Below are 57,671 nucleotides of genomic sequence, written 5' to 3' on the forward strand. Positions count from 1 at the left end.
GACCAATTGACTACTTTATATTTAGAAGTGCTCGATATATAACCATTGGAGTCGACAACATCGGCATAAATTTCGTATTCACCAGCTTGCGGCAAAGTCCAAGTAACAGACGGGCTGGTCAAATCTTGACCAATTACACCCCAATTTGAGCTGTTCCAATCGGCTCCAACTTTATGCCAAACAAATTTGTACTTAAGATCATCGGTCTTACCGGTAACATTCACGCCAATCTTAATGGAAGATCCAGCACGCCCTAATTCTTCAGAGAATGTAATTCCATCAATGGAATAAGGGTGCGGAAACTGCGCAATAATAGCAGCGGCATCAGCCTCGCCAAGACGACGACAGCCATCATCAGAAAAGTAGTTAGCGACATCGCCGGAATTCGAAATAAAGCCATGTTCAATTAAGATGCCAGGGATCCCCTGCTCGCGGGCGCATCGGATTACCGCAAACTCATCTCCCACTTGCATCTGTAAAACACCGCGGTACGTAAGACCCATAGCAGCAAGGTTATTCATAACCTTATTGGCAAGCTCAACAGAAACCTGTGTATAGTCTGATCCATTTGCGGTGGGGGCGTAAACCTCAGCGCCATGAGCGGCGGAAGGACCGGAATTGATATGAAAGCTCACGAATGCTTGCGCGCCCTGATCAATGCAGCGCTGGACGCGATATAGAAAATCATTGCCGGAATAATTGCCGTATTGTTCACGGGCAAGAACAACCTTGAAACCGTATGCCTCGAGCTTATTCTTGCATGCCGTCACTATCTTCCAGGTAAGATCGGCCTCGCTTTTGCCATTACCCTGCGCACCGGGGTCAGATCCACCATGACCAGCATCAAGAGCGACTACGCTAACGTTGCGAGCGGAGCGAGCGGCATAAGTAGAAACACCATCCGGAGAATCGGCGCACTCCAACGCCTGCTGAATAGACTGTGCCTCAACAGCATTTCCATCCCCATCTGCATAATAAACAGATGTGCCCTCGGAGTTCATAGAGCTATCTACGAGGGTGAACGAATAATCTCGATCAGAAAGATCGATCTTATGTTCAGTCCCATCTCCCTCTAGATAATACGAAATCGAAGTAAGGAAATAAGTATTAGCTTCGAGTTTTGCGCCAAAGGTAAAGGCGGCAGAATTATCAGCCGTAGCAGACGCGTCGACAGAGCCCTTTACGCCGTTGGCACTCACATAGCCAAGCGTAGCAGAGGAAAGAACTTCGCCGTCATTAGGCGTAGCAAAAGCAATGACCTGATCAGCTCCAGAGGGAAGACTTGGGAAGGCCAGGTAAACGTATTGGAAGGTCGACTCGACCGAATCGACCTGTTGATCGGTCTTGACATCGCTTTCAGTTGCGCCTTGGCTCAACGAGTCGATAGCCTCACTATCCCCTTCAACCGGAGATTGGTCGACGATGGCCTCGCTGCCTTCAACATCGTCACCGCGTGCAGCCACTCCGTCATCGCCTGCAGAAGCCACATTCGTCATAGCTTCAGCGGGCTGTGCCTCGTTCAACCCGTAAGCAGCAAGTACAGGACTCATCAATGACGAAAATGTCAGAAGAGCAGCCAAAGAAAAAGAAGTTGCAGCACGTAAAACCTTTTTCATATTGAATCCCCAGTCAAAATGAATATCCATGTTGCAACATTATCCATCAATTATCTCTTCTTTTGAACAATTGTCATCGAAAGGAATCGTGTTGAATCAAGATGGCACGAACGGAGAGTCCCGGCTCGTTTGGTCACCTGCTAAATAAGCAACCCTTACCGTTGCCTCCACCCAAACGCAACTAAAACCGTTGCAAACGCAATTAGGTATAATTCTTCCAAATCGCCTAGAGAAAGTGTTTGAATGCTGACCGTAATCGTGCCTACTTACAATGCCGAGCCGTATCTTTCTCAGGCTATAGGCAGCCTATTAAACGAAAAGAAAATTGAGCTGGAAATCCTCGCAATCAACGACGGATCCACCGACAACTCGCTCGCCATTATGCAAGATTTCGCTGCGCGCGACTCGCGCGTTCGAGTGATCGATAAGGCAAACCAGGGTTACGGCGCAACCTGCAATCTGGGCATTCGCGAGGCAAAGGGCGACTGGATTGCCATCCTCGAACCCGATGACTGGATCGAGCCCGGAATGTACTCCGACATGCTTGCCTTTGCCAAGCGCGAATTTGGCGATCCGAACAAGCTCGATATTATCGAGACCCCGTATTGGATCATTCGCAACCCCGATACCCCCCAAGAGGTCAAGCTACATTGCGCATATCGCGGTCGCATTAAACCGCCTCGGCAACCGTTCACCATTCACGACGCTCCACACCTGCTGGCCCATCATCCGTCCATTTGGTCGGCAATCTATCGTCGCAATTTCCTGATGCAAAACAATATCTGGTTTAAGGAAATCCCCGGCGCAGGCTGGGCCGACAATCCATTCCTTGTCGAAACGCTCTGCCAGGCAAAGGCGATCGCTTACTGGCCCAAGCCGTATTACTGCTATCGCGAGGAAACGCCCGAAAAGGCAGCCGCGTTGGCCAAGCGTGACCCCTTGATACCGTTTAATCGCTGGAACGATATGGTCGATATTCTTGAACGGCTCAACGTCACCGACCCTGCCGTTTGGACACCGCAAATCACACGCGGTTTCACCTATATGGGCATCATGATCGAGCACACCGGAATTGAGGGGCACCCCGAAATCGAGCGGGCGATCCACAGGATGTTCGAACGCATGCCGCAAGAGCTGGTATTTGCCAATCCTCGCGTTACCCCCGCGGCCAAAAAGCTCTATGCCGAGTATATGGGCATCGCCAATCCAAAAATCAGCTACTGCGCATACGCCAAGGACCTCGTGGGCGAAGGCTTGTATAACGTATGGAACAAGGGCCCCAAGCAGACTCTAAAAATGATCACATCGCACTTTGGTTCATACAACGCACGCGCTGGAAAATAGTCTGATGGGCAGCAAAGCAAGCAGAAATACCTCCATCGAGGCGCTGCGCTTGGTAGCGGTCGCCGGTATCGCGGTGTTCCATACCTTTCAGTGGACCTTCCAAGCCGTCTGCACCAGCCTACCGGAATACGCGCCGCTCGCTGTCTTCCCTTACTCCGGCGCGCTCGGCTTTATCAACCTGCTGGGCTGCTGGGCCAACGAGGTCTTCTTTATGATCTCGGGATACTTCCTTATTCCCTCGGCGGTACGCGCCCTCCAAAACGGTTCATCCGCGCAGGGTCTCACGCTTAAATCGCTTGATCGCCTCAAAAAGATCGTCTTGCCCACGCTCTTTTATTGCGCCACCTGCCTGTTTGTTTCGATGTACGTCTATCCCCTACCAGAAATCTCGCTGCATGAGATTGGCTGGCTCACGTTGGGCATCGAGTTTATCTGGGTCTACGCCGTCTCCGTATTGCTTGTCCCAGTGATTGCGCTGATACGACAGCGAATCAACAGCATAAGGGCCCCGTTTGTCGTAGCGCTCCTCGTGCTCACAACATTTGGAATCAATTGCTACATCGCGGCGACGACAAACGAAGCTGCCGGTATCGTTTTGTGGCGCAAGCTCATGAGCGCCGTTACCTACCTGGTCGCGTTTATTGCAGCTGGAGAAATGCGGTTTGCCCTCGAATACCACGGCAACGCATCTGGCGCTCAAAAATCCAAGATCATACTCATCGGACTCGTTGCCGCACCATCGCACTCGAGCTTCTGCTATCGGCAAATAGCCAGTACGACGCGCTCTGGAAGCTCTCCTACAAGTCCACTTCCGTCATATCCTTTATCTTGGCCACCGCATCCGTTGCCGCCGCAGCGCTCCATCAGCCGCGCCACGAAGTCCCAGTTGCAGACAAGACAATCATATCTCTCGCCGCAGGAACACTCGCTTTCTACGCCGTACAATCGTTTACCTGCAATGTCTGGCGCCCCATCTTCGACAAGGCAATCTACACCATGGCGAGAGGCATCCAAACGGGAGAGCCCCGTCCAGCCGCCGCCATTTTGCTCGGAATCCTTATGAGCCTTTGCCTCGCGCTTGCCCTACTCCTCGTGGATATCGTTCGCAGGGCCGTAGTCGAGTCCATCAAGGCCCGTATGAACGGCTAAGCGACCTTCTGACTCCTCAGACCACGAAGCGCGCTTACACCCGAAACAAATAAAATCGCAAAGACAATCGCCCAATTCTTGCAGCCAAATACCGGAATATGAACGATCGCATGGTCATGCATAACAACGAAACTACCCAGAACAACAACCAGAGGCAGTGCCATGAGCAGCGACTGAATCAACACCTTGCACCGACGACCGTCTTGCGCGCCGCCCCGTATCGAGCAAACGAGCACGGCAACCCAAATCGCCAATACGGCAGCAAACGAAACAAGGCAAACGACGTTCGAGATCATCGCATAACCGGCAGTTGAGCAAATGGCGAACAGCTGCGGGCTCATGCAATAAAACTCCTTCAAAATCTGAGGCCAGTCAGCCTGGGGCAACAGTGACGAAGTCCCATGCGCAGACCAAAGGCCCATCTCGCCCAGAACGTTCGAAAAGACCTCGTCCCAGCCCAGCACAAATGCCGCGACAACCCATTTCATCGCCCAGGTAAACACAAACGAAAGCCCAAACCCAAAGAGCGCCTGCAGCATCGTGACGACGCAACGCTTGGGGCGCACACCCTTGGGGAGCGCAATGAAGGCGAAAAAGCAATGCAGGGCGACAACTGCGGCAGGAATCGTTAAAAAGTCAAGAAACGAAAAAACGGCGCCCGTCGCTATCGACCAAAGGACAAGGCGGCTTGTGAAAACCCGTGCGTTCGGGGCCAAGCCCAAACGAAGGCTCATGCAAGACATCATGATGAGCGCCACGAAGAACGAGATGCACAGCAGCAGATCACCGATAAAATTGAAAAACAGATTGGTCGAGAACAGCAGGATTGTAAGAAACCCCAACGTCAATGGCTTTGAAAATCGCTTCCGTAAGGCAACGTAAGCGCAAGCGGAGCCGGCAATCGCCAGAGCGGCCGCAGGCACCACGACAACGTCGATACCACCAATAAACAGGCAGACATTCGTAAGTAGCTGCCATCCATGCCAATACCGGTAGTACTGCTGATGCGTAATCCCGCCGGCTTTCGTAACGTCATCAATCTCGGCAACAGTCATCGTCTTAAACGGAGAACCTTGGTCCTTTTGCTGTGCGACTTCAATGATAAAGCGATTGTTATCAAAGCAAACAGGACCAGCTGCAACACGGTGGTCGTAGACATACATGTCAGACAACAGGGCAGAGGACTCCGAACCCTGCGCATGTGACTCGACAACGGGCCTCGGCAGGCAATTCGCCGCGGTATTGCTCAGGACAAATGCGACCTGAAAAACCAAAAACAGCAACATGACCTTGACGGGAAGGCTATCGGCAAAGGAAGCTAAACGAGTTTTATTCACAGGGCATCCAAACAGAAAGATCGCGTCCACAGGAATCGGCACCTACGTAATACCACAATGCGCGCTTGAAATCTCGCCACACGTCAACCAGGCTTGTAGCAAACGTTCTTGGTGATTAGCGGAACATTACCCGCGGGCGCCCGCCTACGCTTACAATAGTCGTGTCCCATGGGACACGTTGTTTATTCCGCAGGGCCGATATGCTGCCCACGCGAAAGGATATTCTCGTTCATGACTTCTACCCTCCCCGCTCCCATCGACAAGCTCGCCATCGTCGTCGTCACGTACAAGCGCCAGGAACTTCTGGCCAACCTGTTCGACTCCATGACCGAGCTCACGGCCGCGCCGTGGCGTATCGTAATCGTCGACAACGAGAATTCGCACGAGACCGAAGCCATGTGCGCGGCGTTTAACGAGCGCCTCGCCAACCTGTGGGGCATCGACGCCGATCAGCCCGACGCGCAGGGCGGCACCGACCGCGTCATCTACGCCCCGCAGCTCGAAAACGGCGGCGGTGCGGGCGGCTTCTCCGCCGGAACCAAGTGCGCCTACGATCTGGGCGCCCAGTGGTTTTGGGTGATGGACGACGACGTGCTCGTCATCCCGGAGGGCATCGAGCGCCTGGCCAAGTGGACCGACCGCTACGACGTCATCCAGGGTTCGCGCCTGGACTTTGACGGCGGCGCCTTCTTTTGGCAGTACCAGCTGATCCTTTCGCTTGGCATCCCCAACCCCATCGCTAAGTGGGACCTGGGCCCCGAGGGCTACCGCGCCATGAACCAGCTGTGCTTTGAGGGTGGCCTGTTCTCACGCCGCGTTGTCGACAAGATCGGCCTGCCCGACGCTCGTTTCTTTATCTACGGCGACGACGCCTGCTATGGCTATGTCGCCAGCCAACACTTCCCTGCCGCCGTGGTTGCCGACGTGGTGCTCAAGCGCGCCCGCGCCGTCTCCAACTGGGATATCGCCGGCAAACGCCAGCTCAACTCTACCAGTGACACCAATCGCTACTACATCATGCGCAACCGCGGCTACTTGGCCCGCTACATGCAGATCTACGGTGATTACCACCCCATTTTGTTCCGTTTGGGCAATGTGGCGACCTTCTGCAAGGAGTTTATCCGCCTTGCCGCCGTCGACAAGTGCTTTAAGACCGGCATTCCGGCGCTGCGCCGTGGCATGAAGGATGCCCGCAAAATCGTACGCGACCCCAACTGGAAGCCCATGCCGCCCATGAAAGAAACCGAGTAAAGCCGGCCCTCCTATAACTTCTGACACGCGACGGTAACTCGTTGCCCATCAAAGCCAAACCCCCAGCGCATGCGGCCCACAGCAGGACGTGGCACGCGAATGTCGTCGAGACCGCTCCGTTCGATATTGAGCAATGCCTGTACCGACAGAAGCTCTAGGCCCAACGCATCGACATCGGGGGCGTACAGCATGCTGACCGAGATAAGCGGGCGGCTATCCAATATGCCAAGCGTATCCGCCGCATCAAAGGTATTGACGGTCGGAAACACCTGGAAACCCCCAAACTCCAAACCGTGCGCTCGTTTTGTAACGGGGTCGGCATACCCAGGCAACCCAAAACAAAGACCCTGCAGTGCCAAACGAAAAGCCAGTAGCAAATCCGACTCATCTCCTTCGACGCCCAAGTCATCAATAATTGCGTCCAAAGCTCGCCTAACTGCACGCTCGTCTCCGCGGCAAAGACCCTCTTGGAAATCATCGATAGTCTCGGCACTCTCGGCAGCGCACTCGAACCATTCGATAATCACAAGACGCATCGCATACCGGAGCTCGTTATTGGGAAGGCGCAGGGCGCGGGGCAGACTGCCGTCCGCCTGGTGATCGGTCGCATCTGTCGTCAGGAGTCCACTCAGATACAAATCGGTCCAAATACCTTCTGCTGTCCCGGCATCAGGCTTCACGGCGTCCAAGCACAGTGGCGCCTCAACACAGCCATACGGATTAAGCAAATCAAACATTGCCGCAAGCCATCTTAAATCCCAGGCGCCCACAGTCTCGTTCAGACAATCGGCATAGCAACATACATCAAAGCGCGTTGGCGGCAGGCAGCCCCGAGCCAAGAACTCAACCACACGAGCCGGGTTCGAACAATAGAACCCGCCAAACCGGTAGCCTTCGAACCATTCGCGCGCGCAAGCCAGTCTGTCGCTCTGACCAGTGCAATCTAGCAGCGCCCTGTTTTCGGCATCCGAAAAACCAAACCAGCGATCGCACCAGCTCGACAAGGGAGAAGCCAAACAATACGGGCAGTTGCGATGCGCAAATGCCGCCTGTGCGGGGCCGGGTCGCTCCCCCATCAAGCAAACCAGCCGCAAAGAATCGATCGAGGAGACAATGCCCTCAAAAAGCAAGCGGTCAAGCAACTCGACAAAGCACGAGCCATAGGCGCCCTTCGCCTGCATATGATTCGTAAACGCCGCGTCATACCCATCAACCAGCAGCACAACCTGTTCATCACATGCCATACAGAGGAGCTCGATTAACACGCCAAGAGCCGAATCGATTTCATCAGGAGCGGCAACACCGCGCGCTACGCGCTCGATATGGCGCACGTCGCCGCGCGCTAAATCGGGAACATCCAGTAGCGGCAACAGACGAGCGCACTCACGAGCGACGACATCGCGCATGGCGGCCTCGGCATCGGCGCCTCGATAGGAGGAAGCAGAAAAATCCAAAACAATGACCGGATAGCGTGCATACTCATCACGATAGATGCCATCTTCTGCGTCCCATATTTGGCTACCGATGAACAGATTCACGCTCGACGAGCCGGGCACAGGACGCTCCAGATAACATTTGAGCATGGAGAGGTTCATACTCTTGCCAAAACCATGAGGCCGACAACAGAGCGCCACAGTCGATTCGCAATCTAAGATATCGGCAATAAACATGGTCTTATCAACTAAGACACAATGATCGGCGGCGTCGGCAAAATCATGAATATCAATCGGCAGAACAACATTTCCGCCGGGATTGAGCAACTTTACGTCAAAGGTGTTATCAATATCATATATTGCCTGTTCAGACACCGTTTTATCTCCCCTTTTAGAATAACGATGCCATTTTAGCGACCATCTTGATAACAATTTTATTGTTCAACAAATGATTCGGGTAACGGTAGAAATGACTCCATAAGGGGGGGCATAACAAAACGATTCGCAACAAATAGGGGTCCGGTGCTATCGCATCGGGCCCCTATTTCAATCCCTAAGGCAAAACACTCGCTGAGAGCCTACTTTTGGGCGTCTTTCTCCGCAGCGTCTTTGTTTTGCTGGTCAAGTTTATGCTTACCGCTCACAATAGACGTAGCGCCCAATGTGGCCAAGCTCGCGCTGGCAAGGCTCGCCATCAAAATCAAGTCACCCGTCTTGGGCATGCTGCCCTTAGAGGACTCAGTCGTCGTGGCTGAAGCAGTCACAACCTTGGTCTTACCCTGGTTCTGGTCGGCGGCATCATCAACCAGGCCCTTGGACCCATTGTCGTCCGTGTGCTTGCCATCCTTATCAAGGCGGGGATCCTTCGATTCCGCACCGTCTGATTCCGTGCCCTTGTCGGAATCAGACCCCTTAGAACCCTCGTCTTTCGAATCGCCCTTAGCATCCTCGGTCTTTTCCGTAGCGCCCTGGTCGGAGCCATCCTTCTTGGAAGACGAGCTGCTGTTGATGTCAACCATCAGCGAGGAGCCAAACATGGAGCCAAGTTGTTCGCTCGCAGAGGGTTTGCCATTCGTCGACGAGTCGCTCGAACCGGCAGTCGATCCACCGGCGGAAGAACCAGACCCTGCCGCAGCATCTGCGGAATTCGAAGGCGAGGCAGACCCCGCGCTGCCGGCCGAACCGACATCGCCATTTCCATCGCTTGCTCCGGCATCGTTCGAAGGAGTATCGACGGTATCCTCGTCAGCACCATTGGTATCGGCACTAGGCCCAGAGGGAGCAACGGGAGCGGCGGGCGCCGGAGTCACGGGCTCGGGCTCGGGTTCAGGCTCGGGCTCAGGCTCAGGTTGAGGCTCGACCGGCGGCGTCGCCGCGGCCTCGTCCTCGGTAATATAGACCAGACAATCCTTAAGCTCGTTCTTGTAACGGTTCTTCCAGCCCGCGTGATATTGCGGCTGGCTCGAGTACTTACGGGCAACGTTATTGACCACGCTGCTGGAAAGCGCCGTCACAAATTCACGGTCGGTCATATCGTTTGTAAGATTTGCCCAGCGGAAAAAGTCCTGGCAGCCATAGGTGCCGCACATGTTGGTGATGCTCCACACCATACCCTTGACGCAATCGGCGCGGCCAGAGATATCAATACCAAGCGCGCTCTTGAGCCAGGCCTCGGTCACCGCGTAATAGGAGTTGTATGCATATGAATCTTGCAGCGCCGAGAACTCAGCCGGATCGGCGTTATAGGCGCCCTGGAAGGCCTCCTGTGCAATGCGGCCCAGATCCGTCAGCTGACCGTTCGAATACATGGGGTTGCTTGCGTTGGAGATATCGCTCCCGCGGTCAATTGCAGACTTAAGCATGCCGTACTTGGCAGGATTGTAGTTATAGACCTGCTTCATAAACGGGACGAGCGACCAGCGTCGGTCGAACTGGTAATAGCCCAGCGCGTTATAGCCGTCGCCATACGAAAAGCCCTGGTTATAGTTGCCGTGGCTCTCATACTTGGTAAAGTACTTCATCTCGCTGGTCACATTGACAAACGAGACGCCTTGGACCGACCTCAGCACGCCCGAGAAAGACTGCTGGGTATAAAGGCCCTTATCGATATCGGTGGCATCCGAGGCAACGCCCGGCGTGGGCTCATCCGCAGCAGCGGGCGCGGGCGCGGCAACGGCGCCAAACGAAAGAGCCAGCGTCAATCCGGCAACAATCGCAGAATGCTTGGGCTGCATAAGATCCTCCTTGCATTGGTGTAGTTAAAGTGCAGTTTGCAAAGATAGATTTAAGTATCGCAGCAAGACCGATGTCGTACAACAGCAACTCGACAAACGGTAACGCCCTCCGCGAAATCTTGAGGAATTGCGCTCGAGTTACAGCTTGATATCGAAGTTAATCTCGGGCACGGCCGCCAAGTCGGCCAACGTCACGCCGTCGACGTACTTTTCAATCACGTCGTCCAGACCGCGCCAGAACTTCACAGTAGAGCACAGATCGCTGCGAGTGCAGTTGTTATCGATGCCATCGCATGCGACGGGCGCCGTGCTGCCCTCGACGGCGCGCAGTATATCGCCGGCTCGCACCTCGGCCGGGTCCACGGCCATCATGTAGCCGCCGCCCTTGCCGCGCACACTCTTGAGCAGGCCCGCCTTCATAAGCGGACGGACCAGCTGCTCCAAATACTTTTGCGAAATATGCTCGCGGTCGGCAATCTCGCGCAGGGCGATTTTGCCCTCGGCGTCACCGAGCGCCGCGATATAAATCATCAAACGGAGGGCATAGCGGCCCTTAGAAGAAATGAGCATACCTACCCTCCCGGTGCGCTTGAGAAAAAATCATCAGCAGAGTTTGCCCCCGATGCCAAGCGTGTGGGACAGACAATCCCGATTATTATGTCCCACATCTGAAAAGTCGAGTGGATTAGTCGGGTTTTCCCTTGACTAACGCCGAACCCATAGTAACTTTATTCCGAGAAGATTCCTAGGGTTTAGTACACCTATGAGTACACCATATACAGAGAGGGACAGCATGAGCGCAAATCCGCTGCTTTCCATCGAAGGTCTGACCGCCTCCGTGGACGAGAAGACCATCCTCCACAACGTCAACCTCAACGTCGCCGCCGGCGAGACCCATGTGCTGATGGGACCCAACGGCGCCGGCAAGTCCACCCTCGGCCACCTGGTCATGGGCGACCCCGTCTACACCGTGCAGAACGGCCGCATCGTCTTTGACGGCCAGGACATCACCGAGCTCACCACCGACAAGCGTTCGCGCGCCGGCCTGTTCCTGAGCTTCCAGGCTCCGGTCGAGATCCCGGGCGTGCCGCTGTCGAGCTTTTTGCGCGCCAGCATCGCCGGCCGCCCCGGCCTGGAGATGAAGGGCAAGGAATTCCGCCGTCGCGTCAAGGAACTCGCGGCCGAGCTCAACATGGATACCGCTTACCTCAACCGCGAGCTGGGCGTAGGCTTCTCGGGCGGCGAGAAAAAGAAGGTCGAGATGCTCCAGCTTCTGCTGCTGCAGCCCAAACTCGCCATCCTGGACGAGACCGACTCCGGCCTGGACGTCGACGCCCTGTCCACCGTCAGCCACGGCATGGACGCCTACCGCAAGAGCTGCAACGGTTCCATGCTCATCATCACGCACAACACGCGCATCCTGGAGCACCTGGATGTCGACCGCGTCCACGTTATGGTCAAGGGCCACATCGTGCGCGAGGACGATGCCTCGCTGATCCCTTGGATCGACAAGAACGGCTTTGAGACCTTCGAGCGCGAGGCCGCCGAGCAGCGCGCCCAGGCCGAGGCAGCCGCTGCCGAGCAGCAGGCGTAAAGGGGCGACGCAATGACCAAGAACCGCACCGAGGTCGCGGACATCGACCGCAGCCTCTACGACTTCACCTATGGCGAGGAGGGATTCGAGCGCCTCGACGCCGGCATCACGCCCGACATCGTGCGCGAGATCAGCGCCAAAAAGGACGAGCCGCAGTGGATGCTCGACCTGCGCCTCAAGTCCCTCGAGATTTTCAACCGTTTTCCCGACCCGACGTGGGGCCCCTCCATCGAGGGCCTGGACATGGACAACATCGTCACCTACGTCAAGCCCAACACCGACCAAAAGCACGACTGGGAGTCGGTGCCCGACGACATCAAGAACACCTTTGAGCGCCTGGGCATCCCCGAGGCCGAGCGCAGCTACCTGGCGGGCGTCGGCGCGCAGTACGACTCCGAGCTCGTCTACCACAACATGCAGGACACCGCGTCCAAGATGGGCATCGTCTACTCCGGCATCGAGGAGGCCCTGCACGACCCGCGGTGGGAGCCGCTCATCCACGAGAAGTTTATGACGCTCATCCCGCCCACCGACCACAAGTTTGCGGCCCTGCATGGCGCCGTATGGTCGGGCGGCTCGTTTGTCTACGTGCCCAAGGGCACCAAGCTCGATTTTCCGCTGCAGAGCTACTTCCGCCTCAACGCCAAGGGCGCCGGCCAGTTTGAGCACACGCTCATCATCGTCGAGGACGATGCCGACCTGCACTTCATTGAAGGTTGCTCCGCGCCCAAGTACAACGTGGCCAACCTCCACGCCGGCGCTGTGGAGCTCTTTGTGGGCAAGCGCGCACACCTGCGCTATTCGACCATCGAGAACTGGTCCAAGAACATGTACAACCTCAACACCAAACGTGCGCGCGTGGACGAGGACGGCGACATCGAGTGGATCAGCGGCTCCTTCGGCAGCCACGTGGGCTACCTCTACCCCATGAGTGTGCTCAACGGCCGCCGCGCCCGCTCGAGCTTTACCGGCATCACCTTTGCCGGCGCCGGCCAGAACCTCGATACCGGCTGCAAAGTCGTGCTCAACGCGCCCGATACCTCGGCAACCGTCGAGACCAAGGGCATCTCCAAGAGCGGTGGCATCCAGACCTTCCGCAGCTCCATCGTGGCCACGCCCAAGGCCGAGGGCTCCAAGGCAACCGTGAGCTGCCAGTCGCTGATGCTCGACGACCAAAGCCGCTCCGACACCATCCCCGCCATGGACATCCGCGCCAAGAACGTCGACATCGGCCACGAGGCCACCATCGGCCGCATCGGCGACGACAAGGTGTTCTATCTGATGAGCCGCGGCATCTCGGAGGAAGAGGCCCGCACCATGATCGTCAACGGCTTTGCCAACCCGGTCTCCAAGGAGCTGCCGCTTGAGTACGCCGTCGAGATGAACAACCTGATCAAGCTCGAGATGGAAGGAGCGATCGGATAATGAAACAGACCACCAACACGCCGAACGCATTTACGTCATCCGAGCTTCTGCAGTGCGACGTATCGGGAGCGACGAGCCCGACGACGCGTACTAAAGGTACGCGAGGAGGGTCGGAGCCCCGAGACGGCGTGCTGCAGGAGATCGGGGGCGTCAACGCGATGCCGGCTGCCACTTGGGGTTGGCTCAAGATGAACCAGACTAAGCTCGAGCTTTCGGACGAACTTGCCGCCGCTCCCGCCGAGGCCGTTGAGGTCGAGGGCCTGGACGAGCAGATCCATGGCGCGGCCGACGCCTTCGATGCCGCCATGGACGCCATGGCCGAGCGCTTCCCCGAGCGCCGCGCCTCTGCCCCCGGCGACGCCGCCGACCGCGCCCGCATCACGCCCGAGACCGAGCTCGACGTGCCCGCCACTTCCGTCTACCAGGCCGGCGCCATCAAGCTCGAGGAGGAGCTCTCCCCCGCCGAGGCCTTCGAGACCGGCATGGGCGAGGCCGCCTACACCTATCTGGCCGACCATGCCACCAAGCGTATCGTCATCGATGTGCCCGCCTACGGCCGTGCCACGGTCACCGTGCGCGTGAGCGGCGTCGATGTCGCCGCTGCCATCGCCGCCATCGATGTCGTCGCCCGCCCGCAGGCAACGCTCGACCTGCAGATCGCCCTGGACTCCCCCGTTACCGGCGAGGGCGTCGTGGGCTCCGTGCTGCGCGTGTGTGCTCACGAGTACGCCACCGTCAACGTGACCTGCACGCAGACGCTCGACGACAGCTGGATCGCGCTCGACGACACCGGCCTGTTCCTGGACGAGGGCGCACGCGTCAACGTGCAGCACACCGTACTGGGTGCTGGCGCCAGCGCCACCGGCCTTGCCGGCGACCTGCTGGGCGATACCGCCAAGGTGACGATTGACACCGATTACCTGGGTGCCCGCCAGCAGGTACGCGACTTTAACTACGAGCTTCGTCACCGCGGCCGCAAGACCGAGTGCGAAATCGATGCCAACGGCGTGCTGACCGGCACGTCCAAGAAGGTCTACCGCGGCACCATCGACCTCGTGCACGGCTGCAAGGGTGCCGTCGGCACCGAGCGCGAGACGGTGCTCTTGGCCAACAAGGGCGTCGACAACAAGACCGTTCCCGTCATCCTCTGCGACGAGGACGACGTCGCCGGCAACCACGGCGCCACCATCGGCCACGTCCGCGACGAGCAGCTGTTCTACCTCGCCTGCCGCGGCCTTGACCAAAACGCCGCCGAGGACCTGTTCATCCGTGCCAAGCTGGAGGACGCCGCACTTTCCGCCGCCGACGAGCGCACCCGCGCCGCCGTCGTCCGCCTGGGCAACAACCTGATCGATAACTTTGAGGAGGAGCTCGCATGATCGACACCGAGCACGTTAAATGCGATACCTGTACTGCCCCCGAGCCCATGGAGTTCGACGCCAGCGATGAGGCCTCGCGTGGCTGGCCTACCGTCGACATCGAGACCAATCCCTACAAGGCGCAGTTCCCGCTGTTCCAGCAGCACCCCGAGATCGCCTTCCTCGATAGCGCCGCCACCGCGCAGCGCCCCGCCTGCGTGCTCGACGCCGAGCGTGACTTCTACCAGCGTATGAACGCCAACCCCCTGCGCGGCCTGTACTCGCTGTCCGTCGAGGCCACCGAGGCCATCGCGAAGGTGCGTCAGCAGATCGCCGACCTCATCGGCGCCTCCCAGGCCAACGAGATCGTCTTCACCCGCAACACGAGCGAGTCGCTCAACCTGGTCGCCAAGAGCTTTGCGCCCACGGTGCTCGAGCCCGGCGACGAGGTCGTCATCACCATCATGGAGCACCACTCCAACCTGATTCCGTGGCAGCAGGTCTGCCGCGAGACCGGCGCCAAGCTCGTCTACCTCTACCCCACCAAGACCGGTCAGCTCACGACCGAGGAAGTGCTTGCCAAGGTTGGCCCCAAGACCAAGATTCTGGCCGTGGGTCAGATCTCTAACGTGCTGGGCGTCGAGAACCCGGTCAAGAACCTCGGCAAGCTCGTGCACAAGTATGGCGGCTATCTGGTCGTCGACGGCGCGCAGTCGCTGCCGCACATGCCGGTCGATGTGGCCGATCTGGGAGCCGACTTCTTTGCCTTTAGCGCGCACAAGGCCATGGGCCCCATGGGCATCGGCGTGCTGTGGGGCAAGATGGATCTGCTCAACGCCATGCCGCCCATGCTTACCGGTGGCGAGATGATCGATTCGGTCACCGAGCAGGACGCCGTCTGGGCGCCCGTCCCCGAGAAGTTCGAGGCCGGCACGCAGGACGCCGCCGGCGTCTTCGCCACGGGCGCGGCGCTTGATTACCTCGTCAACACAGTGGGCTACGAAAACATCCAGGCCCGTGAGCAGGCACTCGTCCACTACCTGATGGGCGAGCTCATGCAGCTCGACTTTGTCCAGATCATCGGATCCATCTATTGGGACAACCACCACGGGGTCGTCAGCTTTAACGTCAAGGGCATCCACCCTCACGACGTCGCGAGCATCATGGATATGGACGGCGTCTGCATCCGTGCCGGTCACCACTGCGCGCAGCCGCTGCTCACCTGGCTGGGCGTCGAGAACCTTGCCTGCTGCCGCGCCAGCGTGGCCTTCTACAACGACAAGGCCGATATCGATAAGTTCATCGCCGGCCTGCATCACGTTTGGAGCACGTTCAATGGGTAATCTGTACACCTCCACCACGTTTATGGAGCACAACTCCCACCCCGACTACAAGTACGAGATGGATGCGCCCACGCACGAGCACGACGGCATCAACCCCAGCTGCGGCGATGAGCTCACCCTGCAGCTGCGTGTCGAGAACGATGTAATCGAGGAGGCATCCTTTACCGGGCACGGCTGCGCCATCAGCCAGGCCAGCGCCGACATCATGGCCGACCTCATCACGGGCGAAACGGTCGAGGAGGCTCGTCGTCTGGCAGGGCTTTTCCTCGCCATGATCCGTGGCGAGGAGCTCTCCGAGGAAGACTTGGAAGACCTAGACGAGGCCGCTCAGCTCCAGGACATCTCGCACATGCCCGCCCGCGTCAAATGCGCCGAGCTCGCCTGGCGCACCCTCGACGGCATGCTCGAGGGTCAGGCTAACCAGTAACGGATGCCCCGAATCCAAGGTTTTTGATTGCCGAGCCGCCCGATACGGGCGGCTCGGCTTTTTCATAACGAGCGCACGCGCAGCCACGCTTCCGGCACCCAATCTGTCATTTATCGCACGGCCAACCGCAAGCACAATCGTTTTTCACAGTACAAAAGGCTTGCCACAGGGCCACGGGGCACGCCGAGCAAAGCGCCAGGCACCGTCCTACTAGGCTCCGGCTCGCCTCCTGCCTGCCGCAGACGGGTCCCATAGGGTGCGGCGTGCATTTTTGCGAGTATTCAGCACGCCAAGCTATGTGCATACAAATCACGAGCATAAATTAGCGCCTTCGGGCGCGTATATATTGCGTTTTAGAACAGGCGTTACGGTCTACGGGGACGCAAACGCGTGCTTCGGGGCGTATTGGCAGACAAATAATTGTCTCGGGGCCCGCAAGTTGCAAGGTTATAGCAGTTCCGACAGCACTACGATGCTGAAAACTCCGCTTTTTGCACGGCGTGGACGGGGGTAGGCACGGGCAAAACCGGACTGAGCTATTGTTTTATGCAAGACGGCAATCATTCTATGCATATTTAGAAGTGTAGTTAACGTCCAAGCATTTAGAATGATGGTCCCAGTGGGCAGACAGCCCTATCCCAGGCTGTCATCAGTCCGCACCGCCGTTCGAGCACGGGCGCGCACAATACGAGAAGCGGTGCTTTTGCTTATCCCCGTATACCGCTCAATCTGGCGCACCGTAAAACCAGCATCGCGCAATCCAAGAATAACGATATTGCGCTGCGCCGGCGGCGCCGCTTTAACCCCCTGGAGCGCAACCCCGCATCCCTTCGCCAACTCGTCGGCAAAGGCGCGCCGCTCCAACTCCATCTCTACCAAATCGCGCATCGCCGGATCGCCGCCGTCGGGCGTCGAAAGCGAATAGGCAATAAAGGCTTTGGCAGAACCAAAAAGCTCAAGCACGCAAGAAGGATCGGAAAATACCCTCGTAGCATCTGCCTCGTCACCGTCGTAAACGCGCAGATGCTCCGCAAAGCTGCTCCAGGGATAACGCTCAATTAGGTTGATGCCCGCATCCTGCGGATCGGCGTGAACGGAGCGAACAGCCTCCATCACCTGCCGGTCGGTATCGAGCGAGCGGCGCTCAAAACGTTCCCGGAACAGGCAGCCCGAACGCCCGGTACGCTTATTGAACCGACGAGCATACGTCAACAGCAGGCGTTGCATGGCTGCACTCATGTTGTCCTCATAATCCAAAAGTACCAGATCCACATGGTCGCCCATGAGGCACCACGCCACAATCGTTACCTGGGCATCGCGGCAGCAGTCGCGCATCAGCTCCAAAAACTCCCACCGGTCCTCGTCGCTCTCAAAGATCAGCTGACTGCCCATACCGCGGGCACAGACATGGTAAAAACCGGTGATCGTTTTCCAAACACGCTGCATGGCGCTCCCTTCGCCGGGACCTGCTTACCATCCAATACATCACGATTGAAACGTGCCATCAAAACATTCACGCAAAATGGCACCCGTCGACGGTAAAAGGCGGCAAACCGACGGCGAATGGCATCATAACCACAGGCTAGACACCGCAACATGGGCAAGAACTAACCAATAACTTGACCAGAACTGACCCCCTAAAACGTAACGCATAACCGCAACCAAGCTTGTTAAATCGTTTCAATTGAAAGTTCCGCGCTTCTCGTTACGAAAACTGCGCCGTTCGCCGAATATTCCGTGCATTTCGCGGTATTATAGGGGCTGCATGTCATGTCCCTTTCGAAGGGTCGCCCGGCAATCACCAGCCACGACCTCCAGACGGGACGCCAATACGATAGAGAGGAGAGGCATGCAGTACTCACAGGAAGTGGAGAACATGTGCCCCGTTGCCAAGGGTGCATACCACGGCCCCGCACCCATCCCCGAGGAGGGCAAGTGGGTCCAGGCTAAGGAGATTTCCGACATCTCCGGTCTTACGCACGGTGTGGGTTGGTGCGCACCTCAGCAGGGCGCCTGCAAGCTCACGCTGAACGTCAAGGACGGCATCATCGAGGAGGCCCTCGTTGAGACCATCGGCTGCTCAGGCATGACCCACTCTGCTGCCATGGCTTCCGAGATCCTTCCCGGCAAGACCATCCTCGAGGCCCTCAACACCGACCTCGTCTGCGACGCCATCAACGTTGCTATGCGCGAGATCTTCCTGCAGATCGTTTACGGCCGCAGCCAGACCGCGTTCTCCGAGGGCGGCCTGCCCGTGGGCGCCTCCCTCGACGACCTCGGCAAGGGCCTTCGCTCTCAGGTCGGCACCATGTTCGGCACCAAGGCCAAGGGCGCTCGTTACCTCGAGCTCGCTCAGGGCTACGTCACCCGCATGGCTCTCAACGACAAGAACGAGATCATCGCGTTCGAGTTCCTGAACCTCGGCAAGTTCACCGACGCCGTCAAGGCCGGCAAGACCCCCGAGGAGGCCATCGCTGGCGCCATGGGCCACTATGGTCAGTGGGAGAACGCTGCCAAGTACATCGACCCGCGCACCGACGAGGAGACTCACTCCGTCGCCAGCGTGTTCCCGGTTCACGAGTAGAAAGGGAGGGAAATAACTATGACTGTTACGTTCGAAGGTTACGAGCGCCGCGCTGACAAGATCAACAAGTGCCTCGCCGACAACGGCATCGCCTCCCTCGAGGAAGCTCTGCAGATCTGCACCGACAAGGGCTTCAACCCGCGTGAGATCGTCAACAACACCCAGTCCATCGCCTTCCAGAACGCCGAGTGGGCCTACACCCTCGGCTGCGCTCTCGCTGTCAAGCGTGGCGCCAAGAACGCTTCTGAGGCTGCCGCCATCATCGGCGAGGGCATCCAGGCCTTCACCGTTCCCGGCTCCGTCGCCGAGGACCGCAAGGTCGGTCTGGGCCACGGCAACCTGGGCGCTATGCTGCTCTCCGACGACACCGAGTGCTTCGCCTTCCTGGCCGGCCACGAGTCCTTCGCTGCCGCTGAGGGCGCTATCGGCCTGGCTCTGAACGCCAACAAGGCTCGTAAGAAGCCGCTGCGCGTTATCCTCAACGGTCTGGGCAAGGACGCCGCCCAGATCATCGCCCGCATCAACGGCTTCACCTACGTGAAGACCCAGTTCGACTACTACACGGGCGAGCTCAAGGTCGTCGAGACCATCCCCTACTCCGATGGTCCCCGCGCTGCCGTTAACTGCTACGGCTCCGACGACGTCCGTGAGGGCGTTGCCATCATGTGGCACGAGAACGTCGACATCTCGATTACCGGCAACTCCACCAACCCCACGCGCTTCCAGCACCCCGTCGCTGGCACCTACAAGAAGGAGCGCATCGAGGCTGGCAAGAAGTACTTCTCCGTCGCTTCTGGTGGCGGCACTGGCCGTACTCTGCACCCGGACAACATGGGCGCCGGCCCTGCCTCCTACGGCATGACCGACACCATGGGCCGTATGCACTCCGACGCCCAGTTCGCCGGTTCTTCCTCCGTGCCTGCGCACGTCGACATGATGGGTCTCATCGGCATGGGCAACAACCCCATGGTCGGTGCCACTGTCGCCTGCGCTGTCGCCGTCGAGGAGGCCCTCAAGGCCTAATCGCGCCCGCGCGATGCTCATATAGCTGAGCTTTGGAGCCGCTATCCACCCGGGTAGCGGCTCTTTTTTATTCCAAAACAGCCAATCGCTTTGGATTGCTCCACGAAACCGGCCCATCTACTACGTTTAACCCGCGCAGGTCGACCATAGCCGGGTTTTTGAAAATCAATAAGCCGTCTACCTGCGGTTTTAATTTTGTAATTCTCGGTATGGTTGAGGGTGACCGCTCAAACGTAGTAGATAGGCCCATTTCGTGGCGAGCGGATCGACCCGAGGCGCAGGACAGCTCGTAAAGCCCTGTTTCAAATTGACTACTCCAAAATAGATGTCCGATATATCAGTTGCAGCGAAACACGAGATGCCCGGAGACGAAGCCAGCGAATGCGTATGACGTCCACCTGCCATATTCGCCCTTTACCGAATAGCGCGGCCTTTGCATCGCATTAGTCGATCACCCATGCGAAAATGCGCCGGACGAGAAAGGAATCCCATGGAATCGACTGATGTACTGGTAATAGGATCTGGCATTGCGGGCCTTTGTGCCGCCATAGAAGCGGCACGCGCGGGCGCGACCGTTGCCGTCGCAAGCGCCGGCAAGACCATGAGCGGATCGAGCTTCTTCCCGGGCACCTGGGGCCTAGGTCTCATCGGTCCCGTTAACGAAGACGACGAACAGGATCTTATCGACACCATCCAAGCCGTCGGCGGCGGTGTCGCCGACCCTACGCTCGTCCAGACGTTCGTCCACGGTATTCCCCAGGCCATCCAATGGCTCGAGCAGGATCTAGGTGTTGAGCTCCAACGCCCGCAAAGCGCCGAGAGCGCCCTGCAAAAGCAATTTATCCCCTGCTTTGACCATAAGACACGCAATTGGCGCGGCCTCACCCGCAAGCCCCTTGAGGACGCGTGTACGGCCCAGATCAAGTCTCTCGGCATTCGCCTGCTCCCCAGCCACGAGCTTATCGACCTTGTTGAAGATACGGACGGAAAGATTACCGGCACCGTACTCTACGACCGCGCAAACGAGCATCTCGTACCTATGGCAGCCAAGGCCACCATCATCGCTGCGGGCGGCACGGGTGGCCTGTTCGAGCGAAGCCTCACTTCCGCCGACGTGCTCAGCTCCTCGCAGGCCATCGCGCTGGCACACGGCGCAACGCTCACTAATATAGAGTTCATGCAGATGATGCCGGGCTTCATCGAGCCCAAGCGCAACCTTGTCTTTAACGAGAAGACCTGGCGCTACGTACATGTAGACCAGCCGGTCGATATCGCCGACGACAAGCTGGACGATCTGCTTGAGCAACGCTCCGGATATGGCCCCTTCACCTCGCGCTTGGCCTCCCGTGTCATCGATCTTGCCATCGATCAAGCGGGTACCGAAGGTCTGGCGCTCCACTACGACTTCCCCCGCGAGGACGTCCCCGAGTTTGTGCAGACCTTTGCCACCTGGCTACAAGACGAGCACGGCATCGCGCCGACCGACGAGATGCGTGTGGCGATGTATGCCCACGCCGCCAATGGCGGCATCAAAATCGACAAGACCGCATACACGGGCGTTGAGGGCCTCTATGCCTGCGGCGAGGCGACAGGCGGCATGCACGGGGCCGATCGCATTGGTGGCCTGTCAAGCGCCAACGGCATCGTGTTTGGGCGCATCGCGGGCGCCTCGGCAGCCCAAGCAGCACAGAATGCACCTGAGGTGGCCCCAAAGGCGGATGTCGCCCTCCCCCAGCATGGCATTGCCACAACAGACGCCGAGCGCCTGACCCGCGGCCTTAAGCACACGATGAGTACCTATTGCATGATCAACCGCACCGAAGGGGGCCTATCCAAGGCACTACACGAGCTTGAGGGCTTGAAGACGGAGGCAACGACCTTGAGCACACAGAAAGCTCAGGACAGCGAAATCGCAGCCCTCGCCCGCCTGCAATCGCAGATTCAACTAGCACAGGAAATGGTCAAAGCCATGCGCAAACGGACCGAAAGCCTCGGATCGCACTATCGAGCGGACTAAACTGGACACTCATCTAAAGCAGAACACAACTAATCGATATCTATGGGCCCCGTAAGCTCGAGGTGGCACGGGGTCCATTCGTGTCCGCACGGCAGCGTATCCTTATTCTGAATACAGAGCAGGCAAAACCCGCACAGACAATAGACCAGCGGGGAGGAGATATGGACAGTCGTGATATCGAGAAGTGGCGTGTCAAACTTGATAGCTCCGCCAATGTGGAAGACGGCGTTGAGTATTGGCTCGCACGCGATTTAATGGAACCCATGGGGTACACTCGATGGGAGAACTTCGCCGAAGTTGTTAAGAGGGCAAAAGTCTCGTGCGAAACAAACAAAACTCCAGTTGATTCCCATTTTCGTGATACCACGAAAATGGTAACAGCCGGTGTCGCCGCTCGCGCGGTTAAAGACTACAAACTTACTCGCTATGCATGCTATTTAATCGCACAGAACGGAGATTCAAACAAGCCAGAGATCGCGCTCGCCCAGGCATACTTTGCCGTGCAGACGCGCCGCCAAGAGCTCATAGAACAGCGCTTCGCAGAGATTCAGCGCTTGCAGGCGCGCCACTCGCCATCCGATTCAAAGAAACAGCTCTCGGGTATTGCGTTCAAACGCGGCGTGGACTCCAAAGGATTCGCGATCATCAAGTCGAAGGGCGATGAAGCGTTATTCGGCGGCAGAAGCACGGCGGAAATGAAGCAGCAGCTCGGCGTACCCAAGAGCGCGGCATTGGCGGACAGATTAGCCGATGTCCTCATCAAAGCAAAGGACCTTACGAACTCGATGACGGCCTTCAACACCGAGGAACACGACCTGTACGGTCTGGACCAGATCAAGCAAGAGCACGTCGAGAATAACACAAGCGTACGTGGCAGCCTCATCGACCGTGGAATTGTTCCCGAGAATCTACCGCCTGCCGAGGATACAAAGAAGCTCGAACGTCGCGTGAAAGCAGACGAGAAAAAACTCAAGGAGGGCACAGACGGATTCACCGACCCCCAGGGCAGGCTCGACTTGTAAAGCGTCTGTGCCCTTTCGGGTTCGACCCCATGCGAGGTCAACAAAAAAGACGGCCAACTTTCGCTGACCGTCTTAACATGCTTTGGTGGGCCGTCAGGGGGTCAGCCTGCTGCGCAGGCGGCCGCTGCGGCGCTTCGCGCCTTGCGCGCTGCGCTGGCAAACGCTTACGCGTTTCCTCAGCTCCGCGCCCTTTCGGGTTCGACCCATGTATGGTTAACAAAAAAAGCGACTAGCCGAAGCCAGTCGCTTTAACATGCTTTGGTGGGCCGTCAGGGGGTCGAACCCTGGACCTTGGGATTAAGAGTCCCCTGCTCTACCAACTGAGCTAACGACCCAAAGCTAAAGTCCGTAGTAGCGGACTTTAGAGGAGATATCGTGTGGTGGGCCGTCAGGGGGTCGAACCCTGGACCTTGGGATTAAGAGTCCCCTGCTCTACCAACTGAGCTAACGACCCGATATCAACACGAAGCAAGAACTGGGGTGGGTAAAGGGACTCGAACCCTCGACCTACGGGACCACAACCCGTCGCTCTAGCCAACTGAGCTACACCCACCGTGTCCTGTGCGCTTCGCGCTCGACTATTATTGCAAGGAACGCCACGCGACGCAAGCCCCAATTTTCAAGAATTTTGAAAAGAGTTTTTCGGATCCATTTCGAGCAAATCCCACCGGTTCCATAGGAGTAAACTTGCCCCACCCCGATGTTCGAAAGGACAAGCATGAAAGAACTCTCCAATCGCACGGCAACGTTTACCGATTCGGTCATCCGCCGCATGACGCGCATCTCCGATATGTACGGCGCCGTCAACCTCTCGCAGGGCTTCCCCGACTTTGATCCCCCAGCGCAGCTGCTCAAGAGCCTGAACACCATCGCCACCGATCCCAAACCGCTCTACCACCAGTACTCCATCACCTGGGGCTCCCAGGCCATGCGCGAGGCGCTTGCCGCCAAACAGGAGCACTTTATGGGCATACCGATCGACCCCAACCAGAACATCGTGGTCACTTGCGGCTCCACCGAGGCCATGATGGCTGCCATGATGACGGTCACCAACCCCGGCGACAAGGTCGTCATCTTCTCGCCGTTCTACGAGAACTACGGCGCCGACACGATCCTATCGGGTGCCGAGCCCATCTATGTGCCGCTCAACCCGCCCACATTCGACTTTGACCGCGAGACACTCGAGGCTGCCTTCCGCGACAACGACCCCAAGGCCATCGTCCTGTGCAACCCTTCCAATCCCTGCGGTAAGGTCTTTACGCGCGATGAGCTCACCTTTATCGCCGACCTCTGCAAAAAGTACGACGCCTACTGCATCACCGACGAGGTATACGAGCACATCGTCTACGCGCCCCACGAGCACGTCTATATGGCCACGCTGCCCGGCATGTTCGAGCGCACCATCAGCTGCAGTTCGCTATCCAAGACGTACTCCATCACCGGCTGGCGTCTGGGCTACACCATCGCCCCGGCCCAGATTACCGAGCGCATCAAGAAGGTCCACGACTTCCTCACCGTGGGTGCCGCCGCTCCCCTGCAGGAAGCCGTCGTCACCGCCCTCAACTTCGACGACAGCTATTACCAGGAGGTCCTCGATCTCTACACAGCCAAGCGCGATCTGTTCTGTCAGGGTCTCGATAGCATTGGTCTTGAGCATAACGTGCCGCAGGGCGCCTACTACGTCATGATGGACATCTCTGAGTTTGGCTATGACAGCGACCTCGACTTCTGCGAGGACCTCGCGTCTAAGGTGGGCGTGGGCGCTGTGCCCGGCTCGAGCTTCTTCCGTGAGCCCGTCAACCATCTGATTCGCCTCCACTTTGCCAAGCGAGACGAGACGATTAGCGCGGCGCTGGAGAACCTCAAGTCGCTACGCGATAAAATCAAGCCGCGCGGGTAAGGACGGCCCGGCAACTAAAGCACCCAAAGAAGCCCCGCACCGCACGCGCGTTGTGGGGCTTCTTTTTATAGCGCTTTCTTAATTTGTTTAAAGCGCTATACTTTAGTCACGGAGCAACTCGTCCGGGGGGGAGGAATACTATGGCAGAGCAGCAGCTTATCGGAGCGCTCGAGGCCGGCGGCACCAAGATGGTCTGCGCCACGGGCTATGTAGACGGTACGGTCCTGGAGCGTGAGCAGATTGCAACCACGACCCCGCAGGAGACCGTTGAGGCCGTCAACGCATGGTTTGCAAACAAGGGCATCGCCGCGCTGGGCATCGGCGCCTTTGGCCCCACCGCAGTCAACCCTGCCTCGCCCCAATACGGCAAGATCTTGGAGACGCCCAAGACGGCATGGCGCTACTTTGACCTGCTGGGCACCATCCAAAACGAGCTCAATATTCCCTGTGGCTACGACACCGACGTCAACGTCGCCTGCCTGGGCGAGGTCAGCTTTGGTTGCGCCCAGGGCCTCACCGACGTGGTGTATCTGACCATCGGTACCGGTGTGGGCGCCGGCGTGCTCTCGGGCGGCCAGCTCGTGCACGGCATGATGCATCCCGAGGCAGGGCACATCCTGGTCACGCGCGATCCGCGCGACACCATCGGCGAGCACAGCGGCTGCCCCTTCCACGACAACTGCCTCGAGGGCCTCATCGCAGGCCCCGGCATTAAAAAGCGCTGGGATGGCAAAAGCGCCGGAGACATGGCCGATGACCCGGAGGCCATGGACCTGCTCGCAGGCTACCTGGCACAGGCACTCATGACCTACACGCTGTGCTATGCGCCGCAAAAGATCATCATCGGCGGCGGCGTGGCCGACCACACCCCCATCGTGCCGCTCGCCCGCAAAAAGTGCGCCGAGATGCTCAATGGCTATATCGTCACGCCCGAGGTCAACGACATCGATACCTACATTGTCAACAACAGCCTCGAGGGTAAGCAGGGCATCATGGGCTGTCTGGCCCTTGGCGCACAGGCGCTCCAGTAAAGGGTGCACCAACGACACACGGTATTGCCGGGCCCGTATAACGCGCAGACAACGCTATCGCGTCCTGCAGGGCCCCCAAACGCACAAGGCCGTCTAGGACCAAGCAAAACGTCCTAGGCGGCCTTTTTGGTACATACAAGCGATCGGAGGAGATATCGGAGCACGACGCCGGTAGCCGCTCCGCAGCAGTCAATCATCACGTCGGTAATCATGCCGGCGCGCCCCGGCACAAATAACTGAATCGTCTCGTCGATTGAGGGGACCAGCAACAGAAAAACCACCGTGGGAAGCAGTCTGTCAAAAGTGCGTCGACCCTCGATATCAAAGGCATGTGTCACCAAAACACCGAGCACCATATACTCGGTAAAGTGTGCGCACTTGCGGACGACAAAGTTGGTTACCCATTCATACGGCAGGCTCAAGCTATGCAAAAACCCGCGGACGTCCTCCATGATCGCCAAGCTCAGTGAGCCAGACCCCGTGCCGGGAACCAGTGAATTGCCCCAGATCAGCAACACCATGGCGCAGGCCGCAACCGCCCACTTACGATCGATCTTAATCATGCAGAACTAGGCCTCGGCACGAAGCGGCGTAAAACTGGCGGTACCGCCCTCGATAACACTCAAATAGGCACGGCCCGTACGCTTGGCGGTAGAGGACTGCAGGCGCTCGATCTCTTCCTCAAGGATCTGATTGACGCGCTCATGACGACGGTTTTCCATAACGCCGGCGGCGATAGCCTCGGCGCGCTCGATACTCTCGCGCGAGATACGCGCGGTATCCTCGGGAAACACGGAGCTGTGGCGGCCGACATAGACGGGAGCAACAGACACAGGTGAGGCTGCAGGCGTGGGCATCGGCGCGGGAGCGGGCTCGGCGACCTCGGCCATGATCGCCATAGCGGCGGCCCACATGTCCTCGTGGCCCGAATAATCGGCCATGGGGATATCTTCCTCGAGGGAGGCATCGGGGAGACTGTCGGTATCCACGCGATTCTGGGCATCGATAGAGGCAGTGATGGCGGCGGGCTCGTCCAAATCGGCGAGATCCACACCCTTGGCATCGGAAATGATGGGCATGCTGGCGAGCTTGGCGTTGTACGGCACCGCCTCCGCGGCCTGCATTTGGGCCGAAGCGCCCCAAAGCGAGCTTTCGGCAGCACGACGAGCGGCGATGGTCTCCTCGTCGACAACCAGGGGCTCATCGGCAAAGGGGTCGGCGACAGGAGCCGGCTGAGCTGCGCCCTGCTGGCCGGTCGAAGCGGCCGCCGCGGCAGAGGCGTACGCAGCCGAAGAAGCACCGTTAGAGGCGGCATTGTTGGCGGCGTTGGCCACAAGCGCCACGAAAGCTGCAGTGCTGCCCGCAGGGGCGGCATGAGAGCCCGAGACGGCACGTGCGGCAGCAGCGATGTCGTCGCGGTTATAGGAGCCAGTCTTTTCACCGTTTGTGAGCTCGTCAATTGCGACCTGATAGACATCGCGCGAGCGAGCGGGATCGCAGCTAACCGGCGAATCGTCGTCGAGCATGCTATCGATCATAGCCCAGGCATCGGCCTCGTCCATGGCATTGGCGGCGCGGGCGATGGTCGGAACGCCATCATCGGCATGACGGCGCTGAAACGCGCCGGTCAGACCGGAGAGAAGCGAAGAGGATTGACCCTGCTCGTCCAAAGTGACAGGAGCAGCAGCCCGGGGAGCGGCCTCCTCCTGCTGAACGGGAATAGAGGCGGTCTTGAACTCGTTGTAGGTCCGACTAAACTGAGCGGCGCCGCCCACGGCATCGGGCTCAAACAGGCGGCCATCGTGCTCCGCACGATACTCAGAGATACCCAGCGAGGCGGCATAGATACCCACGCCGGCCACTGCGCCCACGGCAAAGGGAACAGCACCCGCGACGACCGTCTCGTTGATTGACGAAAACGGCAGTGTAGCGGCATACACGACCACGGGTGCGGCAAGGCCGATCCCGCAGGAAAGTCCGGCAAGGACTGCTCGTTGTGTTGCATCAGAAGAAGCCATGAGCTCTCCCCATCTTCCAGCACCCAAATCGCATCATTCAGTTGGCTGCGCGAGAGAAGATGAAGCGGGGCTATGCCCCAAAGCAACGGTATAAGGTTCGTTTCATCTGCGTTTTCCGTCGCGAAGCTTAACTGCTATTATGCGAAACCCCCTTGGGGATTGCAAGCGACGAAGCGGAATTGAAACGGGAAAATCGCTGCTTGCCGGTCGTGAGGTCAATAATCGTTGGCGAGCGGCTATACGAAAAGGGCCAGGATCTAAACCCCGGCCCTTCTGGCATGTCTATGGTTGCTGTCGCGTGCAGCGGACGGACTAGAACGTCTGCTCGTAGTCGCTGTGCTTTTTTGCCGAACGCACCAGGAACTCCTGGTTGGTATTGGTGCCCTTGAGGCCCTTGATAAACGACGCTGCCGCGCGCTCGGTATTGTTCATGCCGGCGAGGATGCGGCGCAGGCCAAAGACAAACGGACGCATTTGCTCGTCGACCAGCAGGTCCTCGTTGCGCGTACCGGAGGCAACGGGGTCGATGGCCGGGAAGATGCGGCGGTCGGCCAGATCGCGATCGAGCTTGAGCTCCATGTTGCCGGTGCCCTTGAACTCCTCAAAGATGACCTCGTCCATCTTGGAGCCGGTATCGATAAGGGCGGAAGCAAGGATGGTGAGTGAGCCGCCGTTTTCGATATTGCGGGCAGCACCCAGGAAGCGCTTGGGCGGATACAGGGCCGCCGAATCGACGCCGCCCGAAAGGATGCGGCCCGAGGCGGGCGCCGCCAGGTTGTACGCACGGGCAAGACGCGTGATGGAGTCGAGAACCACCACGACGTCGCCGCCCAACTCCACGATGCGCTTGGCGCGCTCGATGACGAGCTCGGCCACGCGGGTATGGTTGTCGGCGGGCATATCGAAGGTGGAGGCCACGACCTCGCCCTCAATGGAGCGCTGCATATCGGTGACCTCTTCGGGGCGCTCGTCGACGAGCAGGCAGATGAGGTGCACCTCGGGATTGTTGATCGAGATGGATTGGCAGATTTTTTTGAGAATCGTGGTCTTACCGGCCTTGGGCGGTGACACGATCAGGCCACGCTGGCCCTTGCCGATCGGCGACACGATATCGATGGCGCGACCGGTAATGGAATCCTTGCCATGCTCCATGCGCAGCGGCTCATTGGGGTAGACCGGCGTGAGATCGCCGAACTTGGGGCGATTGCGAATCCGCTCGGGGTCCAAACCGTTGACGGTCGTGATTTTGGCGAGACCGGCACGCTTGTCGCCGCCGCGCGAGGGGCGAAGCGAACCCTCGATCACGTCGCCCGTGCGCAGACGCGCGGAGCGGATGAGGTAGGCGGGCACGAAGGCGTCGTCATTGGACTTCATGTAGCCGTGGGCATGGATAATGCCGGAGCTGTCCGGGCGAATCTGCAGGATGCCCTTAATATCGCGGAAGCCCTCGGCCTTCGCGGCTGTGGTGTAGATCTCTTCGACGAGCTCGGCCTTCTTCTTGCCGGTCGTCTCGATCTCGAACTCCTTGGCCTTCTCGCGCAGCTCGGCGACCTTCATGGCCGCGAGCTCCTCGCGCGAAAGCGTGGGCTCAGTCGGAGCAGCATTGCGCTCCTTATTGCGCTGTTTGCGGTCGCGCTGACGGCTGCGGCGGTCGTTGCTACGATCGTCCTTGCGCTCGCTGCGCTCATCGTTACGCTTGTGCTGACGGCGGTTGGGGCGGGAACCCTCTTCGGCCTCAGCGCTCTCGACGGCAGGCGTCGTGGGCGCATCGGCGGTCGCCGGGGTCTCGCCGTCCGACTTAGCGTCGGACTCGGGCTGTTGCTCAGCATCCCCCTGCTGTTCGGCAGACTTGGTCTTGGAAGATTTCTTGCGCGTGCGCTTGGGCTTCTCGCCTGCCGGCCGATCGGTGCCCTCCGTCTCGGGAGTCGTGTCGACACTCGCCTCGGTAGACTCAGCTACCGCAGATTCGGCGCCGGACTTCGCCTCTGCCTTAGCTGGGCGTTTGGCTGCGGTGTGACGGCTGCGCCCGGGACGAACGTCGACAGGCTCGGCAGCGGCAGAAACAGCGACCTCAGGAACATCAGCGCCCTCGGCCGAAACCACGACAGCCGCTGCAGGCTCGACGAACGCCGGAGCATCTTGGACAGAAGCCGCGGCAGCGGCCGCCTTCTCCGCCTCGACAAATGCCTTGGGCTTGCGGCCGCGGCGATGCGGGCGCAAAGCAGGATCGACGACAAATGCACCGCCGGCCTCGGCAGGCACGACAGACTCAGCAGAGGAAGCGTCCTCCCCCGCCGCAGAGCGAACCGGGGTCTCGGCGGCATCGGACGAAGCCTGCTCGGCAGCCTGCTGGACTTTGGCCGCCGTGCGACGGCGCGTGCGCGGAGCCGGCTTTTCTACTACCTGCTCGGGAGCCGGAGCCGAAGGCGCTTCGGAGGCGGTCGAAGCCGCGAGTTCGGTCAGAGCCGCGGCATCGCGCTCGGCGGCACGACGGCGAGCACGAACAACCTGGGCTTCGCTGATCTGCGCAAGCGCGCGGGCCTGCGCAACCTCATCTGAAAGCGGCGCCGAAACCTCGGCGGAAACCGGACGCTTGGCACGCGTCGTGCGCGTGGTGCGGCGTTTAGGCTTTGCAGCCTCATCGCCATCCGCAGCGGGCTTGGCCACACGACGCGTGCGCTTGGGCTTCACGGGCGCAGCCTCCTCCCCGGTAGCAGGCGCGGCGGGAACAGGCTTCTCACTCAAAGCCGAGGCAGCGTTCTGGTGTGTCTCGGGGACCGACGCCTGCGACGGTGCGGGTTTCGCGATTTGGTCCAACGCAACCGGTGCAGCGGGAGTGGTTTGTGCCGTGCTTATTTCATTTTCTTGCTGTTGATCAGACACAGTGTTTGCTCAACTTTCTTTTAAAGCCCTGTGATCACATGCTCCCTGCATAAACCTTCAGGGCGGCTAAACAGTCTAGCTCCGTTCAAAACACAACGGGCATCATTGATCTGTATCGAGATGATTACGTCAAATACGCAGCGTTAGTGTAACACAACCGCCACCACCTGCAACTTAGTCATTGGACGTTCTTATACAACTGGTCAAAAGGGACACTCTCCCTCAAAAGCGCTTCCTCTGTCGCACCAGAGGAGTGAAGCCGTGGCATCCGGAATAGCCGCGCCACGAAACGCGCCTATCTACTACGTTTGACCCGCGACCCCTGACCATCCCCTCGATCTTCCTAAAATCGCAAGCCCGCTACCTGCGGTTTTAATATCGTACTTTACGGCATGGTTCGGGGTATGCGACTAAACGTAGTAGATAAGCCCGTTTCGTGGCGGACGGTTTCGCACCGCTCTCCCACCGGACAAAAATGATCCGTTTTCCTCCGTCCCCAAGGGGTCGTTTTCAAAACGATCGCGGATTACGGTGCAAGAACGGCGTAAGCCAACCATACCCTGCATTTTTAATATTCGACAAGCCGTCTACCTGCGATTTTATTTTCGTTGCTGTTGCTATGGTCGCCAGGCAGCGATTCAGCCCCGTAAACCGGTATAGTTGCGTTTTTGTAGCATTTTTCAACACGCCAAAAAGCCCCGCCAAACGCAAAAAGCCCGACCTCCGCATGGAGATCGGGCTTATAGGGCTCAGCAAAGCCAAACCTACACGGTCAAACGACCCGTAGATTACATCTGCTCGGGTGCAGAAACGCCAACCAGAGTGAGCACCAGGGCGAGCGTCACGCGGACGGCGTCGCAAGCGGCCAGACGGGCGCGCGAAAGCTCGGGATCGACGGGACGGCCCTCACTCGGAAGCACCTGGCAGGCAGCGTAGAAGCTGTGGAAGTCGCCGGCGAGCTCCTCGGCAAAGTGCGTCAGACGGAACGGGGCGCGGTCGCGAGCGCAGCTGGCAATGAGGTCAGTGAGCTCGTTGAGCTTACGCGAAAGGGCAAGCTCGGTGGGGTCGGTCAGCAGCGAGTAGTCGACGTTCTCGCCGATGGCCTTGGCGGCGACGGCCTTCATGCCCATCTCGTCAGCCTGCTCGGGCGTAACGTCAGCGGCACGGCGCAGAATGGAGCACACACGAGCGTGAGCGTACTGCACGTAGTAGACCGGGTTGGAGTTATCACGCTTCTTAACGGCCTCGATGTCGAAGTCGACCATCTGGTTGGAGCTCTTGGAGATGAGCGTGTAACGGGCGGCGTCGGAGCCGACCTCGTCGACGAGCTCCTGCAGGGTCACCATGGTGCCCTTGCGCTTGGACATACGGACGGGCTTGCCGTTGCGCAGCAGGTTGACGAGCTGGCCCAGCAGAACCTCGAACTTGCCGGGATAGCCAAGAGCGTCGCAGACACAGCGGACGCGGTCGATGTAGCCATGGTGGTCGGCGCCCCAGATGTCGATGACGTGGTCGACGCGCTGGAACTTGTCCCAGTGATAGGCAACGTCGGAGGCGAAGTAGGTGTACTCGCCGTCGGACTTGATCAGAACGCGGTCCTTGTCGTCGCCCAGGTCGGTGGAGCGGAACCACAGAGCGCCGTCCTTGGTGTAGAGGTAGCCCATCTTGTCGAGCTTCTCGAAAGCGCGGTCGACGGCGGAGGTGCCTGCGGTCTCGCCCTCGGTGTCCTTCACGTACAGCGAGCGCTCGGAGAACCAACGATCGAAGTCGCAGTTGACGGCGTGGCAAAGGTCGCGCATGTTGTCGACCATCTTTACATAGCCGCGCTCGCGGAAGCTCTCCATACGCTCCTGCGGATCGGCGTCGACCCACTTGTCACCGTCGGTGCGCCAGAACTCGGCGGCCTCGTCGATGATGTAGTCGCCGCCGTAGGAGTCCTTGCCCAGAGTCTCGGCAAAGTTGTCCTGATACGGATGGGTCTCGGGATGCTCGTCGTTCTCGTCGGCAACAAAGGCATCGCGGTCGGCAATCAGCAGCTTGTGAGCCTCGTCGATATCCACGCCCTGCTTGGCGATGATGTCGGCAAGCTGCATATAGCGCGTGCTGATGGAGTTGCCGAAGGTGTTCATCTGAGAGCCGTGGTCGTTGATATAGAACTCACGCTGGATATCGTAACCGGCATGGTCCATAACGCGGCAGAGGGAGTCGCCCAGAGCGGCCCAACGGCCATGGCCAATATGCATGGGGCCGACGGGGTTGGCGGAGACAAACTCGACCTGGGTCTTCAGGCCGCCGCCGACGTTGGACTTAGCGAAGTCCATGCCCTTCTCGCGAGCCTCGCCGAAGATGGCGTTCTTGACGGCGACGGAGAGGTAGAAGTTGATGAAGCCAGGGCCGGCGATCTCGACCTTCTCGATCGCGGGATCCTCGGGCATATGGGCAACGACGGCCTCGGCGATCTTGCGCGGGGCGCAGTGAGCCAGCTTGGCGGACTTCAGGGCCATGGTGGAGGTCCACTCGCCATGAGAAGTGTCAGCCGGTCGCTCGATAGCGCAATCGTCAAGTTCAAATGCGGAAAGGTCGCCGGCCTCCTGGGCCGCAGCAAGCGCAGCGCGTACCAGCTCTTCAATCTTCTCGGGCATAGATCCTCCTTGTGTTAAAGCCCCCGAGCTCTTGGTCACTCGTAGGGCAAAAGCCAGAGTTTGCAGCACTCTATCACAAGCGGTAACTACTGTCGCAGGGTAAAGTCAATCGATATTGCATATGCACAAAATTGACTACAGTTGTCGCAAGGCCATTCAAAGATGGCGGTCTGCCTGCTGGTTGTGCACCCGCCGAAAATGCATAAACATCTGCATGGGCAGCTCAGAATATCGAATACTCTTACCTATCGGATTTGTGTGCTTTTCCTGCATAAAGTAAGGGTTTGCGCACGTCAGCGTGGTATTCTAGACATACGTAAATTCGTATAAGTTGGAGGTAGCATGTTCTCAATCGGTCAACACGTCATTCATCCGGGTCAGGGAGTCTGCACCGTCGTCGGTTTTAGGGAAGACACACCGCAGCCCATGCTGTTGCTCGAGACCAAGCAGGGACATGCGCAGACGATCCTCATGTACCCCGTGGCGCAGGCCGACCGTCTGCATGCCGCCATCTCCCAGCAAGATGCCGAGCACCTACTGAGCCATTACGACGAGCTGGAGTGCGACACCTTTACCGAGCGCAACAGCTCGCTCGAGGAGACGCACTTTAAGCAGCAGCTCAAACTGGGTGCGCCCGAGACGGTCCGCGTGGCAAAAACCATGATGCACCGTATTCGCCAAGCCGAGGAAGCAGATAAAAAACCCAGCTCTTACTACATGCGCGTACTCAAGGAAGCCAAGCGCCGCTCCATCGAGGAGATTGCCGTGGCCCTGGGCATCACCGAGGAAGACGCCGAAGCCCGCCTATCCCAAGCCGCCCTCAACTAACCTGCCAAAAAGGGACAGGTTTATTTTGGCAGGTTTTATCTGGGGAAACGTCAAAAACAATTGGTAAATGGTCGGGTGCTCCGTTTTGTTTGTAAGCCCCGGCCATTTTTTATCGCCGCGAAAATGCGTGAAGCCCATTTGTGATGACATCACGCGAGGGCCGTCCAGATCGACGCAACCAACGCCCGTATCCGCAACAAGCGCACCCGTCTTGCTCAATTACCATTAAAAAGCATCAATTTAAAAACGCAATAACATTTCGGCAGGTAGCAGCTATAGTCGGTGAACTGAATCTCGACAACCGAAGCCCCCGAATGAGGTATCTTCAGCCCATCCAAGCTAAAGGAGGGGCCATGCCGAGAAAACCTCGTTCAAAGTCACCAACCGGTTATTTCCACGTCACGTTGCGTGGAAACGGAGGGCAATTGCTGTTTGACGATGCCGAGGACCGAATCGCCATGCTTCAGATCCTCGATGCAATCCTCCCCAAACACAATATCGAGCTTATCGCTTGGTGCCTTATGGGAAACCATATTCATTTGGCACGGCAATCGTGCAGAGTGTCGCAGGATGCGCTCCGACGGAACTCAAATCCGTCTCCAAGCCACTTCGCAATGAGGCGATTCTCGCGCTTCGAAAACAAGGGCTAACCGTTAAGCAGGTTCAGCTGCTGACAGGACTCGGAACATGGATTATCAAGAACGCGTCCTAACGTCGCGTTTGCCGAGTTACGGGTACGGCGAAGCGCAACTGCCTGCCGCGAGGCGCCGCCATTCGCAAGCGCCACCATGTTAAACAGAAACGCTTCCGCTGAATAACGTCCAACGGAAGCGTTTTCCCAGATAAAACCTGCCAAAATAAACCTGTCCCTTTTTGGCAGGTTAGGCCTGGAAGGTGTCGCGGTCGGGCGCGAAGGACTGCATGGCCGCGATGGTACGGTCGAAAAGCTCGGGGAGCTCCCAGCCCAGCATCTCGGCGCCCTGCGTAATCACGTCGCGCGAGCAGCCGGCGGCAAAGCGCTTGTCCTTGAACTTCTTCTTGAGCGACTTGGTCGTAAAGTCCATGACGCTCTTGCTCGGACGCATGATGACGGCAGCACCGATCAGGCCGGTAAGTTCGTCGCAGGCAAACAGGATCTTTTCCATCTGCAGCTCGGGCTTGGGCAGCGAGGTGTTGAAGTCCGAGGTATGCGTCTGGATGGCGCGGATGAGCTCGGGCGATGCGCCCTCGCCCTCGAGGATCTCGGCCGCATAGATGGTGTGGTTCACGGGGTCGTCCTCATGCTCCTCCCAATCCAGGTCGTGCAGCAGTCCGACGATGCCCCAAAACTCCTCGTTCTCGGGGTCGAACTCGCGCGCAAAGTAGCGCATGGTGCCCTCGACCGTCTCGCCGTGGGTGATGTGGAACGGATCTTTGTTGTGCTCGTTGAGCAATTCGAACGCACGGTCGCGGGTGATTCCGGCGGAAAGCGTCTGGGACATGGCAATACCTCCAGGTGAGTCGGTGCTAGGACACGGTGTCACTATCGTATATCGCCGCGACTCAAGCCGAAAGGCAGAAAAGGCATACGGAGAAAAAAGCCGGGCGAACGCGTCGCCCGGCAAAACCGCAGATAAAACCTGCCAAAATAAACCTGTCCCTTTTTGGTAGGTTTAGAGGCGGACCTGGCCGGTGCCGCGGAGCTTGTATTTGTAGGTGGTGAGGGCCTCGGCGGCAAAGGGGCCGCGGGCGTGGAGCTTTTGGGTCGAAATGCCGATCTCGGCGCCCAGGCCAAACTCGCCGCCGTCGGTAAAGCGCGTGCTGGCGTTGGCATACACGGCCGAGGCATCGATCTCATCCAAGAAGCGCTCGCAGGCGTCCGCGTCCTCGGCGATGATGGCCTCGGAATGCATAGTGCCATAGCGGTTGATGTGCGCGATGGCCTCGTCCTCGTTCGCCACGACCTTCACGCTCATCTCGAGCGCCAGGTACTCGCGGCCCCAGTCCTCCTCGGTTGCGGCAACAAAGTCATCGCCCTCGGCAAGACCGGCGTCGGCGCATGCGGCACACGCGGCCTCGTCGCCGTGAATCAGCACGCCGTGGTCGTGCAGCACGGCCACGACCGCCGGCAAAAACGAATCTGCCACGGCGCGGTCCACAAGCAGCGACTCGGCGGCGTTGCACACGCCCACGCGCTGGGTCTTAGCATTAACGATAATGTTGAGCGCTTTATCAAAGTCGGCCGACTCATGCACGTAGATGTGGCAGTTTCCCGTGCCCGTCTCGATAACCGGCACAAGCGACTCGCGCACGCAGCGCTGGATCAGGCCCGCACCGCCACGCGGAATAAGCACGTCGACGATACCGCGAAGCTTCATGAGCTCGCCGGTGGCCTCGCGATCGGTGGACTCGATCATCGAGATAGCCTCGCGCGGGAAACCCTTGGCCTCGAGCGCATCGGCCAGCAACTCGGAAATCATGGCGCACGAGTGATAGGCCAGCGAACCGCCGCGCAGAATGCAGGCGTTGCCGGTGCGGATGCAGATGCCCGCGGCATCGGCCGTCACGTTGGGGCGCGCCTCATACACCATGGCGACCAGGCCCAGCGGCACGCTCACGCGGGTGAGGTCCACACCACTTGCAAGTACGCGGTGGTCGAGCACGCGGCCGACAGGATCGGACAGCTCAGCGAGCTTCTCCAGGCCGGCGGCCATGCCCTCGACGCGCTCGGGCGTCAGCAGCAGACGGTCGAGGAGCCCCGCCGAGGTCCCCGCATCGCGCGCAGCGGACATATCGAGCTCGTTGGCGGCGACGATGGAATCGACACCATCGCGCAGCGCCGCGGCCATGGCGCGCACGGCCTCCTGGCGCTGCTCGTCGCTCGCCGTGGCAAGCGAGGCCGACGCTGCCTTGGCGGCAACGGCAAGATCGTGGACATACGTGGCTATATCGACCGACATGGGCGGCCCTTTCTCTTAGTAGTTTGCCAACCATGGTAGCCGATTTGTGCATGCCCTCGCGCATGGCGGTAGAATTGGTCAACCCGAAACACCGCAACGAACGGAAGTACCGCATGGCCCTCATCACTTCGTACCACGTCCCCGGCCTCTATGTCGAGGACCACAGCATCGACGTCCCCTTGGATTGGCGCGGCCTGGAGCCGATGCTTTTGGCCTTCGGCAGCACCATGCGCCGCGGCGCCATGCCGGCGCCCATCGCCGGCGCACCCGAGAGCATCAAGCTTTTCTACCGCGTGGTTTGCGCTCCCGACCGTATCAACGACGACCTGCCACTCCTCCTCTTTTTGCAGGGCGGCCCCGGCGGCGAGAGCCCGCGTCCGCTGTCGCCCACAAGCGACGGCTGGATCGAGGAGGCCGTCAAGCACTTCCGCGTCGTCCTGCCCGACCAGCGCGGGACCGGGCGCAGCAGCTGTGTAGACGGGCGCACGATTGCCGCACTGGGCGAGCGCGCCGAGGCGGCAGGCTCCGATGCGGCCCGCTCGCAGGCGGATTTTCTCAAGCGCCACCTCGCCAGCTCCATCGTGCGCGACTTTGAGTACCTGCGCCTGGTAGGCTTTGGCGGCAAGCCCTGGGTCACACTCGGCCAGAGCTACGGCGGCTTTTTGACGTTGAGCTATCTGTCGCTCTTCCCCGAGGGCGTGGCGGCGAGCTTTACCTGCGGCGGCATTCCGCACGTACCGGCGAGTGCCAGCGAGGTCTACGCGCACACCTTCCCGCGTATGGCGGCCAAGACTCAGCAGTATTACGACCGCTACCCCACCGACGTCGAGCGCGTGGCGGCCCTGGCAGATGCCCTCGAGGAACAAAAGCCCGCGCTGCCCGACGGCTCGCCGATGACGGTCGAGCGCCTGCAGCTCATGGGCAGCGACTTTGGCATGAAGCCGAGCTTTGAGCGCATGCACTGGATTATCGACCACGCGTTTGTTAATGGCGACGGTACGCTGAGCTGCGGCTCCTCGGTATCAGACAGCTTTTTGATGCGCGCCTTCGAGCGCACCAACACGCGCACGAATCCGCTGTACTGGACGCTGCAGGAGTTCATCTACGCCGATGGCGACACGATGCCTATTGGCTGGGCAGCCGCCGAGGAAAAGGCCCATCGTGCCGAGTTCGACACCCTCGCGCGCCCACTCATGTTTACCGGCGAGGCCATGTTCCCGTGGATGTTTGAGCAGATGCCCGAGCTCAAGCCCTTCAAGCCCGCCATGGACCTGCTGATGGAAGACACCAGCTGGGACAAGATTTACGACCCGCAGCGCCTGGCCTGCAACGAGGTGCCACTCCAAGCCGCGGTGTATTTCGACGACATGTACGTGGATTCGGGCCTGCAGCTCGACACGCTCAGCCGCGTGGGCAACTCACATGCCTGGGTGACGAACGAGTTCGAGCACGACGGCCTGCACGGCAGTGTGGTATTCAAGCACCTCTTCGACGAGGCCCTCAACCGCGGAGACCTGCGTCGAATCTTCTAGCAAAGGAGTGTCCCCACCTGCCGGCACATAAGAAACGTCCCCAAGTGCCGGCACGAGAAAGACAACGCTGCGGGAAACGATCCGCAGCGCTGTCTTTCTTTATGCAAAGACGATCAAGTTATCTCGATGGATCGCGGGCTTCTCGGCCAAGTCTGCCAGCAAGCGGTTGCCGGCAATCTGGTCCTGGCGGCGTCCGGCTGCAAGCTCCAGCACGTCCGAATCGGCCTCGGCGATACCGCGGGCGACAACCATACCGCTCGGGTCGCACACGTCGAGCACATCGCCCTCGGCAAACGTGCCATCGACCTCGCGAATACCCACCGCAAGCAGGGAAGAACCGCGGCTGATCAGCGCCTTCGCGGCGCCGTCATCGACCGTCACCGAGCCATGCGCCTTGTCGCCCAGTGCAATCCACAGCTTGCGGGGCGCAATGTCCAGGCGCTCCGCCGGCGGATCGAACAGCGTGCCCACGCTCTCGCCGCGGGCAAGGCGCACGAGCGCATCGGGCTCCTCGCCCGAGCAAATCACGCTCTGAATGCCAGCCGTCATCAGGATGCGGCTCGCGCGGATCTTGGTAATCATGCCGCCTGTGCCAACCGATGTGGAAGAATCGCCCGCCGAGGCGATAATCTTGGCATCGATCTTATGCACGACCGGGACGAACTCGGCCGTGGGGTCCTCGTGCGGATTGGCGGTATAGAGGCCATCGATGTCCGAGAGCGTCACGCACAGGTCGGCAGAAACCAAGCAGCCCACAAGCGCCGCCAGCGTGTCGTTGTCGCCAAACTTGATCTCGTCGACGGTAACGGTGTCGTTCTCGTTGACGACCGGCACCACGCCCAGTTCCACCAGACGCAGCAGCGCGTCGCGCGCGTGCAGATAGGACGTGCGACGGGCCGTGTCATGACGCGTGAGCAGCACGAGCGAGGTGAGCAGGTCGCGCGCATGGAACTCCTCGTCGTAGGCCGACGAGATGATGCACTGACCGGCCGAGGCGCAGGCCTGCAGGCTCGGCAGGTCACCGACCGGCTTGCGGTCAAAGCCCAGCACGGGATAGCCACAGGCAATGGCGCCCGAACTCACCACGACCAGACGCCAGCCGAGTTTGCGCAGGGCAGCAGCCTGATCGGCAAGTCCGCCGATAAAGGCGCGGTTGACCTTGCCATCGGCGCCCACCACCGTGGACGAACCGATCTTTACCACCATCGTTTTATAAGAAGTCGTCATACGTCAAACCAATCAACTGTTGAGGGTTCGGGCGAGCTGACGGCCGAGGGAACGTAATTCCACCCTACACCCAACAAAATTAGCGAGCCCAGGGGAAGGCAGAAGCCGCGGCCATGTTCTTGCGCACGAGCTCGTCGCGCACCTGCGCCAGGCCCTGCTCCATGCCCACCACATAGGTCTGCGGGTACAGGAAGCGCTTGTAGACCGGATCCAGATGGTCCAGCGCCCAAGCGCAACGCTCGCGTGCGGCCTCGATGCTCTCGCGCGGGGCAACAGCACTGCCGTCGCGCACGATCGGCGCCAGCAGCTCGCGATACTCAAGCTCGGACACGTCGGTCACCAGGGCGGCATCGTTCACGGCCACGAGGGTATTGCCGCGCGCGGCGCCCACCCCCGCCAGATGGTCCTCGTCATAGATCATGTCGCAGACCGGGCCGCCAAAGCCGTCGTAATAGCGGCGCACGCGCTGCACGCCCGGAATCGTGCGCTTGTAGGGCTGCTCGGAGAGCTTGACCACCGGCGTCCACGGGTCCATCTCGCTCGCACGGCGGGCGGAAAGCTTGTACACGCCGCCCAGTGCCGGTTGGTCGTAGCAGGTCGCGAGCTTGGTGCCCACGCCAAAGCTATCAATGGGCGCGCCCTGGTCGAGCAGCGACTGAATCGTGTATTCATCCAGATCGTTAGAAACCGAGATCCCCACATAGGGCAAGCCCTCGGCATCGAAACGGCCGCGGACATACTTGGACAGCTTGGCGAGGTCGCCGGAATCGATGCGAATGGCCGACAGACGCTCGCCCGCCGCCTCCATCTCCTTGGCAACCGTAATGGCATGCTCGCAGCCCTCGCGCACGTCGTAGGTGTCAATGAGTAGCGTGCAGTTCTTGGGGCTCGACTTGGCAAAGGCACGGAAAGCCTCGAGCTCGGAATCGAAGCTCATCACCCAGCTGTGCGCATGCGTGCCAAAGACGGGAATACCGTAGCGGCGACCGGCGAGCACATTGGACGTAGAGGAACAGCCGGCAACGTAGCTCGCGCGCGCGACGGCCAGACCGCCATCGGGACCCTGGGCGCGGCGCAGGCCAAACTCGGCCACGGGACGGCCGTCCGCCGCCAGCACCACGCGCGCCGTCTTGGTGGCGACAAGCGTCTGGAAGCCGACAATGTTGAGCAGCGCCGTCTCGAGCAGCTGGCACTCCAGCGCGGGGCCGGTGACGCGCACCATGGGCTCGCGCGGAAAGACGAGCTCGCCCTCGGGGACGGCGTCGATGTTTACATGCGCACGAAAATCGCGCAGGTAGTCGAGGAATTCGGGCTTGAACATCGCGCCGCCGGCCGGGGCCTGGAGCGATGCGAGGTAGTCGATATCCTCGGGCGTAAAGCGAAGGTTTTCGACCAGCTCGGGCAGCTCGGCGGTGCCGCACATGACGGCGTAGGCGCTGCCAAACGGATGGTCACGGTAAAACGCGGTAAAACAGCCCTGCTCATTGGCCTTGCCGCTCTCCCACAGGCCCTGGGCCATAGTGAGCTCGTACAGATCGGTGAGCATTGCGATGTCGGTGGGATGCGAGATGTCGGTCAAAGCCATGGGGCGACCTTTCGGATGCGTTGTGCAGAGGTTGAGGGTTGGACGAGAGCAGAGCATGCGGACATGACGCCCGATGCAAATCGGTTAGAGCAGGCCCATGCTGGTCATGATCGTGTAGCCCATAAAGACGACAAACGCGACCAAGGCGAGCGCGATGATGATCTTTTGAGCCGGGGCCATACCGGGGATCTCGCCCTCGGCCGTGGGCTCCTTAGAAGTGACCATGCGCTGGGCAAACGTCATCTCGTCACGGCTCGGCTTGGGCTCGGCGGGCTTGGGGCGGGCGGCTTTTTTAGGCTGAGGCTTGGGTGCAGCAGGCGCAGGCTTCGCAGCGGCGGGCTTGAGCGCGGGCGCGGGCTTGCGCTCGGATGCGGCCTTGGCAGCGGCCTCCTCGGCCTTCGCATGCTCGGCACGCAGGGCGGCCAGCTCCTCACGCTCGCGCCGGGCCTCTTCCTGGGCCTCGCGGCGGGCCTTCTCAGCGCGGAGCTCTTCCAACTCGGCGCGCTCCTCGTCGGACAATGGTTGGGAATCAAGCTCGGCCATAGTGCAGCCCTTTCTTTCAAAAAAAGCCGCCGACACAATGTCGACGGCTTATCAAATCCAAGGGTGGAGACGAAGGGAGTCGAACCCTCGGCCTCTGCCATGCGACGGCAGCGCTCTCCCAACTGAGCTACGTCCCCAGGACAAGTTGTTATTTTACCTACGGCTCGCCAACTGTCAACGCCCAATACCCAGTCTTTTTGGGACGGGGCTTTTTTGACTACTTTTCGGATGGTAGCTCGACCCCCACCGGGAGCAGTCTTTTTGGGACGGGGCTATTTTAGCTACCCAGGCAGATAGCGAAAACGATTTGGACGATTAACGGCAGGGGCAGCTAAAATAGCCCCGTCCCAAAAAGACTGCTCAAAAGAGCTACTTTGCGCTGGTGAGGACGCCGGTAGTGTCGAACGCTGGGGTAAAGCTCTCGTCTACCGCGCCGCCCTCTTGCCAGAACATCGTCGTAAAGCCCAGGTCGTCGGCATGGTCGAGCACCCGCTCGTACTCCTCGCGCGTCACGGCTCGCGCCAAGTCGCCGCCCTGCTCGCGCATGAGCGCATTGGGCGTGTACTGGTTCATGACCGAGATCGGCACATCACCCACCGTCTGCCACACCAGGTCCAACACGCGACACGAATCGTCCGCATGTCCCGGCAACACCAGGTGACGCACGATCATGCCGCGCTTCATGAGCCCATCCTCGTCCACCAGCTCTCCCCCACGGCGCTCAATCTCGCGCGCCATTTGCGCCAAACCCGACACGGCCACACGCGGGTAGTCCTTAATGTGGGAGAGCGACTGCGCAAGCCCCGCATCGGCATATTTAAAGTCGGTTAGCCACACATCGACCAGATCGCCGAGCGCCGCCACGGCACTCGCGCGCTCATAACCGCTTGTGTTGTAGACGATTGGAACAACCAGTCCGCGCGCCCGTGCCGCGGCAATCGCAGCCGGCAGCAGGTGCGCGTAGTGCGTCGCCGTCACCAAGTTAATATTGTTTGCACCCTGGTCCTGCAGCTCCAACATAATCTCGACCAGGCGCTCGGGCGAAATTTCAATCCCAAAATTGCCCGTCGAGATCTCGTGGTTCTGGCAATAGACGCATTTGAGCGAGCAGCCGCTAAAGAAAATCGTGCCCGAACCGGCCTCGCCCGAGATAGGCGGCTCCTCCCACATATGAAGCGCCGCACGGGCCACCTTGAGCGTGTCGTTAGCACCGCATACGCCGCGCGCACCCTCATCGCGCGCCGCACCGCAACGGCGCGGACACAAATGGCAGGCGGGCGAAAAAAGTTCGGTCAACGACGTCGGCATAAAAACATGCTCCAAAACAACGATTCAGCAGCTCAAACGCAAAAGGACCAACCGCGCAGACGGCTCGAGCCCAAGGCGCCGTAATCGTCCGACACGATTTTTGTAATGTCAAGACTGGAATCGATAAAGTGCAGCTTTATGATGTAAGTATTCCGCCCCCCGCGGAGCAACTGGGTGAACCGTCGCGTTTATTTAGGGAGCCCACACAGTCGTACGTAGTACAGGTATCCTTCGTTGTTAAGGACGCTGGAACGGTCGATGAGGGCACCCACCTGTTTTAGGTGGGTTCATTTTCGTAACGTGGGGGGTGGTTTTCTTTTGCCGTTTTTGCCAAAAATAGCCATCGCAGATCCCGTATGACACCCAACGGCACTCGGCAGAACCCCCGCCACCATCCCAATATCTGGTAAGCGCGTGATTATCGATCGGCGCGATTCCCCGCACCCCCTTTGGTCGAGTATCATGGGTCAGCTATACCCTTTGCGGCATGGCATCCTTTGACCTTTTCCTTCGACGCTTGGCGGTTTTTGATACATGGCTTCATCCACGAGCTACATACCGTTCCTTTGCGTGGCAGCCGCGGCATATATCACGACCTTCCTTACGGTGCCCCTGGTTAAACGTCTGGCAATCAAGCTCGACGCCGTTGACTATCCTTCAAAACGCCGTATCAACACCAAGCCCATCCCGCGCTTGGGAGGTACGGCGGTCTTTTTGGGCCTGGTCGTTGCCTGCATCGTTCAGATTATGGGCACCTGGCATCTGGGCTGGCCGCCCGTCTTGGTCCCGCATCCGCGCCTGCACATTAGCTACCCCATGCTGGCGCTTTCTTTTACCGTCATTTTTGCGACCGGCGCGATCGACGACGTCTTCCAGCTTAAGCCCAAGCAAAAGCTCGCCGGCCAGGTCCTCGCCGCGCTCATCGCCTGCGTGGGTGGCCTAAAAATCGGCGTCATCCTCAACCCGCTTGCCCCCGGCGAGATTATGCTCGGCTGGCTTGCCTACCCCATCACCGTGGTCTACCTGGTGGCGTTCACCAACATTATCAACCTTATCGACGGCCTCGATGGCCTGGCCACAGGCATCTGCGGCATCGCATCGTTCACGATGTTCTCGATGGCCGTTCTCTCGGGCCGCATCGATGCCGCCGCGCTCTCCATCGCGTTGTTTGGCGCCTGCCTGGCCTTCTTGCGCTACAACTTCAACCCCGCGAGCATCTTTCTGGGCGACTCGGGGTCGCTGCTGCTGGGCTTTGCGCTTGGTTCCATTTCGCTGCTTAATGTGAGCCGCACCGCCGCGCTCACCTCGCTTATCATTCCGCTCATCGTTGCCGGTGTGCCCATCATCGACACGTTTAGCGCCATCGTGCGCCGCAAGCGCGCCCACATTAGCATTGGGCAGGCCGACAAAGGCCACATCCACCACCGCCTCATTCAAGAGGGCTATAACCAGAAGCAGGCTGTGCTGCTTATCTATGCCTGGTGTGTCCTGCTTTCGGCCGGTGCGGCCGCCATCAACCAGGTCGAAGTCCCCATGCGCGTGCTCATCTTTACCGTCCTTGGCATTGGCTCGGCAGCCTTCGCCAAGCACCTGCACCTGTTTGAGCCCGTGCTACGCCACCATTACAACAAGCGCACGCACGAAGACGAGCTGATAACCCCCGACGACCCCGCCTTTAAGCAGGAGGAGCAAGCGGCCGAGGAGCGTAAGGGAGAGCGCCACCACAGGCATTAAGGTTTGCTGCAGAAGGTCGCTCTGCTTACCGTCGGCCGCTCGTGACCGCGCCTCGACCGCCACGCATGTCTCGCCTTACCACCCCCCCCTGCCCACTTTCGCCCGCCCCTCTCAATAAACGCGTTATCATCTTGACCCATGAACATACGTTAGGAGCAATCATGCCAAACGAGAACAGCTACGAAGTCGCGCTGCAAAAGAGCAACGCCATTCGCGAGGGCCTGGCCAAGACGCCCGAGAAGTTCACCATGCTTACCGGCGACCGCCCCACCGGCCGTCTGCACCTAGGCCACTACTTTGGCACCCTCAAGGGCCGCGTGGAGTTGCAGAATATGGGCGCCAAGACCAACGTGCTCATTGCCGACTACCAGGTCATCACCGACCGCGACACCACCGAGCACATCCAGGACAACGTGTATAACATGGTCATGGACTACCTTGCCTGCGGTATCGACCCCGACAAGACCATGATCTACACGCACTCCGCCGTGCCCGCCGCCAACCAGCTCATGCTGCCGTTCCTGTCGCTGGTCTCCGAGGCCGAGCTGGCGCGCAACCCCACCGTCAAGGCCGAGATGGAGGCCTCGGGCCACGAGCTCACCGGCCTTCTGCTCACCTATCCGGTACACCAGGCCTGCGACATCCTGTTCTGCAAGGGTAACGTTGTGCCCGTCGGTCGCGACCAGCTGCCGCACATCGAGCTCACCCGCACCATCGCCCGCCGCTTTAACAACCGCTACGGCAAGGTGTTCCCCGAGGTCGACGCGCTGCTGTCCGAGACCCCGCTGCTGCCCGGCCTGGACGGCCGCAAGATGAGCAAGAGCTACGGCAACGCCATCAATATCTCGATGACCGCCGAGGAGACGGCCAAGCGCATCAAGAAGAGCCAGACCGACTCCGAGCGCATGATTACGTTTGATCCCGAGAACCGCCCCGGCGTGTCCGGCCTGCTTTCGACGGCTGCCATCTGCACCGGCCGCTCCGAGGTCGAGATTGCCGAGGAGATTGGCATGGGTGGCTCTGGCCAACTCAAGAAGTACGTGACCGAGGCCGTCAACGAGTACTTCGCACCGATCCGCGAGCGTCGCCAGCGCTATGAGAACGATCTGGACTATGTGAAGGACGTGCTGCACGAGGGCAACCGTCGTGCCAACGAGATCGCCGAGCAGACCCTGGCCGAGGTTCAGGACGCCATGGGCATGGTGTACTAGTCGAGAGCAATAAACAACACTCAAACTAAACCGCCGCGATTGGCACAATCCTCGTTGCGGCGGTTTTGTTTTCTTCAGAGGTCGGTCGCCGAGATATTCAGCCGCTTGGCAGAACCCCTAAGTCGCAAGCACCTTGAGGCTATATCCTGTTAAGCAATGACACCCTATTGTTTAACATGCGGCAGCTTTTACGGCAGACCCGACCGACCGGAAGGAGTCCCATGAGCTCAGTTGCGTTTTGTACCTGCAACGACCGGAAATGCCCATTTAACCCTGTCAACCACGAGAAGGGCTGCACACCGTGTATCGCTAAGAATCTGCACGAGCACGAGATTCCAACGTGCCTGTTCAACGCGATTTCTCCCGATCGGCTTGAGGCCGATAAAGACGAGTGGTCGTGGCAAGCGTTCGCGCGGCATGTAGAAGCATATCTGGGAAGCGACAGCCCAAGAATCCCCGCAGGCGAAGAAGCGCCGCAGGGATTTACCAAGATCGGTTGCTGTAAGCGGGACTAACAATCAAAGTTAGTGCCCCCCCTAAAACCAAACGTCAGTACCTCATTATGGGATAACAGACCTGATGGGTTTGCCCCATGCTTACAGGAAAGCGCCCGCCGACCATGGCAGCCGACGGGCGCTTTCCTGAAGTACACCGTTGAATCGCACAGAGGGGAGGAATGCGAATCAAACTCAACAGGGCAGGCTTTTTCATCGCCTATTGCCTGCTCCGTTGTTGAATACAATATAGTTCCCCGTGGTTTACTTTGCAGCATCAATATCCACCGCCACACCTTCTGCATAAGTTAACCCCGTTAAACCTGACAATTAGGGACAGGTTTATTTTGGCAGGTTTTATCTGGGGAAACATCAATGGAGCCAGCGTTCCACCACAAAGAGGACAGCCAGCTTTGTGGTGGTTTTGGCCACGGCAGAGCCGCTAGAGCCCTGCTGGCCAACGACAGGCGGCCAAGTCGACGTGCATGGGGTCGACAAACGTCACGCCCTCCCCCAGCAGGAGCTCGCGCTGAGCATCGGGGCCGCCAAACGCAAAGCCCTCGCAAATGCGACCATCGGCAAACACCACGCGGTGACAGGGAATCTCGCCGGGGCACGGATTGCTATGCAGGGCATACCCCACGTACCGCGCACTTCGTGGACGGCCGGCGAGCAGCGCCACCTGGCCGTACGTGGCAACCATCCCCTCAGGGATCTGCTCGACTACCTCGTACACCCGCTCAAAAAAGCCCTCAGACGCCATCGATGCTCCTTTCCGCCCGCAACAGCATAAATCAAATGATCCCTCGGGGACGGCAGGGTTGCTGATCATTTGCGGCCTCCGTGAGGCCGATGGTCCGCAACCCCGTCATCGCCGAGGGATCACATGGCATGGCAGATAGCGTTTGCCCAGATAAAACCTGCCAAAATAAACCTGTCCCTTTTTGGCAGGTCGGTTAGTTGGCAGGCTGGAAGAAGGCTACGGCTACGGCACCGGGGCCTACATGGGTGCCGATGGTGGCGCCGATGGTGTGAACGGGCAGCTCGCCCTCGGTGTGGCCAGCCCACAGCGCGGCACTATCCTCGATATACTTCCTGAGCACCGCATCCGAAAGGCCCGTATAGCCGAGCGCCAGCGGCATGGAAAAGTCGACGCCGCCCGCCTTTTCGACCTTTTGGTTCAGCAGGTTGCGACCGTTCTTGGAACCGCGCGCCTTGCCCAGCTGCACGATCAGACCGTCCTCGGCAGCCACCACGGGCTTTACGTTGAGCAGCGTACCCACGGCGCCGGCCGCAGCAGACAGGCGACCGCCGCGTACCAGGTACTCCAGCGTCTCGAGCAGGCCGATAACCACCACGCGGTCGCGCACGGCCTCAACCGCCGCCGCGATCTGGGCCGCGCTACGGCCCTCGTCCACCAAGCGCAGGGCATACTCGACCAGCACGCGCTCGCCCAGGGTGACGTTGTTGCTGTCTACCACGAACACATCGCCGCCCGGTGCCTCGGCAAGTGCGGTACGGGCACTCTGATTTGTGCCGGAAAGCTTAGCGCCCACGGTAATAATCACGGCCTCATCGCCGGCTTCACGAACCTCGGCGATAGCCTGCGAAAACGCGTACGGGTTGACCTGGCCGGTCTTGGGCAGCTCATCGCGCTCCACGAGCATCTCGTAAAAGCGCTGGTGATTGATGTCGACGCCATCCATGTACACATCGGTGCCAAAGGTAACGGACAGTGGCAAAACAGCCAGTGCCGGGTGCTCCGCCGGCGACATATCGCTTGCGGAATCGGTAATAATGCGGACGGACATAGCGAATCCTTTCTTGCGCAGGTCCCGCGCAGGGAATTTTGACAGCAATGCCCCGGCACGGTATACGCGCTCAAACGGGACGATGCAGTTGTTAATGGGAAGCAAATGCCTAGGCGGCCCTACAGCTCGCGCAGGGTGTCGAGAATCGTACGCAGCGACGCGTACATCTGCTCGCGCTGCTCCACACCCATGGCCTTGCCGGTGGCATCGAGCACCTCGCGAATAATGCGATCGGCCTCATTCATGCTCTCGCCGCCCAACGTGGTCAGGCGAACCGGGGCGCGATACTTAACGGCGGCATCGCCCGAATCGTCGACCTCGACGTAGCCGCCCTCTTCCAGATGCGCCAGCGTGCGCGAAACGGCAGCGCGGGTCACGCCTGCCATGCGGGCGAGGTCGGCACCAGTCAGGCCGTCCTTGCTGCGCTCAAGATAGTACAGGCACATGATATCGGAACCCTTAAGGCCCAGCCTTGCGCCCTCAGATGCCTTAATGCGCTGGATCTCCTTGTAGAGCCCGCTAATCAGTCCGACAAAATCCTCAAAACGTGTCTCGTCGCTCTGCTGCATGGGAGACGACCGCCTTTCGCTTGCATAATGCTAACGGGTAAACATCTTAGCCGCATGCCCGAACCCCCGTACCCAAATATCCCAATTGTTAACTCATCAACATAAAAACCACCACAAAGGGGATAGCACCTTTGTGGTGGTTTGGGGCATCAATAGGTTCTAGGCGCCGCTAGAGTTCCACGCGCGGGTTATCGCGGGTCACAAGCGTCTTAACGACAACCGTCGCTCCCAGATAGCGCTCAAGCAGCTCGGCTAAGCGATCGATCGCGGCCTGACAGTCCCCCATTCGCTCGGGTTCAACACACTCAATCGCCAGGAACGCATCGGCAGAATCGTCGGACAGGGCCGTTCGAACGCCGTCGCGCCAGTTCCAGCAGCGGCACACGGCACCCGCATCATCGATGTAGGCGAGCTCGCCGGGCAGCGTCGGATCATCTGCCTCCTCGCCAAGCGGCAAGAACGCATCGCCACCGTCGGTCACCTTCAAGCGAAGGTCTCCCTCAATCGCGTGCAAATCCTCGCCTCCCACGGGCAGCGCGTAGGTCAGCGAAACCGTGTTGTAAATATCCACCGCCGGTGTGATATGACCGACCGGCTTGCCCTTGAGCACGCGCTTGAGCAAGTTCTCGATCGAGCAGCGGGCGCCATTTTTAGTCTTGAACAGGCGATAGGCCTCGCGCCAAGCCTTGACCGGCGCGTTCTCGCTGATGGTATCGCTTGTCAGATGACGCTCCGCATCGATATTGGCGCGATCGAGCAGCGCCGCAATCGCGTCCACGTCCTCTTGAGGAATCTGAGCCGCGGGCTTCATGCCCTCCACGACCACAACACCGACCGCCGCCTGTGGAAATAGCTCCCAAAATGAATCCTCGGCAACAAAGCTCTTCATACGTGCTCCTTTCGCAATTCGCGCCAACGCGAGCGCCTAAACAAAAAGCGCCCCTACAACGGCCACCTTCAAAGTCCTACGGTGCCGTCACAAGAGCGCTTACGCTGTCCCCATCCGGAGAAGGGGACGATATGTCAGGCGCATTGTAACCCGAGTCATCCACACGAGCAAAACCACCACAAAGGTGCCCCCTTTATGGTGGTTTTGGGTCTGTGGCGACGCTAGTGGCGGAGTCCCAGCAGGCCGCGGCCGCGATGACGGGCCTCGGCGGACACCTGAGCGTGCGGGCCGGCGGCCTTGACGGACTCGGGCAGGTGCGAGTACTTCTTCTCGAAGTTCTCCTCGAACATCACCGCCAAGTTGTGCGCGGCCTCGTCGTAGCGCGCTGTGCTCTGCCAGTACTGGCGCGGCACCAGGATGCCGTCCGGCACACCGTGGCACGTGGTGGGAATGTCGACATTAAAGATATCGTCGTGCAAGAACTCGCTGTCCTCGATGGTACCGTCGAGGGCGCGTGCGACCAGGGCGCGCGTGTAGGCAAGCTCGATGCGATGGCCCACGCCATAACCGCCGCCAATCCAGCCGGTGTTGAGCAGATAGACGCGGGTGCGACCGTCGGCGATACGCTCGCCGAGCATCTTGGCGTAGACCATGGGATCGAGCGGCATAAACGGCTCTCCGAACAGCGAGGAAAACGTGGGCGTGGGCTCGGTGACGCCGACCTCGGTACCGGGGATCTTTGCGGTGAAGCCCGTCACAAAGTGATACATGGCGGCATCGGCCGTCAGGCGCGAGATAGGCGGCAGCACGCCAAAGGCATCGCAGGTCAAAAACAGCACGACGCTCGGGGTGGTGCCCATGCCCTTGGTCCACGCGTTGGGGATATGCTCGACGGGATAGGCAACGCGCGTGTTGTGCGTGATCGAGACGTCATCGTAGTTGGGCTTGCGGTTCTCGTCGAGCACCACGTTTTCGCAGATCGCGCCAAAGCGAACGGCGTTGAAGATCTCGGGCTCGTGAAACTCGTCCAGGCCCTCGCACTTGGCGTAGCAGCCTCCCTCGATGTTGAAGATGCCCATGTCGGACCAACCGTGCTCGTCGTCGCCGATCAGCAGGCGCGTGGGATTGGCCGAAAGCGTGGTCTTGCCGGTGCCGGACAGGCCAAAGAACACGGCGGTCTCGTGCGTGACGGGATCCATGCTGGCCGAGCAATGCATGGGCAGCACATCGTCCTCGACGGGTAGCAGGTAATTCATGACACTGAAGATGGACTTTTTAATCTCACCGGAGTAGCCGGTGCCGGCAACCAGAATCACGCGCTCCTGGAAGTTGATGACCACGGCGGCGCTGGAGTTGAGGCCCTTGATGGCGGGGTCGCACTGGTACCCGGGTGCCGCGAGCACGCAAAAGTCCGGCTCGCCGGTGCGCGCAATTTCGCGAGCGAGCGGACGGGCGAGCATCTGCTTAATGAAGAGCGCCTGGCTCGCGCGCTCGCAGGCAACGAGCAGGCGACGCGTGTGGTTGCGGTCGGCACCCGCCATGCCGCGCGTGACGAACACGTCGCGCTCGTTGAGGTAGTCGACGATGCCGGCCTTGATGGCCTCGTAGCTCTCAATCGAAAGCGGGCGGTTGACGGCGCCCCAGGCGATCTTGTCGTGAACATCGGGGGTGTCAACGATAAAGCGGTCGTTGGGAGAACGGCCGGTGCGCTCCCCCGTCTCGATTACCAGCGCGCCGTTGGATGCCATGCGGCCCTCTTCACGGCGGATGGCGTGCTCGACGAGCTCCGCAGCAGGTAGATCGACCAGCAGACGCGGCTGATTCTCGGCGGGATCTTCGACCAGCGTAATACCAAAGTTGGACAGAACTTCTGCAGGGGTAACACCAGGCATGGGGCCTCCTTTAAAAGCGCGTCACGCGGGCGCGACGCGCACTTTACTCACGTAAAGTTCGTTGTACCCGATATGCAAAAACGTTTTTGCGGCAAGGGCGGCAAGCCCGCCCAACGGTCAAAAATCCCAGGCAAGCGGCCTAGTCATTGGGGACGTTCTTAAACGACGAGTCGTTGGGGACACTCTTGAACAGGCAACATTCAAGGAGTGTCCCCGGATGCCGGCACAAAAGAAGCGTCCCTAAGTGCCAACTATAGCGGCAGGCCTTGGCCGAGCATGGCGATGGCGCTCATGAGGACCAGCATGCCGGCGGCGTAGGGCAGGACCGCGCCCAGGAGCTCGGCATCCTTGCCGCGCACGTGCACGGCGGCCAGGCCGATGGCGAGCGTCTGCGGCGAGATCATCTTGCCGGCGGCGACGCCAAGCGCGTTCAGCGCGACCATCCAGTAGTCGCTCACGCCCAGCGCGGTGGCAGCCTGGCTCTGGATGGGACCAAACAGCATGCCAGAAGACGTGCCCGAACCGGTCACGAACGCACCGACCGCGCCGATCCACGGAGCCAGAATCGGGTACAGGCCACCGGCGACCGCAATGCAAAACGCACTAATCGAAGAGATCATGCCCGCATAGCCCATAACCTTGGCACAGCCCAGAACCGAAAGCATGGTAATGACCGTCGGCATCATCTGCTTGACGGTCGCGGCCAGTACCTTGCCCATCATGCGCGGCGAAGCACCCTGAATGGCGCCGCCGACAAACGCCGCCAGGAAAATCCAGACGCCCGGCGTGTTGATCCACGAAAACGTGAGCGTGCCGGGGTTCTCGCCGCAATACACCTGCACCTGGCTCGCAAACGGTGCGAGCGCAGCATGCACGGCAGGCACCAGGTTAGACGTTCCCAACAGCAGCACAAAGATCAGGATGAAGCACGACCAAGCCGAAAGCGCCGACTTAGCGGTGAGCTGCTCGCCGGCCTCGATATTCATGTGGAAGCGTGCGTCCAGATGCCCCGACTTCTCGGCACGCATGGCAAGCGCAGCTGTCAGCGCGAGCGAAACGATGGAACCGACGACGACGGCAAGCTCGGGACCCACAAACATGGCAACGACAAGAGCCGCACCGGCAAAGGACACGCCGGAGAGCACGGCGATGCCCGCCACGCCGTTCAGGCGCTCGGCAACGCCCGCAACATTACCCTGGTCATCGGCGACACGACCCGCAACCAGCACGATAAACAGAGGCATCATCGCAAAGAAAGGCGCCAGCTGCACCATCTGAACGGTCGCCAAATGCAGCGGGTCCAGGCCCACCAGACCGGCAACGGACACCGTGGGAATGCCAATGGAGCCGTAGGGCGTGGGCACGCCGTTGGCCAGCAGACAGATGAGCACGGCGGGCACGGCCTCAAAGCCCAGGCCCGCGAGCATGCCGGCGGGAATAGCGACGGCGGTGCCAAAACCGGCCATGCCCTCCATAAAGCCACCAAAGCACCAGGCCACAAGCAGCGCCAGCAGGCGGCGATCGCTGCTGATGGAGGTGATCATGCTGCCGATCACGTCCATGGCGCCCGTGCGAACGCACAGGTTATACGTGAACACCGCGGCGATGATTACCAAAACGATGGGCCACAGGGCCATCAAAAAGCCTTCGAGCGAGGCGGTCGCGATCTGCGCTGTCGGCAGGTGCCACCATGCGAAGGCAAGCACGCACGAAAGGACAAACGATCCGATGGCGGCTTTCCAAGCTGGCCATTTAAAGCACAGCAGCATCACGACAAGCCAAATGATCGGCACAAGAGCCAGCAAGAATGCGGCGACGTCCATAGGTAGAAGCTCCTTGGTGCCGCGCGGGCGGCATCGTGGTATCACATAACTTCAACAGGATACCGCACGCTCACCGACAATTTACTGCCGCCCCCCGAAAATATTGAACAATCCGTTCAAAAACATGAGTGACACCGTCGCGTCTATACTAGAACGCAGCAATAGAAAGGACCCGCCTTGAGCATCTCGCCCCTCGATAGCATCCGCCGCGCCATCGCCCGCCGCAACGGCATCGCCAACCCCGCTGTATCGGGCGGGGCCCACGGACAGGGCGGACGCATCGAGAACGGCCTCTTCCCCGCATCGCACACCGCCGAGGAGCTCGCGCGTATCCAGGAGCTGAGTCAGCGCAACGCCGGCGGGCCAAATAGCGGCCAAGCCGCGCGTCGTCGGCGCGAGCGCGATCGCCAGCCCGGTCCTGTCCGCCGCATGGTCAATGCCTGGTGGAACCGCCTGCTCGGCGCCGTCTACGGCGGCGGTTTCTCCATGCAGGAAGCCGAATACGAGGAGCACGCCACCCGTCGCGACTACCTTTGGAACACCCTCGGCACCGCCGTGTGGGGCATGGCGTTTCCGCTGCTCACTATCGTGTCTACGCAGCTTGTAGGCGCCGAGGAAGCCGGCAAGTTCTCCATCGCCTTTGTCACCGGCACGCTCATCATGATCGCGTGCAACTACGGCGTGCGCAATTTTCAGGTCTCGGACATCGACGAGAAGACGTCCTTTGCCTCCTACCAGCTCAACCGCTGGCTTTGCGGAGCGATCGCCCTAGGCTGCGGCCTTGCATACAGCAGCGCCCGCGGCTACGACGCGCACATGGCGACGATCGGCCTGGGCGTCTACCTGTATAAGGTAATCGACGGCGTGGCGGACGTGTACGAGGGCCGCCTGCAGCAGGCCGACAAGCTCTATTTGGCCGGCATGAGCCAAACGCTGCGTTCCGCCGGCGTCATCGCGGTCTTTAGCGTGGCGCTGTTCCTTACGCGCAGCATGCCCATCGCGGCCATGGCCATGGGCGTCGCCGCCATTGCCTCACTCGTGCTGGTCACCGCCCCGCTCGCCCTGCTCGAAACCGAAAAATCGCGTCGCGTGAGCATACGCGAAGTCGGCCGCCTTTTTGCGCAGTGCGCCCCGCTCTTTGGCGCGCTCTTTTTGTTTAACCTTATCGAGAGCATGCCCAAATTTGTGATGGAAGGCACGCTGGCCTACAAATATCAGCTGTATTTTAATGCCCTATTCTTTCCGGCGCAGGCCATTTTGCTGAGCATTGGATTTATCTATAAACCGCAGCTCTTGCGTTTGTCGAGCATTTGGGCTAACCCGCGCAAGCGTCGCCGCTTTGACTTAATTATTGTCGCCGTCATGGCGCTGATCTTGGGTTTCACTGGCGCATGCGCCGCGTTTATGGCAGGCCCCGGCATTCCCCTTATGAGCTTTATGTACGGCCTCAACTTTGAGCGTTACCGCACATTGGCGCTGCTGATGGTCGTCGCCGGCGGCATCACCGCAGCCATCGACTTTATCTACGCCATTATCACAGTGCTGCGCCACGCCGGCGATGTCACCAAGATCTACCTCATTTGCTTTGCCGTGAGCGTGGTGCTCCCGATGATCCTCATCAACCTACTGGGGCTGATGGGTGCCGTCGTGAGCTACCTGGCTATCATGGCCCTACTGCTGGTGCTGTTGATTGTCGAGTACGCCCACATCCGCCAGCGCATAGAGAGGGACCGGAATCCGTACGGCGTCTAATTAGCCGCCCCGGTCACCGGAATTTGCGATGGAATCACCCCGGCTGGGGTCTCGTTGCGGACAATATGCATCACGCAAAACTAAGTGAGTAGACTTTTACCGAATCCCCGACCACACCTACAAAGCACAAGTCTGTGACCTGCGGTTTTATTGAGGCAAATATGTTGGGTGCTCGGCATTTCCAAAAAAGTCTACTCACTTAGCCAGCGGGCATCCAAATGATTATGTAATCCACGTCCCAGAAAAATCATTTGATGGGCAGAAGGGCAAAAGTAGTCAAAAAAGCCCCGTCCCAAATTAGCTACCCTTTGCACCGATTATTCGCCGGGCAGAATGTTCGCATAGAACTCCGCACCATCATCCAGGCGCAGGATGCCGACGCGGCCGAACTCGGAGCCGGTGGCGGCGGCACAGTCGATGTCGATGCGGTCGGGAACGCCGGCGGTATCCTCGCCACCCAGGCGCACAATCTGCCCGCGGCCCGACTCCTCATCGAGCCCTGCCAGGCCGCCCACCTCGCAATAACGCCCGAGCGACACCGTGGGCGTGTGGCCGCTCACCACGACCGGACCCTTGCCCTCGGCAGATAGCAGCCCCGTCGGGGCATCCCAATAGCCATGGCGAATCCAGAGCAAGTCATCGGACGACTGCACGGCAAGCATTTGCTGCAGCAGCTCGCTATCGACATCGACCGCTCCCCTGCCGTCACCGCAATCGACACCATGTTCAAGCAAAAACGCACGCGCTGCCTCGGTCTGAATACCGGCGTGCACCAGCAAATACGGACGCTCAGCAGTCTCTGCCACCGCATAGAGCGGCAGGGCGGCAGCCCAGCGCACCAGCTCCTCGTATGCCTCAAACTCCATATCGTTGAGCTGCTGGCGCGTGGTCCAACCGCCGTTGATGTCCCAGGTCTCAGCATCAAGCGGGTCCTGGCCGATGATCGCGTCGAGCATAATCTGCTCGTGGTTACCCTTAAGCACGCGAGCGTTGGGCAGCGATCGCACCAAGTTGATGACGCCGACCGGATCGGGACCGCGATCGATCATGTCACCCAACACGTACAGCGTGTCGTCGGACGTTAGCGAGATCTTGGAAAGGGCCTCGTCCAGCGCGCGCACGTGCCCGTGAGCATCGGATGTCACATAGATCGCCATGGAACGCCTTTCCCTGCATTACGGCCGAAGCCCGGAGCCACAACTAAAACTTCAAGTTGAACTTAAACGTTACCCATTGTACTCCGTTGCAATAAAGCTGGGAAGGGCCACGCGTCGCCAACGGTCGTTAGCAGCCGCACGCCCGGGCGCGCCGTTCTCGGTGCACCGCCGGCAGCTGATTCCCGACCAACGTCGCACACGCCGCAGCCTCGTGTCGAAAATGCGCACGCCCGCAATCCGTTCCCATAAACCCACCATCTTTGGGTACAAATAACCGCAGATAACTGACCGTGCCACGCCAACCTCCCAGGAGCGGACACTATCCATGAGCCAGATACTTCTTTTTATCGGCCTCGTCATTATTTTGTGCCTGACCATCAAACCCGTCGGCAAAAAGCTCCCCTTCCCCACCCTGCTCATCTTTATCGCGCTGGGCATGCTGCTGGGCGTCAACGGTCCGGCGCACATTGACTTTAGCGACTACGCGCTTACCGAAACCGTCTGCAGCACGGCGCTGCTGTTCATCATGTTCTACGGCGGCTTTAACACCAACATCGACCGCGCCAAGCCTGTCGCCGTGCCCGCGGTGCTGCTGAGCACGCTCGGCGTCGTCATTACCGCCGGCATCACGGGCGCCTTTGCACACTTCGCGCTAGGCTTCGACTGGATCGGCGGTCTGCTGCTGGGCTCGGTCGTGGCGTCGACCGACGCAGCGAGCGTCTTTAGCGTGCTGCGCGAGCACAGTC

At 59.7% G+C, this 57,671-nt stretch carries 45 protein-coding genes and 4 tRNA genes (1 of these 49 running past the window's edge); 21 read left to right on the forward strand and 28 right to left on the reverse strand.

The features are described from left to right. The coding region (locus ACQQ92_RS06050) for an N-acetylmuramoyl-L-alanine amidase (protein ID WP_427796030.1) at positions 1 to 1,646 on the reverse strand (1,646 nt) is incomplete at its 3' end. A 213-nt stretch (positions 1,647 to 1,859) separates the two neighbouring features. Between ACQQ92_RS06050 and ACQQ92_RS06055 the strand changes: the two genes are divergently transcribed. After that, the gene (locus ACQQ92_RS06055) at positions 1,860 to 2,960 is read left to right on the forward strand and encodes a glycosyltransferase family 2 protein (RefSeq protein WP_427796031.1); all 1,101 of its coding nucleotides are present in this window, start codon (positions 1,860 to 1,862) and stop codon (positions 2,958 to 2,960) included. Positions 2,961 to 2,964: 4 nt separating this feature from the next. Further along, a complete protein-coding gene (locus ACQQ92_RS06060) occupies positions 2,965 to 4,023 on the forward strand; it encodes an acyltransferase family protein (protein WP_427796032.1) in 1,059 nt (352 codons plus the stop codon). An 82-nt stretch (positions 4,024 to 4,105) separates the two neighbouring features. Here ACQQ92_RS06060 and ACQQ92_RS06065 read toward each other — a convergent pair whose 3' ends face one another. Beyond that, positions 4,106 to 5,446 (reverse strand): hypothetical protein, encoded by a 1,341-nt coding sequence (locus tag ACQQ92_RS06065; RefSeq protein ID WP_427795377.1) that lies wholly within the window; start codon positions 5,444 to 5,446, stop codon positions 4,106 to 4,108. A gap of 231 nt (positions 5,447 to 5,677) precedes the next feature. Here ACQQ92_RS06065 and ACQQ92_RS06070 point away from each other — a divergent pair, with 231 nt between their 5' ends. Next, entirely contained in the window at positions 5,678 to 6,697 is a 1,020-nt protein-coding gene (locus ACQQ92_RS06070) for a glycosyltransferase (protein WP_427796033.1), read from the forward strand. A gap of 11 nt (positions 6,698 to 6,708) precedes the next feature. On the opposite strand, the gene ACQQ92_RS06075 is transcribed toward ACQQ92_RS06070, so the two are convergent. From ACQQ92_RS06075 to ACQQ92_RS06085, 3 genes are all read right to left on the reverse strand, one after another. After that, positions 6,709 to 8,505 (reverse strand): AAA family ATPase, encoded by a 1,797-nt coding sequence (locus ACQQ92_RS06075; protein ID WP_427796034.1) that lies wholly within the window; start codon positions 8,503 to 8,505, stop codon positions 6,709 to 6,711. A gap of 203 nt (positions 8,506 to 8,708) precedes the next feature. Continuing rightward, positions 8,709 to 10,364, reverse strand: coding sequence for a hypothetical protein (locus ACQQ92_RS06080; protein WP_427796035.1), 1,656 nt, complete (start codon positions 10,362 to 10,364; stop codon positions 8,709 to 8,711). A gap of 138 nt (positions 10,365 to 10,502) precedes the next feature. Next, positions 10,503 to 10,934: an RrF2 family transcriptional regulator gene (locus tag ACQQ92_RS06085; RefSeq protein WP_154518293.1), complete on the reverse strand. Its 432-nt coding sequence runs from the start codon at positions 10,932 to 10,934 to the stop codon at positions 10,503 to 10,505. Positions 10,935 to 11,157: 223 nt separating this feature from the next. On the opposite strand from ACQQ92_RS06085, the gene sufC reads away from it, so the two are divergent. From sufC to sufU, 5 genes are read left to right on the forward strand one after another with little or no spacing between them, the layout of a single operon-like run. Continuing rightward, positions 11,158 to 11,958: a Fe-S cluster assembly ATPase SufC gene (gene sufC / locus ACQQ92_RS06090; protein ID WP_427794569.1), complete on the forward strand. Its 801-nt coding sequence runs from the start codon at positions 11,158 to 11,160 to the stop codon at positions 11,956 to 11,958. A 12-nt stretch (positions 11,959 to 11,970) separates the two neighbouring features. Then, the gene (gene sufB, locus ACQQ92_RS06095; protein ID WP_154518287.1) at positions 11,971 to 13,383 is read left to right on the forward strand and encodes a Fe-S cluster assembly protein SufB; all 1,413 of its coding nucleotides are present in this window, start codon (positions 11,971 to 11,973) and stop codon (positions 13,381 to 13,383) included. Continuing rightward, positions 13,383 to 14,762 carry a SufB/SufD family protein gene (locus tag ACQQ92_RS06100; RefSeq protein ID WP_427796036.1) on the forward strand — a complete coding sequence of 460 codons (1,380 nt, stop codon included), beginning with the start codon at positions 13,383 to 13,385 and terminating at the stop codon, positions 14,760 to 14,762. The genes sufB and ACQQ92_RS06100 overlap by 1 nt, the downstream gene beginning before the upstream one ends. Continuing rightward, complete coding sequence (locus ACQQ92_RS06105; RefSeq protein WP_427796037.1) at positions 14,759 to 16,084, forward strand: aminotransferase class V-fold PLP-dependent enzyme; 1,326 nt, start codon at positions 14,759 to 14,761, stop codon at positions 16,082 to 16,084. The genes ACQQ92_RS06100 and ACQQ92_RS06105 overlap by 4 nt, the downstream gene beginning before the upstream one ends. After that, on the forward strand, positions 16,077 to 16,511 hold the full coding sequence (sufU, locus tag ACQQ92_RS06110; protein WP_427718807.1) for a Fe-S cluster assembly sulfur transfer protein SufU: 435 nt from the start codon (positions 16,077 to 16,079) through the stop codon (positions 16,509 to 16,511). Before ACQQ92_RS06105 ends, sufU begins: the two co-directional genes overlap by 8 nt. A 633-nt stretch (positions 16,512 to 17,144) precedes the next feature. Here sufU and ACQQ92_RS06115 read toward each other — a convergent pair. Continuing rightward, positions 17,145 to 17,957, reverse strand: coding sequence for a transposase (locus ACQQ92_RS06115; RefSeq protein WP_427796038.1), 813 nt, complete (start codon positions 17,955 to 17,957; stop codon positions 17,145 to 17,147). Positions 17,958 to 18,360: 403 nt separating this feature from the next. Between ACQQ92_RS06115 and ACQQ92_RS06120 the strand changes: the two genes are divergently transcribed. The 4 genes from ACQQ92_RS06120 to dinD all read left to right on the forward strand — a co-directional run bounded on the left by ACQQ92_RS06120 (position 18,361) and on the right by dinD (position 23,157). Then, positions 18,361 to 19,095 carry an iron-sulfur cluster assembly scaffold protein gene (locus ACQQ92_RS06120; RefSeq protein ID WP_006235554.1) on the forward strand — a complete coding sequence of 245 codons (735 nt, stop codon included), beginning with the start codon at positions 18,361 to 18,363 and terminating at the stop codon, positions 19,093 to 19,095. A gap of 18 nt (positions 19,096 to 19,113) precedes the next feature. Continuing rightward, positions 19,114 to 20,118 (forward strand): GGGtGRT protein, encoded by a 1,005-nt coding sequence (locus tag ACQQ92_RS06125; protein ID WP_154518278.1) that lies wholly within the window; start codon positions 19,114 to 19,116, stop codon positions 20,116 to 20,118. 490 nt (positions 20,119 to 20,608) lie between these two features. After that, positions 20,609 to 22,135, forward strand: coding sequence for an FAD-dependent oxidoreductase (locus ACQQ92_RS06130; RefSeq protein ID WP_427796039.1), 1,527 nt, complete (start codon positions 20,609 to 20,611; stop codon positions 22,133 to 22,135). Positions 22,136 to 22,296: 161 nt separating this feature from the next. Continuing rightward, positions 22,297 to 23,157 carry a DNA damage-inducible protein D gene (gene dinD / locus ACQQ92_RS06135; protein ID WP_427796040.1) on the forward strand — a complete coding sequence of 287 codons (861 nt, stop codon included), beginning with the start codon at positions 22,297 to 22,299 and terminating at the stop codon, positions 23,155 to 23,157. A gap of 259 nt (positions 23,158 to 23,416) precedes the next feature. Here dinD and ACQQ92_RS06140 read toward each other — a convergent pair. From ACQQ92_RS06140 to ACQQ92_RS06150, 3 genes are all read right to left on the reverse strand, one after another. After that, positions 23,417 to 23,492, reverse strand: a tRNA-Lys gene (locus tag ACQQ92_RS06140). A 43-nt stretch (positions 23,493 to 23,535) separates the two neighbouring features. Continuing rightward, a tRNA-Lys gene (locus ACQQ92_RS06145) sits at positions 23,536 to 23,611 on the reverse strand. Positions 23,612 to 23,633: 22 nt separating this feature from the next. Then, positions 23,634 to 23,710: transfer RNA gene (locus ACQQ92_RS06150), tRNA-His, on the reverse strand. Between the two features lie 165 nt (positions 23,711 to 23,875). Between ACQQ92_RS06150 and ACQQ92_RS06155 the strand changes: the two genes are divergently transcribed. Then, complete coding sequence (locus ACQQ92_RS06155; RefSeq protein ID WP_427796041.1) at positions 23,876 to 25,057, forward strand: pyridoxal phosphate-dependent aminotransferase; 1,182 nt, start codon at positions 23,876 to 23,878, stop codon at positions 25,055 to 25,057. Between the two features lie 140 nt (positions 25,058 to 25,197). After that, positions 25,198 to 26,088 (forward strand): ROK family protein, encoded by an 891-nt coding sequence (locus ACQQ92_RS06160; protein ID WP_427796042.1) that lies wholly within the window; start codon positions 25,198 to 25,200, stop codon positions 26,086 to 26,088. Positions 26,089 to 26,201: 113 nt separating this feature from the next. Here the strand turns inward: ACQQ92_RS06160 and ACQQ92_RS06165 are convergent, their stop codons facing one another. From ACQQ92_RS06165 to argS, 4 genes are all read right to left on the reverse strand, one after another. After that, positions 26,202 to 26,651: a VanZ family protein gene (locus tag ACQQ92_RS06165; protein WP_427794116.1), complete on the reverse strand. Its 450-nt coding sequence runs from the start codon at positions 26,649 to 26,651 to the stop codon at positions 26,202 to 26,204. A gap of 6 nt (positions 26,652 to 26,657) precedes the next feature. Continuing rightward, positions 26,658 to 28,106, reverse strand: coding sequence for a hypothetical protein (locus ACQQ92_RS06170; RefSeq protein WP_427796043.1), 1,449 nt, complete (start codon positions 28,104 to 28,106; stop codon positions 26,658 to 26,660). 312 nt (positions 28,107 to 28,418) lie between these two features. Beyond that, positions 28,419 to 30,851, reverse strand: a complete 2,433-nt coding sequence (gene rho / locus ACQQ92_RS06175; protein WP_427796044.1) for a transcription termination factor Rho — start codon at positions 30,849 to 30,851, stop codon at positions 28,419 to 28,421. Positions 30,852 to 31,777: 926 nt separating this feature from the next. After that, positions 31,778 to 33,631: an arginine--tRNA ligase gene (argS, locus tag ACQQ92_RS06180; RefSeq protein ID WP_427796045.1), complete on the reverse strand. Its 1,854-nt coding sequence runs from the start codon at positions 33,629 to 33,631 to the stop codon at positions 31,778 to 31,780. A gap of 342 nt (positions 33,632 to 33,973) precedes the next feature. On the opposite strand from argS, the gene ACQQ92_RS06185 reads away from it, so the two are divergent. Continuing rightward, positions 33,974 to 34,459 (forward strand): CarD family transcriptional regulator, encoded by a 486-nt coding sequence (locus ACQQ92_RS06185; RefSeq protein WP_427796046.1) that lies wholly within the window; start codon positions 33,974 to 33,976, stop codon positions 34,457 to 34,459. On the opposite strand, the gene ACQQ92_RS06190 is transcribed toward ACQQ92_RS06185, so the two are convergent. The 3 genes from ACQQ92_RS06190 to ACQQ92_RS06200 form a co-directional block, all read right to left on the reverse strand. Beyond that, positions 34,436 to 34,678 (reverse strand): hypothetical protein, encoded by a 243-nt coding sequence (locus tag ACQQ92_RS06190; RefSeq protein ID WP_427796047.1) that lies wholly within the window; start codon positions 34,676 to 34,678, stop codon positions 34,436 to 34,438. The two genes, ACQQ92_RS06185 and ACQQ92_RS06190, sit on opposite strands and share 24 nt — an antisense overlap. Positions 34,679 to 35,340: 662 nt before the next feature. After that, complete coding sequence (locus tag ACQQ92_RS06195; RefSeq protein WP_427747469.1) at positions 35,341 to 35,940, reverse strand: HD domain-containing protein; 600 nt, start codon at positions 35,938 to 35,940, stop codon at positions 35,341 to 35,343. A gap of 171 nt (positions 35,941 to 36,111) precedes the next feature. Next, positions 36,112 to 37,398 carry a glutamate-5-semialdehyde dehydrogenase gene (locus ACQQ92_RS06200; protein ID WP_427747468.1) on the reverse strand — a complete coding sequence of 429 codons (1,287 nt, stop codon included), beginning with the start codon at positions 37,396 to 37,398 and terminating at the stop codon, positions 36,112 to 36,114. Between the two features lie 113 nt (positions 37,399 to 37,511). On the opposite strand from ACQQ92_RS06200, the gene ACQQ92_RS06205 reads away from it, so the two are divergent. After that, positions 37,512 to 38,930, forward strand: coding sequence for an alpha/beta fold hydrolase (locus tag ACQQ92_RS06205; protein WP_427796048.1), 1,419 nt, complete (start codon positions 37,512 to 37,514; stop codon positions 38,928 to 38,930). Positions 38,931 to 39,029: 99 nt separating this feature from the next. On the opposite strand, the gene proB is transcribed toward ACQQ92_RS06205, so the two are convergent. The 5 genes from proB to ACQQ92_RS06230 form a co-directional block, all read right to left on the reverse strand. Next, complete coding sequence (gene proB, locus ACQQ92_RS06210; protein WP_427727946.1) at positions 39,030 to 40,157, reverse strand: glutamate 5-kinase; 1,128 nt, start codon at positions 40,155 to 40,157, stop codon at positions 39,030 to 39,032. A gap of 79 nt (positions 40,158 to 40,236) precedes the next feature. After that, on the reverse strand, positions 40,237 to 41,742 hold the full coding sequence (locus ACQQ92_RS06215; RefSeq protein ID WP_427727949.1) for a nicotinate phosphoribosyltransferase: 1,506 nt from the start codon (positions 41,740 to 41,742) through the stop codon (positions 40,237 to 40,239). An 84-nt stretch (positions 41,743 to 41,826) separates the two neighbouring features. Next, complete coding sequence (locus ACQQ92_RS06220) at positions 41,827 to 42,285, reverse strand: hypothetical protein (RefSeq protein ID WP_427727952.1); 459 nt, start codon at positions 42,283 to 42,285, stop codon at positions 41,827 to 41,829. 64 nt (positions 42,286 to 42,349) lie between these two features. Next, positions 42,350 to 42,422, reverse strand: a tRNA-Ala gene (locus ACQQ92_RS06225). Positions 42,423 to 42,654: 232 nt separating this feature from the next. Continuing rightward, on the reverse strand, positions 42,655 to 43,593 hold the full coding sequence (locus ACQQ92_RS06230; protein ID WP_427727955.1) for a radical SAM protein: 939 nt from the start codon (positions 43,591 to 43,593) through the stop codon (positions 42,655 to 42,657). A 534-nt stretch (positions 43,594 to 44,127) separates the two neighbouring features. Here ACQQ92_RS06230 and ACQQ92_RS06235 point away from each other — a divergent pair. From ACQQ92_RS06235 to ACQQ92_RS06245, 3 genes are all read left to right on the forward strand, one after another. Further along, a complete protein-coding gene (locus ACQQ92_RS06235; protein WP_427727958.1) occupies positions 44,128 to 45,327 on the forward strand; it encodes an MraY family glycosyltransferase in 1,200 nt (399 codons plus the stop codon). 161 nt (positions 45,328 to 45,488) lie between these two features. Next, on the forward strand, positions 45,489 to 46,538 hold the full coding sequence (gene trpS / locus ACQQ92_RS06240) for a tryptophan--tRNA ligase (protein ID WP_427727961.1): 1,050 nt from the start codon (positions 45,489 to 45,491) through the stop codon (positions 46,536 to 46,538). 221 nt (positions 46,539 to 46,759) lie between these two features. Then, a complete protein-coding gene (locus tag ACQQ92_RS06245; RefSeq protein ID WP_195838532.1) occupies positions 46,760 to 47,053 on the forward strand; it encodes a DUF6485 family protein in 294 nt (97 codons plus the stop codon). A 421-nt stretch (positions 47,054 to 47,474) separates the two neighbouring features. On the opposite strand, the gene ACQQ92_RS06250 is transcribed toward ACQQ92_RS06245, so the two are convergent. The 6 genes from ACQQ92_RS06250 to ACQQ92_RS06275 form a co-directional block, all read right to left on the reverse strand. Further along, positions 47,475 to 47,795, reverse strand: coding sequence for an MGMT family protein (locus ACQQ92_RS06250; RefSeq protein WP_427796049.1), 321 nt, complete (start codon positions 47,793 to 47,795; stop codon positions 47,475 to 47,477). Positions 47,796 to 47,988: 193 nt separating this feature from the next. Further along, the gene (locus tag ACQQ92_RS06255; RefSeq protein WP_427796050.1) at positions 47,989 to 48,843 is read right to left on the reverse strand and encodes a DegV family protein; all 855 of its coding nucleotides are present in this window, start codon (positions 48,841 to 48,843) and stop codon (positions 47,989 to 47,991) included. Positions 48,844 to 48,962: 119 nt separating this feature from the next. After that, entirely contained in the window at positions 48,963 to 49,412 is a 450-nt protein-coding gene (locus ACQQ92_RS06260; protein ID WP_427796051.1) for a MarR family winged helix-turn-helix transcriptional regulator, read from the reverse strand. Between the two features lie 169 nt (positions 49,413 to 49,581). Then, the gene (locus tag ACQQ92_RS06265; RefSeq protein ID WP_427796052.1) at positions 49,582 to 50,301 is read right to left on the reverse strand and encodes a B3/B4 domain-containing protein; all 720 of its coding nucleotides are present in this window, start codon (positions 50,299 to 50,301) and stop codon (positions 49,582 to 49,584) included. A 221-nt stretch (positions 50,302 to 50,522) separates the two neighbouring features. Further along, complete coding sequence (pckA, locus tag ACQQ92_RS06270) at positions 50,523 to 52,193, reverse strand: phosphoenolpyruvate carboxykinase (ATP) (protein ID WP_427719537.1); 1,671 nt, start codon at positions 52,191 to 52,193, stop codon at positions 50,523 to 50,525. 251 nt (positions 52,194 to 52,444) lie between these two features. Continuing rightward, a complete protein-coding gene (locus ACQQ92_RS06275) occupies positions 52,445 to 54,016 on the reverse strand; it encodes an L-lactate permease (RefSeq protein ID WP_427796053.1) in 1,572 nt (523 codons plus the stop codon). A gap of 177 nt (positions 54,017 to 54,193) precedes the next feature. Between ACQQ92_RS06275 and ACQQ92_RS06280 the strand changes: the two genes are divergently transcribed. Beyond that, positions 54,194 to 55,768, forward strand: a complete 1,575-nt coding sequence (locus ACQQ92_RS06280) for a lipopolysaccharide biosynthesis protein (protein WP_427796054.1) — start codon at positions 54,194 to 54,196, stop codon at positions 55,766 to 55,768. A gap of 317 nt (positions 55,769 to 56,085) precedes the next feature. Here ACQQ92_RS06280 and ACQQ92_RS06285 read toward each other — a convergent pair whose 3' ends face one another. Beyond that, positions 56,086 to 56,925: a metallophosphoesterase gene (locus ACQQ92_RS06285; RefSeq protein WP_427796055.1), complete on the reverse strand. Its 840-nt coding sequence runs from the start codon at positions 56,923 to 56,925 to the stop codon at positions 56,086 to 56,088. Positions 56,926 to 57,250: 325 nt separating this feature from the next. On the opposite strand from ACQQ92_RS06285, the gene ACQQ92_RS06290 reads away from it, so the two are divergent. Next, positions 57,251 to 57,671 carry the start of a potassium/proton antiporter gene (locus ACQQ92_RS06290; protein ID WP_427796056.1) on the forward strand. The gene runs 1,181 nt beyond the window's last position, so only the first 421 of its 1,602 coding nucleotides appear in the window; it begins with the start codon at positions 57,251 to 57,253; the stop codon falls past the right edge of the window.

Origin of the sequence: Collinsella sp. SGI.241, assembly GCF_050312955.1 — a bacterium.
In the GTDB taxonomy this organism is placed as follows: Bacteria; Actinomycetota; Coriobacteriia; order Coriobacteriales; family Coriobacteriaceae; genus Collinsella.

What these genes read in the sequence shown, in the direction of transcription:
- ACQQ92_RS06055 (WP_427796031.1), top strand. Translation starts at nt 1,860, where the DNA reads ATGCTGACCGTAATCGTGCCTACTTACAATGCCGAGCCGTATCTTTCT.
- ACQQ92_RS06060 (WP_427796032.1), top strand. Translation starts at nt 2,965, where the DNA reads ATGGGCAGCAAAGCAAGCAGAAATACCTCCATCGAGGCGCTGCGCTTG.
- ACQQ92_RS06070 (WP_427796033.1), top strand. Translation starts at nt 5,678, where the DNA reads ATGACTTCTACCCTCCCCGCTCCCATCGACAAGCTCGCCATCGTCGTC.
- ACQQ92_RS06080 (WP_427796035.1), bottom strand. Translation starts at nt 10,364, where the DNA reads ATGCAGCCCAAGCATTCTGCGATTGTTGCCGGATTGACGCTGGCTCTT.
- ACQQ92_RS06085 (WP_154518293.1), bottom strand. Translation starts at nt 10,934, where the DNA reads ATGCTCATTTCTTCTAAGGGCCGCTATGCCCTCCGTTTGATGATTTAT.
- sufC (WP_427794569.1), top strand. Translation starts at nt 11,158, where the DNA reads ATGAGCGCAAATCCGCTGCTTTCCATCGAAGGTCTGACCGCCTCCGTG.
- sufB (WP_154518287.1), top strand. Translation starts at nt 11,971, where the DNA reads ATGACCAAGAACCGCACCGAGGTCGCGGACATCGACCGCAGCCTCTAC.
- ACQQ92_RS06100 (WP_427796036.1), top strand. Translation starts at nt 13,383, where the DNA reads ATGAAACAGACCACCAACACGCCGAACGCATTTACGTCATCCGAGCTT.
- ACQQ92_RS06105 (WP_427796037.1), top strand. Translation starts at nt 14,759, where the DNA reads ATGATCGACACCGAGCACGTTAAATGCGATACCTGTACTGCCCCCGAG.
- sufU (WP_427718807.1), top strand. Translation starts at nt 16,077, where the DNA reads ATGGGTAATCTGTACACCTCCACCACGTTTATGGAGCACAACTCCCAC.
- ACQQ92_RS06115 (WP_427796038.1), bottom strand. Translation starts at nt 17,957, where the DNA reads ATGCAGCGTGTTTGGAAAACGATCACCGGTTTTTACCATGTCTGTGCC.
- ACQQ92_RS06120 (WP_006235554.1), top strand. Translation starts at nt 18,361, where the DNA reads ATGCAGTACTCACAGGAAGTGGAGAACATGTGCCCCGTTGCCAAGGGT.
- ACQQ92_RS06125 (WP_154518278.1), top strand. Translation starts at nt 19,114, where the DNA reads ATGACTGTTACGTTCGAAGGTTACGAGCGCCGCGCTGACAAGATCAAC.
- ACQQ92_RS06130 (WP_427796039.1), top strand. Translation starts at nt 20,609, where the DNA reads ATGGAATCGACTGATGTACTGGTAATAGGATCTGGCATTGCGGGCCTT.
- dinD (WP_427796040.1), top strand. Translation starts at nt 22,297, where the DNA reads ATGGACAGTCGTGATATCGAGAAGTGGCGTGTCAAACTTGATAGCTCC.
- ACQQ92_RS06155 (WP_427796041.1), top strand. Translation starts at nt 23,876, where the DNA reads ATGAAAGAACTCTCCAATCGCACGGCAACGTTTACCGATTCGGTCATC.
- ACQQ92_RS06160 (WP_427796042.1), top strand. Translation starts at nt 25,198, where the DNA reads ATGGCAGAGCAGCAGCTTATCGGAGCGCTCGAGGCCGGCGGCACCAAG.
- ACQQ92_RS06165 (WP_427794116.1), bottom strand. Translation starts at nt 26,651, where the DNA reads ATGATTAAGATCGATCGTAAGTGGGCGGTTGCGGCCTGCGCCATGGTG.
- ACQQ92_RS06170 (WP_427796043.1), bottom strand. Translation starts at nt 28,106, where the DNA reads ATGGCTTCTTCTGATGCAACACAACGAGCAGTCCTTGCCGGACTTTCC.
- argS (WP_427796045.1), bottom strand. Translation starts at nt 33,631, where the DNA reads ATGCCCGAGAAGATTGAAGAGCTGGTACGCGCTGCGCTTGCTGCGGCC.
- ACQQ92_RS06185 (WP_427796046.1), top strand. Translation starts at nt 33,974, where the DNA reads ATGTTCTCAATCGGTCAACACGTCATTCATCCGGGTCAGGGAGTCTGC.
- ACQQ92_RS06195 (WP_427747469.1), bottom strand. Translation starts at nt 35,940, where the DNA reads ATGTCCCAGACGCTTTCCGCCGGAATCACCCGCGACCGTGCGTTCGAA.
- ACQQ92_RS06200 (WP_427747468.1), bottom strand. Translation starts at nt 37,398, where the DNA reads ATGTCGGTCGATATAGCCACGTATGTCCACGATCTTGCCGTTGCCGCC.
- ACQQ92_RS06205 (WP_427796048.1), top strand. Translation starts at nt 37,512, where the DNA reads ATGGCCCTCATCACTTCGTACCACGTCCCCGGCCTCTATGTCGAGGAC.
- proB (WP_427727946.1), bottom strand. Translation starts at nt 40,157, where the DNA reads ATGACGACTTCTTATAAAACGATGGTGGTAAAGATCGGTTCGTCCACG.
- ACQQ92_RS06215 (WP_427727949.1), bottom strand. Translation starts at nt 41,742, where the DNA reads ATGGCTTTGACCGACATCTCGCATCCCACCGACATCGCAATGCTCACC.
- ACQQ92_RS06220 (WP_427727952.1), bottom strand. Translation starts at nt 42,285, where the DNA reads ATGGCCGAGCTTGATTCCCAACCATTGTCCGACGAGGAGCGCGCCGAG.
- ACQQ92_RS06230 (WP_427727955.1), bottom strand. Translation starts at nt 43,593, where the DNA reads ATGCCGACGTCGTTGACCGAACTTTTTTCGCCCGCCTGCCATTTGTGT.
- ACQQ92_RS06235 (WP_427727958.1), top strand. Translation starts at nt 44,128, where the DNA reads ATGGCTTCATCCACGAGCTACATACCGTTCCTTTGCGTGGCAGCCGCG.
- trpS (WP_427727961.1), top strand. Translation starts at nt 45,489, where the DNA reads ATGCCAAACGAGAACAGCTACGAAGTCGCGCTGCAAAAGAGCAACGCC.
- ACQQ92_RS06245 (WP_195838532.1), top strand. Translation starts at nt 46,760, where the DNA reads ATGAGCTCAGTTGCGTTTTGTACCTGCAACGACCGGAAATGCCCATTT.
- ACQQ92_RS06250 (WP_427796049.1), bottom strand. Translation starts at nt 47,795, where the DNA reads ATGGCGTCTGAGGGCTTTTTTGAGCGGGTGTACGAGGTAGTCGAGCAG.
- ACQQ92_RS06255 (WP_427796050.1), bottom strand. Translation starts at nt 48,843, where the DNA reads ATGTCCGTCCGCATTATTACCGATTCCGCAAGCGATATGTCGCCGGCG.
- ACQQ92_RS06260 (WP_427796051.1), bottom strand. Translation starts at nt 49,412, where the DNA reads ATGCAGCAGAGCGACGAGACACGTTTTGAGGATTTTGTCGGACTGATT.
- ACQQ92_RS06265 (WP_427796052.1), bottom strand. Translation starts at nt 50,301, where the DNA reads ATGAAGAGCTTTGTTGCCGAGGATTCATTTTGGGAGCTATTTCCACAG.
- pckA (WP_427719537.1), bottom strand. Translation starts at nt 52,193, where the DNA reads ATGCCTGGTGTTACCCCTGCAGAAGTTCTGTCCAACTTTGGTATTACG.
- ACQQ92_RS06275 (WP_427796053.1), bottom strand. Translation starts at nt 54,016, where the DNA reads ATGGACGTCGCCGCATTCTTGCTGGCTCTTGTGCCGATCATTTGGCTT.
- ACQQ92_RS06285 (WP_427796055.1), bottom strand. Translation starts at nt 56,925, where the DNA reads ATGGCGATCTATGTGACATCCGATGCTCACGGGCACGTGCGCGCGCTG.